This window comes from Streptomyces sp. O3 (genome assembly GCF_054788135.1).
Window position 1 is genome coordinate 114,611 of record NZ_JBTVYK010000005.1, and the last position, 57,671, is coordinate 172,281.

At 68.6% G+C, this 57,671-nt stretch carries 46 protein-coding genes, 1 tRNA gene and 1 pseudogene (2 of these 48 running past the window's edge); 27 read left to right on the forward strand and 21 right to left on the reverse strand.

Translation table 11 applies throughout. The features are described 5' to 3' along the window. The 4 genes in view from ACX6XY_RS04730 to ACX6XY_RS04745 are tightly spaced (each overlapping or abutting the next) and all read left to right on the forward strand, a layout consistent with a single transcriptional unit that may run on beyond the window. On the forward strand, nucleotides 1-2,205 hold the 3' portion of the coding sequence (locus ACX6XY_RS04730; protein WP_460326676.1) for a PglY protein. 1,788 nt of this gene lie to the left of the window's left edge; only the last 2,205 of its 3,993 coding nucleotides appear in the window; its start codon lies beyond the left edge, outside the window; the stop codon is at nucleotides 2,203-2,205. After that, complete coding sequence (gene pglZ / locus ACX6XY_RS04735; protein WP_460326678.1) at nucleotides 2,205-5,078, forward strand: BREX-2 system phosphatase PglZ; 2,874 nt, start codon at nucleotides 2,205-2,207, stop codon at nucleotides 5,076-5,078. The genes ACX6XY_RS04730 and pglZ overlap by 1 nt, the downstream gene beginning before the upstream one ends. After that, nucleotides 5,075-6,406, forward strand: a complete 1,332-nt coding sequence (gene brxD, locus ACX6XY_RS04740; protein ID WP_460326680.1) for a BREX system ATP-binding protein BrxD — start codon at nucleotides 5,075-5,077, stop codon at nucleotides 6,404-6,406. The genes pglZ and brxD overlap by 4 nt, the downstream gene beginning before the upstream one ends. Continuing rightward, nucleotides 6,403-8,526 (forward strand): DEAD/DEAH box helicase, encoded by a 2,124-nt coding sequence (locus tag ACX6XY_RS04745; RefSeq protein WP_460326682.1) that lies wholly within the window; start codon nucleotides 6,403-6,405, stop codon nucleotides 8,524-8,526. The genes brxD and ACX6XY_RS04745 overlap by 4 nt, the downstream gene beginning before the upstream one ends. Before the next feature lie 555 nt (nucleotides 8,527-9,081). On the opposite strand, the gene ACX6XY_RS04750 is transcribed toward ACX6XY_RS04745, so the two are convergent. Continuing rightward, nucleotides 9,082-9,360, reverse strand: coding sequence for a hypothetical protein (locus ACX6XY_RS04750; RefSeq protein ID WP_460326684.1), 279 nt, complete (start codon nucleotides 9,358-9,360; stop codon nucleotides 9,082-9,084). Nucleotides 9,361-9,465: 105 nt separating this feature from the next. Between ACX6XY_RS04750 and ACX6XY_RS04755 the strand changes: the two genes are divergently transcribed. Both ACX6XY_RS04755 and ACX6XY_RS04760 read left to right on the forward strand, forming a co-directional pair. Next, nucleotides 9,466-10,257: an SPDY domain-containing protein gene (locus ACX6XY_RS04755; RefSeq protein WP_460326686.1), complete on the forward strand. Its 792-nt coding sequence runs from the start codon at nucleotides 9,466-9,468 to the stop codon at nucleotides 10,255-10,257. A 112-nt stretch (nucleotides 10,258-10,369) separates the two neighbouring features. After that, nucleotides 10,370-10,831, forward strand: coding sequence for a hypothetical protein (locus ACX6XY_RS04760; RefSeq protein WP_460326688.1), 462 nt, complete (start codon nucleotides 10,370-10,372; stop codon nucleotides 10,829-10,831). A 65-nt stretch (nucleotides 10,832-10,896) separates the two neighbouring features. On the opposite strand, the gene ACX6XY_RS04765 is transcribed toward ACX6XY_RS04760, so the two are convergent. After that, the gene (locus ACX6XY_RS04765) at nucleotides 10,897-11,376 is read right to left on the reverse strand and encodes an NUDIX domain-containing protein (protein ID WP_460326690.1); all 480 of its coding nucleotides are present in this window, start codon (nucleotides 11,374-11,376) and stop codon (nucleotides 10,897-10,899) included. A gap of 248 nt (nucleotides 11,377-11,624) precedes the next feature. Here ACX6XY_RS04765 and ACX6XY_RS04770 point away from each other — a divergent pair, with 248 nt between their 5' ends. The 3 genes from ACX6XY_RS04770 (at nucleotide 11,625) to ACX6XY_RS04780 (ending at nucleotide 13,908) form a co-directional block, all read left to right on the forward strand. Further along, nucleotides 11,625-12,242: a hypothetical protein gene (locus tag ACX6XY_RS04770; protein ID WP_460326692.1), complete on the forward strand. Its 618-nt coding sequence runs from the start codon at nucleotides 11,625-11,627 to the stop codon at nucleotides 12,240-12,242. An 89-nt stretch (nucleotides 12,243-12,331) separates the two neighbouring features. Beyond that, on the forward strand, nucleotides 12,332-12,517 hold the full coding sequence (locus tag ACX6XY_RS04775) for a hypothetical protein (protein ID WP_460326694.1): 186 nt from the start codon (nucleotides 12,332-12,334) through the stop codon (nucleotides 12,515-12,517). Between the two features lie 128 nt (nucleotides 12,518-12,645). Further along, on the forward strand, nucleotides 12,646-13,908 hold the full coding sequence (locus ACX6XY_RS04780) for a competence protein CoiA family protein (RefSeq protein WP_460326696.1): 1,263 nt from the start codon (nucleotides 12,646-12,648) through the stop codon (nucleotides 13,906-13,908). 5 nt (nucleotides 13,909-13,913) lie between these two features. Here ACX6XY_RS04780 and ACX6XY_RS04785 read toward each other — a convergent pair whose 3' ends face one another. From ACX6XY_RS04785 to ACX6XY_RS04795, 3 genes are read right to left on the reverse strand one after another with little or no spacing between them, the layout of a single operon-like run. Beyond that, nucleotides 13,914-14,777, reverse strand: coding sequence for an immunity 49 family protein (locus tag ACX6XY_RS04785; RefSeq protein WP_460326698.1), 864 nt, complete (start codon nucleotides 14,775-14,777; stop codon nucleotides 13,914-13,916). Beyond that, nucleotides 14,774-17,581, reverse strand: a complete 2,808-nt coding sequence (locus ACX6XY_RS04790; protein WP_460326701.1) for a hypothetical protein — start codon at nucleotides 17,579-17,581, stop codon at nucleotides 14,774-14,776. Before ACX6XY_RS04790 ends, ACX6XY_RS04785 begins: the two co-directional genes overlap by 4 nt. Further along, a complete protein-coding gene (locus ACX6XY_RS04795; protein WP_460326704.1) occupies nucleotides 17,578-18,003 on the reverse strand; it encodes a DUF6507 family protein in 426 nt (141 codons plus the stop codon). The genes ACX6XY_RS04790 and ACX6XY_RS04795 overlap by 4 nt, the downstream gene beginning before the upstream one ends. A 518-nt stretch (nucleotides 18,004-18,521) precedes the next feature. On the opposite strand from ACX6XY_RS04795, the gene ACX6XY_RS04800 reads away from it, so the two are divergent. From ACX6XY_RS04800 to ACX6XY_RS04810, 3 genes are all read left to right on the forward strand, one after another. Then, nucleotides 18,522-19,133 (forward strand): SMI1/KNR4 family protein, encoded by a 612-nt coding sequence (locus ACX6XY_RS04800; RefSeq protein ID WP_460326707.1) that lies wholly within the window; start codon nucleotides 18,522-18,524, stop codon nucleotides 19,131-19,133. 569 nt (nucleotides 19,134-19,702) lie between these two features. Continuing rightward, nucleotides 19,703-20,521 (forward strand): IS5 family transposase, encoded by an 819-nt coding sequence (locus ACX6XY_RS04805; protein ID WP_460326709.1) that lies wholly within the window; start codon nucleotides 19,703-19,705, stop codon nucleotides 20,519-20,521. Continuing rightward, a complete protein-coding gene (locus ACX6XY_RS04810) occupies nucleotides 20,518-20,700 on the forward strand; it encodes a hypothetical protein (protein WP_460326711.1) in 183 nt (60 codons plus the stop codon). The genes ACX6XY_RS04805 and ACX6XY_RS04810 overlap by 4 nt, the downstream gene beginning before the upstream one ends. A gap of 1,229 nt (nucleotides 20,701-21,929) precedes the next feature. Here ACX6XY_RS04810 and ACX6XY_RS04815 read toward each other — a convergent pair. The 3 genes from ACX6XY_RS04815 to ACX6XY_RS04825 form a co-directional block, all read right to left on the reverse strand. Continuing rightward, entirely contained in the window at nucleotides 21,930-27,188 is a 5,259-nt protein-coding gene (locus ACX6XY_RS04815; RefSeq protein WP_460326713.1) for a scabin-related ADP-ribosyltransferase, read from the reverse strand. A gap of 634 nt (nucleotides 27,189-27,822) precedes the next feature. Further along, entirely contained in the window at nucleotides 27,823-28,545 is a 723-nt protein-coding gene (locus ACX6XY_RS04820) for a creatininase family protein (RefSeq protein ID WP_460326715.1), read from the reverse strand. Between the two features lie 18 nt (nucleotides 28,546-28,563). Then, nucleotides 28,564-29,754 carry a helix-turn-helix domain-containing protein gene (locus ACX6XY_RS04825; protein WP_460326718.1) on the reverse strand — a complete coding sequence of 397 codons (1,191 nt, stop codon included), beginning with the start codon at nucleotides 29,752-29,754 and terminating at the stop codon, nucleotides 28,564-28,566. Between the two features lie 298 nt (nucleotides 29,755-30,052). Between ACX6XY_RS04825 and ACX6XY_RS04830 the strand changes: the two genes are divergently transcribed. From ACX6XY_RS04830 to ACX6XY_RS04865, 8 genes are all read left to right on the forward strand, one after another. Continuing rightward, on the forward strand, nucleotides 30,053-31,303 hold the full coding sequence (locus ACX6XY_RS04830) for a methionine adenosyltransferase (RefSeq protein ID WP_460326721.1): 1,251 nt from the start codon (nucleotides 30,053-30,055) through the stop codon (nucleotides 31,301-31,303). After that, entirely contained in the window at nucleotides 31,303-32,220 is a 918-nt protein-coding gene (locus tag ACX6XY_RS04835) for an aminoglycoside phosphotransferase family protein (RefSeq protein ID WP_460326723.1), read from the forward strand. Before ACX6XY_RS04830 ends, ACX6XY_RS04835 begins: the two co-directional genes overlap by 1 nt. A 9-nt stretch (nucleotides 32,221-32,229) precedes the next feature. Continuing rightward, nucleotides 32,230-32,943, forward strand: a complete 714-nt coding sequence (locus ACX6XY_RS04840; RefSeq protein WP_460326725.1) for a histidine phosphatase family protein — start codon at nucleotides 32,230-32,232, stop codon at nucleotides 32,941-32,943. Further along, nucleotides 32,936-34,231 carry a serine--tRNA ligase gene (gene serS / locus ACX6XY_RS04845; RefSeq protein WP_460326727.1) on the forward strand — a complete coding sequence of 432 codons (1,296 nt, stop codon included), beginning with the start codon at nucleotides 32,936-32,938 and terminating at the stop codon, nucleotides 34,229-34,231. Before ACX6XY_RS04840 ends, serS begins: the two co-directional genes overlap by 8 nt. Further along, nucleotides 34,232-35,248, forward strand: coding sequence for a glycosyltransferase family protein (locus ACX6XY_RS04850; protein ID WP_460326729.1), 1,017 nt, complete (start codon nucleotides 34,232-34,234; stop codon nucleotides 35,246-35,248). It abuts the gene before it with no gap. A 254-nt stretch (nucleotides 35,249-35,502) separates the two neighbouring features. Then, the gene (locus ACX6XY_RS04855; protein ID WP_460326731.1) at nucleotides 35,503-36,294 is read left to right on the forward strand and encodes a hypothetical protein; all 792 of its coding nucleotides are present in this window, start codon (nucleotides 35,503-35,505) and stop codon (nucleotides 36,292-36,294) included. Beyond that, the gene (locus ACX6XY_RS04860; protein ID WP_460326733.1) at nucleotides 36,294-36,488 is read left to right on the forward strand and encodes a hypothetical protein; all 195 of its coding nucleotides are present in this window, start codon (nucleotides 36,294-36,296) and stop codon (nucleotides 36,486-36,488) included. The genes ACX6XY_RS04855 and ACX6XY_RS04860 overlap by 1 nt, the downstream gene beginning before the upstream one ends. A 205-nt stretch (nucleotides 36,489-36,693) precedes the next feature. Next, entirely contained in the window at nucleotides 36,694-37,818 is a 1,125-nt protein-coding gene (locus tag ACX6XY_RS04865) for a hypothetical protein (protein WP_460326735.1), read from the forward strand. 170 nt (nucleotides 37,819-37,988) lie between these two features. On the opposite strand, the gene ACX6XY_RS04870 is transcribed toward ACX6XY_RS04865, so the two are convergent. From ACX6XY_RS04870 to ACX6XY_RS04890, 5 genes are all read right to left on the reverse strand, one after another. Further along, complete coding sequence (locus tag ACX6XY_RS04870) at nucleotides 37,989-39,689, reverse strand: mobilization protein (protein ID WP_460326737.1); 1,701 nt, start codon at nucleotides 39,687-39,689, stop codon at nucleotides 37,989-37,991. 4 nt (nucleotides 39,690-39,693) lie between these two features. Next, the gene (locus ACX6XY_RS04875) at nucleotides 39,694-40,095 is read right to left on the reverse strand and encodes a plasmid mobilization protein (RefSeq protein WP_460326739.1); all 402 of its coding nucleotides are present in this window, start codon (nucleotides 40,093-40,095) and stop codon (nucleotides 39,694-39,696) included. A gap of 254 nt (nucleotides 40,096-40,349) precedes the next feature. Beyond that, nucleotides 40,350-41,687 carry a hypothetical protein gene (locus ACX6XY_RS04880; protein WP_460326741.1) on the reverse strand — a complete coding sequence of 446 codons (1,338 nt, stop codon included), beginning with the start codon at nucleotides 41,685-41,687 and terminating at the stop codon, nucleotides 40,350-40,352. Nucleotides 41,688-41,870: 183 nt separating this feature from the next. Beyond that, nucleotides 41,871-42,572 carry an ATP-binding protein gene (locus ACX6XY_RS04885; protein ID WP_460326780.1) on the reverse strand — a complete coding sequence of 234 codons (702 nt, stop codon included), beginning with the start codon at nucleotides 42,570-42,572 and terminating at the stop codon, nucleotides 41,871-41,873. Continuing rightward, nucleotides 42,569-43,501: a hypothetical protein gene (locus ACX6XY_RS04890; RefSeq protein ID WP_460326743.1), complete on the reverse strand. Its 933-nt coding sequence runs from the start codon at nucleotides 43,499-43,501 to the stop codon at nucleotides 42,569-42,571. Before ACX6XY_RS04890 ends, ACX6XY_RS04885 begins: the two co-directional genes overlap by 4 nt. A 507-nt stretch (nucleotides 43,502-44,008) precedes the next feature. Between ACX6XY_RS04890 and ACX6XY_RS04895 the strand changes: the two are divergent. From ACX6XY_RS04895 to ACX6XY_RS04910, 4 genes and pseudogenes are all read left to right on the forward strand, one after another. After that, nucleotides 44,009-44,266 (forward strand): annotated as a pseudogene (locus ACX6XY_RS04895) (helix-turn-helix domain-containing protein). Nucleotides 44,267-44,310: 44 nt separating this feature from the next. Then, on the forward strand, nucleotides 44,311-44,691 hold the full coding sequence (locus tag ACX6XY_RS04900; RefSeq protein WP_460326745.1) for a helix-turn-helix domain-containing protein: 381 nt from the start codon (nucleotides 44,311-44,313) through the stop codon (nucleotides 44,689-44,691). Between the two features lie 51 nt (nucleotides 44,692-44,742). Beyond that, on the forward strand, nucleotides 44,743-46,272 hold the full coding sequence (locus ACX6XY_RS04905) for a LacI family DNA-binding transcriptional regulator (protein ID WP_460326747.1): 1,530 nt from the start codon (nucleotides 44,743-44,745) through the stop codon (nucleotides 46,270-46,272). Between the two features lie 160 nt (nucleotides 46,273-46,432). After that, nucleotides 46,433-47,275, forward strand: a complete 843-nt coding sequence (locus ACX6XY_RS04910) for a PE-PGRS family protein (RefSeq protein ID WP_460326749.1) — start codon at nucleotides 46,433-46,435, stop codon at nucleotides 47,273-47,275. Here the strand turns inward: ACX6XY_RS04910 and ACX6XY_RS04915 are convergent. From ACX6XY_RS04915 to ACX6XY_RS04925, 3 genes are all read right to left on the reverse strand, one after another. Then, nucleotides 47,205-48,845, reverse strand: a complete 1,641-nt coding sequence (locus ACX6XY_RS04915) for a PE-PGRS family protein (RefSeq protein WP_460326750.1) — start codon at nucleotides 48,843-48,845, stop codon at nucleotides 47,205-47,207. The genes ACX6XY_RS04910 and ACX6XY_RS04915 overlap by 71 nt on opposite strands. 237 nt (nucleotides 48,846-49,082) lie before the next feature. After that, nucleotides 49,083-49,156, reverse strand: a tRNA-Pro gene (locus ACX6XY_RS04920). Nucleotides 49,157-49,255: 99 nt separating this feature from the next. After that, entirely contained in the window at nucleotides 49,256-50,185 is a 930-nt protein-coding gene (locus ACX6XY_RS04925) for a metallophosphoesterase (RefSeq protein ID WP_460326752.1), read from the reverse strand. 76 nt (nucleotides 50,186-50,261) lie between these two features. On the opposite strand from ACX6XY_RS04925, the gene ACX6XY_RS04930 reads away from it, so the two are divergent. Next, nucleotides 50,262-50,726 (forward strand): GatB/YqeY domain-containing protein, encoded by a 465-nt coding sequence (locus ACX6XY_RS04930; protein WP_460326754.1) that lies wholly within the window; start codon nucleotides 50,262-50,264, stop codon nucleotides 50,724-50,726. A 192-nt stretch (nucleotides 50,727-50,918) separates the two neighbouring features. Here the strand turns inward: ACX6XY_RS04930 and ACX6XY_RS04935 are convergent, their stop codons facing one another. After that, on the reverse strand, nucleotides 50,919-53,279 hold the full coding sequence (locus ACX6XY_RS04935) for a transglycosylase domain-containing protein (protein WP_460326756.1): 2,361 nt from the start codon (nucleotides 53,277-53,279) through the stop codon (nucleotides 50,919-50,921). A gap of 419 nt (nucleotides 53,280-53,698) precedes the next feature. Between ACX6XY_RS04935 and ACX6XY_RS04940 the strand changes: the two genes are divergently transcribed. Continuing rightward, nucleotides 53,699-54,076 carry a WhiB family transcriptional regulator gene (locus tag ACX6XY_RS04940; RefSeq protein WP_460326758.1) on the forward strand — a complete coding sequence of 126 codons (378 nt, stop codon included), beginning with the start codon at nucleotides 53,699-53,701 and terminating at the stop codon, nucleotides 54,074-54,076. A gap of 65 nt (nucleotides 54,077-54,141) precedes the next feature. On the opposite strand, the gene ACX6XY_RS04945 is transcribed toward ACX6XY_RS04940, so the two are convergent. The 4 genes from ACX6XY_RS04945 to ACX6XY_RS04960 all read right to left on the reverse strand — a co-directional run bounded on the left by ACX6XY_RS04945 (nucleotide 54,142) and on the right by ACX6XY_RS04960 (nucleotide 57,228). Beyond that, the gene (locus ACX6XY_RS04945) at nucleotides 54,142-55,413 is read right to left on the reverse strand and encodes an ArsA family ATPase (protein WP_460326760.1); all 1,272 of its coding nucleotides are present in this window, start codon (nucleotides 55,411-55,413) and stop codon (nucleotides 54,142-54,144) included. Nucleotides 55,414-55,480: 67 nt separating this feature from the next. Next, a complete protein-coding gene (locus ACX6XY_RS04950; protein WP_460326762.1) occupies nucleotides 55,481-56,446 on the reverse strand; it encodes an ArsA family ATPase in 966 nt (321 codons plus the stop codon). Nucleotides 56,447-56,647: 201 nt separating this feature from the next. Further along, a complete protein-coding gene (locus ACX6XY_RS04955; RefSeq protein WP_460326764.1) occupies nucleotides 56,648-56,773 on the reverse strand; it encodes a hypothetical protein in 126 nt (41 codons plus the stop codon). Between the two features lie 260 nt (nucleotides 56,774-57,033). Continuing rightward, on the reverse strand, nucleotides 57,034-57,228 hold the full coding sequence (locus ACX6XY_RS04960) for a hypothetical protein (protein WP_460326766.1): 195 nt from the start codon (nucleotides 57,226-57,228) through the stop codon (nucleotides 57,034-57,036). Nucleotides 57,229-57,325: 97 nt separating this feature from the next. Here ACX6XY_RS04960 and ACX6XY_RS04965 point away from each other — a divergent pair, with 97 nt between their 5' ends. Next, nucleotides 57,326-57,671 carry the start of a helix-turn-helix domain-containing protein gene (locus ACX6XY_RS04965; RefSeq protein ID WP_460326767.1) on the forward strand. Its footprint extends 761 nt past the window's final position, so the window shows 346 of its 1,107 coding nt (coding positions 1-346); the start codon lies at nucleotides 57,326-57,328; the stop codon falls past the right edge of the window.

The following is a 57,671-nucleotide window of genomic DNA, read 5'->3' on the forward strand; positions in this document are numbered from 1 at the left end:
CCCGTCTTCCACCTGCACCTGTCCGACCTGGACGTGGAGCCGCTCCTCGAAGAGGTGCAGGGCGTCGCCGACCAGGACGGCTACCGCCGCCAGTGGATCAAGGACCAGCTGTGGGCGGCGCTGGGCATCCCCGACACCCAGGCGTTCGTCTGCGAGCGGACCGTCGTCTGGCGCGGCACCAAGCGCACCGTCGAGTTCGTCTTCGGCAACGTCCGCGACCCCCACCTGCCCGACGCCGAGTTCGCGCCGCAGACCGAGGGAAACCTCCGCTTCGTCTTCGACTACCCCTTCGACGACCACGGCCACGCGCCCATGGACGACGTGCAGCGGGTGGAGCGGATGAAGCGCGCCGGGAAGACGGGGCCGACACTCGTCTGGCTGCCCCACTTCCTCTCCGAGCAGAAGGCACGCAACCTCGGACGCCTCCTGAAGATCAACTACCTGCTTGAGCGTGACCGGCTCGACGACCACACGGCCACCCGTCCCGCCGAGGAACGCGTCCAGATCCGCAACCAGCTCAAGGCGTCCCGCGACAGCCTGACCAGCCAGCTCACCGACGCGCTGCTGCAGCTGTACGGCATCAACCGAGCCGAGCCCGGTACCGCCGGCGCCGAGGTGCCCGAGGGCCACCACCTGATGTCGCTCCAGCCGGGCTACACCCGCACCCGGCCCGAACCCGCGGTCGGCTTCGAGGAGAACCTCCTCCTGCTCGCCGACGGGCTGCTGAGCGCCCGCCACCCCAAACACCCCGACTTCGACCCGCGGCTCACCCGCAAGGCCGTCACCACCCGCGAGCTGAAGACCACACTCGAATGGGTCACGAAGGCGATGGAGGACGGCTCCCGGCGCGTCGTGGTCGACAGCCATCAGCTGCCCGTCGTCCGCCGGATCGTGCACGCCCTCCAGCTCGGCGAGGTCCACGACGGCCCGCTGAACGTCACCACCGACTGGCGGCTGCGCATCAACAAGAAGGCCGCCGAGAGCCCCGACGCCGGTCCGGAACTGTCCGTCGACGAGATCCGCGACTGGATCGAGGACCTCGGCTACACCGGCCTCGACCGCCACGTCGTCAACCTGATCATCGCCACGTACGCCCTGCTCGACGACCGCACCTGGGTCTACCAGACTTCGCCGCTGCCCAAGGCACCCGAGCTGGAGCGGATCGGCCCCGGATACGGCCTGAGAGCCGTGGAACTGCCCACCGAGGACGAGTTCCACACCGCGCTCGGCCGCGCCGGGACGATCTTCGGCAAGACCGTGTCGCGTGTCCTGTTCGCCCGCAACATCGCCCGGCTCGCCGAAGGCGTCCGCGCGGTCGCCGAGGACCACCGTGTCGTCCTCGGCGAGGTGCGCACCCTGCTGACGGAGCGCGCCGCCCCCCTCGGACTGACCGGACCCGGCGGCGCCGACGCGCCCCGCCTGAAGTCCACCAAGGCCGCCGCCGACCTCGTCGCCCGGCTGCTGCGCACCACCGAACCAGCCGCGCTCGTACGGGAACTGGCCGCCGCCGCGTACGACGTGACCGACGAGGAGATCGCCGGCGCCCTGCGGCACGCGCCGGAAGTGGCCGCCGCGCTGCGCGGCACCGACTGGTCGCTGCTGGACACCGTCCGCCGCGACCTCGTCGGACGCGAGGACACCGTGGGCGAGCGGGCGGCCCGGTTCCTGGACGAGGTGCACCGCACCGCCCGCGACCACGAGCAGGGCGTCTCGCTGGTGCCCGTCCTGGACCGGCTCCCGGACACCGTGATGGCGCTGCTGCGCGAGGCCACCCGCCTCACCCAGGCGGCGCAGCCCGCCCCGCCGGCCACTCCGCCCGTCGGGCCGGTCACGCCCGTGACGCCGGAACCGACCGCCGAGGACGTCAGCCTCACCGACCACGGCAAGCCCCCCGTCCCCTCGACGCCCGCACCGGACCGGCCCGCCACGCCGGACGACGACTCCCGCGGCCGGAGCGGCGGCGAGGACACCGTCCCGGCACCCGCCGGCCGCCCGCGTGCCGTGCACCTCATCGAGCCCACCCGGCTGGAGAAGTCGCTGGCCGCCACGGTCGGCGAGATCGGCACGGAGATCCGCGCCTACGTCGCCGCCCACCCCGGCACCTGCATCCAGGTCTCCTGGCAGCCGGTCACCGAGACCGGTTCCGGTGGCACCGATGGCCCCGGCGGCACCGCGACGGAGCCGGACGACGGGAACGCCGGCTGATGGCCCCGGTCCTGCCCCGCGTGGGCCGCCGTACCGTCGAGGCCCTGCTCGCCGCGAACGCCGAGGACCTGCGCGCGCGCAGCCTCATGCTCGTCCACGGCCAGTACGCGCCGGGCGCCCCGCCCCGGTTCACTGTCACCCTGGACGGCGAGGCGTGGCGCATCCACGTGCGGGATGAAGCCTCCGTCCTCGGCGTTGTCGCAGCCCTGCACGAACACCGGAGCGCAGCCGCCTCCCCCGACGTGCTCGTGGTGACGACAGGGGTCGACGACGAGCAGCTCGGCTGGGACGTGCGCGGCAGGGCCGTGCGGCGCAAGACCCTCACCGTCGAGAACGCCGAGGTCGTCCTCCAGCGTTTCGGCGCCACCGCCCTGGACCCGCGGATGTACCGCGAGCGGTGGCTGCTGGAGGCCCTGGTCGAAGCGGAGCCCGCCGAAGACGGCTGGCCGCGGATCGGCGGAGTACTGACCCGGGACGCGGCACTGCGCTCCCTCGCCGCCCAGCGGTTCGGCCTGCGCACGGCGCACGGCCCGGGCCAGGACGGGCAGCTCACCCTCGACGCCGACACCCTGCTCGCCTGGTCGCGCACGCCCGCCGGTCCCCAGCGGTTCGCCGAACTGGGCGCCGCCGAGCGCGCCGAACTCAAGAAGTGGCTCGCGGAGGTCGCGGGACCGGCCGTCCCCGTCCTGCTGTCCCTCGCCGAGGCCGGCCTCGGCCACGACGCCATGGCGCTCGGCCTGCTCGGCGCGATCCTGCGGAACCCGGCCGCCAAGGCCGACACGGTGCTCGCCCTCGGCGGACTGTTCGGGCAGGTCATGCCCCGGCGGTCGGAACTCGCCGTGTTCACCGACGCCGTGGAAGGAACCCTCACCCGCTGGATCGCCGACGCCCGCACCAGCCAGGACGCCCGCGGACGCGTCGTCGCCGTACTGGACCGGGCCGACGAACTCGCCGACAAGGCAGGACTCGTCCCGGGACTCACCGCGAGCCGCTTCCTCCCCTCCAGCTTCACCGCGCACCTGCGCAGGACCGTCGCCGAAGCACGCGTCTCACCGGGCGCCGGTGAGACGGCACTGGCCGACCTGCTCGGGCACGCCCTGGCCGGCCTCCGCCCGGAACAGGTCCAGGCCGCCGAGGCGGCCGTACGGGTGGCGCGCTGGCTCAGCAGCCCCGAGCCCGCCGTCACCGGCGTGGCCGCCGCCGTACAGGCCCATGTCTCCGACTGGGCCTGGGTGGACCGGTCACTCACCGTGCTGTGGGCGGGCGACCCCGACGGCGACCTGGAGACCGGTCGGGACCTGCGCGCCCTCTACGAGCAGGCACGGGACCGCAGGCAGCACCTCGACCGGGAGTTCGCCCGGAAGCTCGCCGCCTGGGCCGCACACGCCACCGCCCAGCACACCGTCGGCTGCCTCGTCGTCGAGAACGTCCTGGACACCGTCGTACGCCCACTGACCGGCCGGGCCGCTCCACTCCTCCTCGTCCTCGACGGCATGAGCGGCGCGGTCGCCGCACAGCTCGGCGAGGAGGCGGAACGCGACGGCTGGCGCGAGATCGTGCCCCGCCCGAAGACCGGAGCGCCCCCGGCACGGCTCGCCGCCGTTTCGATGCTGCCCTCGATCACCCGCGCCAGCCGCGCCTCACTGCTGACGGGCGAAGCGGCGGACGGCGGCCAGTCGACCGAGACGAGCGGCTTCACCGCCTTCTGGAAACGCAGGCGCAAGACCGCGGCTCTCTTCCACAAGGCCGACATCGGCGGCGAGGCGGGCCACGCCCTGTCCCACGCGCTCATGACGGCCCTCGCCTCGGACGCCGTGGTGGGCGTGGTCCTCAACACCATCGACGAGGCACTCGACAACGGCCGCCACGGTCGCGGAACCACCTGGTCGTCGGCCGAGATCACGCACCTGCGGGAACTCCTCGCCGCCGCCCGCAGCTACGGCCGCCCCGTCGTCCTCGTCGCCGACCACGGACACGTCCTGGAGCGCGGCACCCGCCCCGACACCCCGGCGACCACCGTCGACGGCGCGGAGTCCGCCCGCTGGCGCACCGGTGGACCGGCGGGCGAGGGGGAGATCGCCGTGCACGGCCCGCGGGTGCGCGAGGGCGGGGGCGCGGTGATCCTGCCGTGGCGCGAGGACATCCGCTACACCGGGCGGCGCGCCGGGTACCACGGGGGAGCCGCCCTGGCCGAAGTCACCGTCCCGGTGCTCGTCCTGTTGCCCGCAGGAGAGGAAGCCCCGAAGGACTGGGCGCCGCTGCCGCGTGAGCTGTCCACGCCCGGCTGGTGGCGGACACCGGTCACCGGCGCCGACAGTGCCGTGGCTTCCGACGCCGAAACCGCCGACCGGCCGGCGGCGCCGGAGCAGCCCACGCCCACGCGGCCCACAGCCCCCTCCGAGAGCGCGCCGGCGGCCGAGGAGCGGCCGCCCGCCCGGACGGACGCCGCCCCCTCGGAGGCGGAGGCACTGGGCAGCGCGGTCGTTCGCAGCGAGGTGTACGCGGCCCAGAAGGAATACGTCCGCAAAGCCCCCGAGGCGAAGGTGGTGGCCGCGGTCATCGACGCACTCGTCACAGCGGGCGGCACGATGTCCCCTGCCGCGCTCGCCGCGGCGATCTCCGCGACCGGGCGAGTCCGCCGCAACATCGACGGATTCGTCGCTACCGTGCAGCGGCTGCTGAACGTCGAGGGGTACCCCGTCCTCGGATTCATCGACGGTGGACACGCGGTCAAACTCGACGTGCCGCTCCTGCGCGAGCAGTTCCTGCCCGAACCGCAGGACGGCGACACGAACCATGCCGTCGACCCCGCCGACGGTGTGGTGGAGGAGGAGACGGACGAGGTGGCCGGTCCGGAGGAGGAGAAGACGTGAGCGACCCCGCCGCCGTGAGTCCGGTCCGGCGCCGTGAGGTCATCGACGCCCTGCGCCGCGGCACCGTCCCGCAGTCCGGCCTCGACCTGTTCGCGGTCGGCCTTGAGCGGTTCGAAGCCGCACTCGACGACGACCTGGCCACCGCGAGGCGCGGCGGCGCAGCCTTCCACGCCGTCCGCGGCGACTACGGCTCCGGCAAGACCTTCTTCGCCCGCTGGCTGGCCGAGCGGGCCAAACGCGCCGGACTCGCCACCGCGGAAGTGCAGATCTCCGAGACCGAGACACCGCTGCACCGGCTGGAGACCGTCTACCGCAGGCTCACCGAGCGCCTGACCACCGCCACCCACCAGGCCAGCGCGCTGCGCGCGGTCGTCGACTCGTGGTTCTACACCCTGGAGGAAGAGGTCCTCGACGGCTCCGAGATCGACGAGGACGACGAGGAAGCCCTCGCCACGGCCGTGGAAGAGCTGATGGAACGCCGGCTCGCCGACGTCGCCCGCACCACCCCCGCCTTCGCCGCCGCCCTGCGCGGCTACCGCCGGGCCACTGCCGCCGGGGACGGTGCGACGGCCGAAGCACTGATCGCCTGGCTCGGCGGCCAGAAGTCCGTGGCCGCCTCCGCCCGCCGGGCCGCCGGAGTACGCGGAGACCTGGACCACTTCGCCGCGCTCGGCTTCCTCCAGGGCCTGTTGACCGTGCTGCGCGACTGCGGCCACCCGGGGCTGCTCCTCGTACTCGACGAGGCGGAGACCCTGCAGCGCGTCCGCGGCGACGTCCGGGAGAAGGGCCTCAACGCGCTGCGCCAGCTCCTCGACGAGATCGATGCCGGACGGTTCCCCGGACTCTTCCTCGTCATCACCGGGACCCCCGCCTTCTACGACGGACAGCAGGGCGTCCAACGGCTCCCGCCCCTGGCTCAGCGCCTCGCCACCGACTTCACGACCGACGCCCGCTTCGACTCGCCCCGCGCCGTCCAGCTCCGCCTGACCGGCTTCGACCTGCCACGACTCGGTGAACTCGGCCGCACGGTGCGAGACCTCTACCGGGGGGCGGCACGCCATCCCGACCGGGTCACCACACGGGTCGACGACCCCTACATCGACGAACTCGCCACCGCCGTCACCGGAGGACTGGGCGGCGACGTCGGCATCGCCCCCCGCGTCTTCCTGCGCAAACTCGTCGCCGACATCCTCGACCGCGTCGACGAGTTCGAGGATTTCGACCCGCGCCGGCACTACCGGCTCACCGTCTCCGCCGACGAACTCACCGACACCGAACGCAACGCCGCCGCCGACCGGCCGGACGACATCAAGCTGGAACTGCCGTGAGCTCCGCCGACGACCTGGAACCGGCACTGGTCCACCACATCGTGAACACCCTGGGCTGGAAGGGCCTGCGCCCGCTCCAGGAGGCCGCCGTCGCACCGCTCACCGCCGGAGACGACGCCCTGCTCCTGGCCCCGACAGCCGGAGGGAAGACCGAAGCCGCCTGCTTCCCCCTGCTCTCCCGGATGCACGCCCAGAACTGGACCGGCACCTCGGTGCTGTATGTATGCCCCCTCAAGGCGCTGCTGAACAACCTGCTTCCGCGCGTGGAGACCTACACCTCCTGGCTCGGCCGGACCGCGGCCCTGTGGCACGGGGACACGCCGGCCGGCGCGCGTCGGCGCACCCTCGCCTCCAGGCCCGACGTGCTGCTCACCACCCCCGAGTCGCTGGAAGCCATGCTGGTCAGCGTCAACGTCGACCACACGTCCTTCTTCTCCGGGCTGCGGGCCGTGGTCGTCGACGAGGTCCACGCCTTCGCCGGCGACGACCGCGGATGGCACCTGCTCGCCGTACTGGAACGCCTCCAGAAAGTCGTGGGCCGCACCGTACAGCGCGTCGGCCTTTCCGCGACCGTCGGCAACCCCGAAGCCCTCCTCACCTGGCTCCAGGGATCGGGAGCGGGCCGGCGCCCCGGCCGCGTCGTCGCACCCCACCTGGCCGAGGCGCAGCAGACGCCGGCTTCCGTACCACCGGGTGACATCCAACTCGACTACGTCGGCTCGCTCGACAACGCCGCCACCGTCATCAGCAGACTCCACCGCGGTGAGAAGCGGCTCGTCTTCTGCGAGTCGCGGCGCCTGGTCGAAGAGCTGGGCACCAAACTGCGGGCCAAGGGCGTGACCACGTTCCTCTCACACGCCTCGCTCTCCCTCGACGAACGCCGACGCGCGGAGACCGCGTTCGCCGAGGCGCGGGACTGCGTCATCATCGCCACGAGCACCCTGGAACTGGGCATCGACGTCGGTGATCTCGACCGGGTCATCCAGATCGACGCCCCCTCCTCGGTCGCCTCCTTCCTCCAGCGTCTGGGCCGCACCGGCCGTCGCCCCGGAACGACCCGCAACTGCCTCTTCCTCGCCCTGGATCAGGCCGGACTCCTGGCCGCCGCGGGATTGCTGCTCCAGTGGTCACGCGGCTGGGTGGAACCGGTGACCGCGCCGCCCGAGCCCCGGCACATCGTCGCCCAGCAGCTGCTCGCCCTGTGCCTGCAGGAACACCGCGTAGGAGACCGGCTCTGGCAGGAGTGGTGGAACGGCCTGGGCCCCTTCGGAGGTTCGGCCGAGCCGATCGTCCGCCATCTGGTCGAGGAGGGGTACCTCGACCAGGACGGCGGCATGCTGTTCATCGGCCCCGAAGCCGAACGGCGCTTCGGGCAACGCCACTTCATGAATCTCACCGCCGTCTTCACCGCACCCCCGCAGTTCACCGTCCTGCAAGGACGCACCGAGATCGGCCGCACCGACCCCGCCCTGCTCACCGAGCGCATCGACGGCCCCCGTCGGCTCCTCCTCGCGGGCCGCAGCTGGCAGGTCACCTACATCGACTGGCGGCGCAAGCGCTGCTACGTCGAGCCGGTCGACAGCGGTGGAAAGGCCAAGTGGAGCGGCACCGGCTTCGGCCAGGGCACCTCCTTCGACGTCACCCGCGCCGTGCGCGCGGCACTGCTCGGCACGGATCCCCCCGTCGCCCTGACCCAACGCGCCACCACGACACTCAAGGAGGCACGTGAGACCTTCTTGGAGAAGGTCCACCCGGGCGGCACGTTGATCATTCGCGATGAATCGGGGCAACTTCGCTGGTGGACCTGGGCAGGCCACCGTGCGAACGCGACACTGGCCGCCAGCCTGGAAGGAATCGCGGTACCGGGCCAGCGCATCAACGACCACTGGATCCGCCTGCGGGAAGACCTCACTCCACCGGCGTGGAAGGAAACCCTGAGCGAGGCTCCGGACCGCCTCATCCTTCCCGATGTCGACGAACGGGCGGTGCGAGGACTCAAGTTCGGGGACGCGCTGCCACCACGCCTCGCGGAGGCGACGCTGTCGGCCCGACTGGCGGATCTGACTGCCGCTGCAACAGTATTGGCCGAACCTGTGCGCTTTATCGCCGTTCATGCATGAGGCGGTTCACGGCTCACTGTGCGTCTCATGGCGCGTGGTCACCGAGCCGGTCACTGAAGGGGCCGGCGTGGCGCCTCGAGTATCGAGGCTGCGTGTGTGCTGTCGACCGTAGCGGCCACTGCTGGGCAGGAGTCGGCCTTCAGTCCCGACCTTGCTGCTTGCTCACGCGTTCATAAGTGCCCGCATGAACTCGTGATGGACCGCCGCCATGTGCAGGCTCGAGACAGCTTGGGCTGCGCTCTCTATCTCTTCAAAGGTTGGCGTAGACATGGCAGTTGACCTACCCGGCGCAGGGTAGAGAGCAGGCTGCAGGAGAAGTTGAGGGTCGTGGAGAGAAGAGGCGGTAGTTCGACGCGGAGCTCCGGGAGGGGGTTGTGAAGTTGCCCCCAACACGCTTGCCAAATGTTCGTCCGGCTGTCCGGTGCCGGTCGTGGGTGTCCTGACCTGCGGCTGAGTGAATGCTGGCCGGTGATCTGACGGCTCCGGACAGGGGTGAATGAGACCAAAGCTGAGACCAATATATGGAGGGGCTCGTTCGGGCCTCCACACTGCGGCTTACTCCTCGAACAGGCTGGACCGCCACTCTCGTACGTCTCCGCCGAAGTCACCGTCGCGTACATCTTGCAAGGCCGTCGCGTAACCGATCTCGATGGCATGGGTGATCAGCTGCTGCAGTTCTGTCGGCGCGTAGGAGAGTCGGTGTCCGGCGCCCGAGCAGAGGTTGGCCGCAGCCCGGCCGGCGGCACGGGCATGCTCGTCGGGGACCGCTGCGACATGCATGTCCGAGATGGCTTGTGCGGCGCTCTTGATCTCTTCCTGCGGAGACGAAGTCATGTCGGTCAGTATCCGCACTGCGCCGGGTTCCCTGCCATGGCAGACACGAGTTCGCCGGGGGCAGACATGAACGACCCGGAAAGCTCTGGCGCGCGGTCGCAACGTATGTCAACTTACAACGCCCTGCCGGAAAACCACCCCGAACTCACGGAGGCGCCCCTGCACCCCCACCACCCCATCGAACCCTCCTTCCCCGACCCGCACGACCCGGTGTACTGGGTCACCCCACGCCACCTGGCTGGTGACGACGGCGATCTCGCCGAGCGGATGGGAGACGTCCTGACCGGCCTCGGCTGGAGCATGTGGCCGACGTCCCGTAGCACCCTGCAGTATGTGAGCCCGGACGGGCTGCGCGGCGCCGAGTGGATCCTCGCGGCCAACCCGTTCGAGCTGGGCGGGTTGCCCGTCGCCTGGCAGCTCAGCGCTCGCTCCCATGCGGCCTCCGCCATGACCGGATGGAACGCCTACTTCACCGCCGGCGTCCCGCACGAGGCGCTCGCCGATCTCCTCGTCGCACTCGACGCCCGGCAGGAACCCGACGTCGGCTTCGAGGGACCCGACACGGTCCTGACCGCGCTCTCTGCCCAGCGCTGGTTCCGCGACGCGGACCGGCCTGGCACGACCGCCACCGACTCGGGCTTCTCCTGCACGGTGTCCCTGGAGCCGTCGCCGCCGCTCGTCCAGGATGCCGACCCGCGCCCAGACCTGGTGGGCTGGCAGGCGTGGGCGGAGCCCGATACCGGCGCCCCGAACTTGTGGTGCGCGACCTTCAGCGCCAGTGTCCCCCACGACCTGGTCGCTGCCTTCGCGTCCTCGCTGGCCTCGCCGGTCCCGGTGCCCCGCCGTGTGTTGCCCGAGTGCTCCGAGGGACGGCTCAGCGTCGTCCACCGCAGCTGACGCTCCCCCGCGCCCGCACGGATCCGCTATCCGTGGGTCCTCGCCGCCATCCGCCGTCATTCCCCGCGTGCTCGTTCTCTGTACCTGTGAGACGAGAGAGATGGAGTTGTGCATGTTCTTCCGACGCCGTGCTCGTGCCGAGCGCGAGTTCCGTAGGCTCCAGCAGGAGGGGCTCGCGCGTATGCAGATGCTTGCGCAGCAACCCTCGCCGCTGGATATCACGCAGGGCGAGGTGGCCACGCCCGCGGCTGGAGCGGATGCAGAGGAGGTTGCGTCCGACTTCCTGCCCTCCGATCTGCGAGCATCGTCCCGGCAGGATGTCGCCGGGTTCATGATGCCCTGGGTCCAGCCGCTCGTGGTCAACGGCGAAGTCCGCATGTGTCCGCAGTGCGGCGCGTACCGGGACTGGATCATCCTCTGTGCGCGTGACGACTCGGTGTGGCTGCGCTGCCGGGCCGGTCACGAGACAAGGGAGCTGGGCCTGGATGCGGCCTGGTACAACCGCAACTCCGGGCCGGTCGACCGATCCCACCCGACCCTGGAGGACGGGCTGCGCTACCTCGGCCACGACTGACGTCGAAGCCTCGTCTGCCCGCCCTCACGTACCGCCGTGTGCGGAGTGGATGCGCTGGTGGTGCTCTACTCGGCTCTGAGCGCCGTCCCGTGTTCGAGGTAGGCGGTCGCACCGTGGGCACGTGCATGGATGGCGGCGGTGATGCGTCGTACGAGACGCGGGATGGTCAGGTCGGGGAGCTCGGCGGCGGCGTGGAAGGCATATCCGCGGAGCTCTTCGGCTTGGAGCATGATCTGCCGGCGGTGGGCCGTGCTGAGGTGGCCGCCGTCGAAGAGGTAGAGGACCTTGTCTCCCTCGCCCGGGTTGGGGGCCCAGTCCACGACGAGGAGGCGGCCGATGGGCGGCTTGATGCCGAGCTCCTCGTGGACCTCGCGTTCGCAGGCTTGCCGGGGCGACTCGCCCATCTCTACGTATCCGCCGGGGATGTCGCAGTAGTCCTTGTATGACGGCTCGACGAGGAGGACCCGGTCGGCGTCGTCGAAAAAGAGGGCGCCGGCTGCCATGCGCGGGCGGGCCATCTTGACCTCGTGCTCGTTCTCGCTCACGGACGGACTTTAGCCACAGATGGCGCCGAGCCTGTGGGCCAGTTCCGCCACGGGCTGGGGCGGGCGACCGCGGTGCCCGGGTCGGGCTGTAGCTGGTTGCGCGTCGCTGATGAACTTGATCGCGGCGGAGAAGCGGCCGGTGGCCGACAGGCAGTGCGTGATCTTGCGCCGAAGTGCGCCGGAAAGCTGCGCCGAACTGCGCCGAATGTGTTCTACTTGGTATGCAGCAGCCGAAGGGGGTGTAGCACGTGTCGGGATCGCAGTTGCCGGACTGGACTGACAAGAAGATGTCGTCCAAGGTGCGGACGGCTCTCTGGCTCGCCTCAGAGGTTGGCGAGGGGAACGTGTACTCCAAGGCGCAGTTGCGCGAAGCCTTCCCCGACGTCGCGCAGATCGACCGCCGTGTGCGGGAGCTACGGGATTACGGCTGGGTCATCGCGACCAACCGTGATGACCCGACACTGAGCTCCCACGAAGCCCGGTTCGTCCAGGCCGGTGATCCCGTTTGGCAGCCAGGCGTCCGCTCCCGCGCGATGCGAGAGTCTCAAGCTCTGGTGCCTCTCCGTCCGGCGCCGCTCGACGAGGTGCGCGTGATGCGTGTTCTGGAGGGAGTGCGGCGGGCGCCGGATCCGGAGGCGGTCTGGGAGCGCCTGAAGAGTCTTTCCCAGCCGGATAAGTCGCTCGTTCTGGCCTGGATTGCCATGGGGCGCCGGCCCAGCTCTCCTGCGGAACTTGCATGGCGCGCGTTCCGCAGCCTGTCCGAGCAGCAACGCCGTGAAATGGCCTCCAAGCTCGGCGAATTGGTCAGCTCCGAGCTGTACGAGGAGGAGCTGCCGGTGGCTGAGGTGCGCGGCGACGACAGCTAGCCAAAAGCTTCCGCCGGATCCCGTGTCACCTTCCACAGATCTCCGGGATCCGGCGGATGGTCCAACCCATCTGAACGAGGAGAAGAACCATGTCCAGTATGCGTGTCCCCGTGGTCGGAAGCGAGCGGCCGCCCAGGTTCGAGATGCTCGTCGCGGCCGTCGCCGTCGGATTTGCAGCGGGCTACACCACCGGTATCGGCAGCGAGGCTCAGCAGGTGCTGGGGCTCGTGACGGTCACGACGATGGGGTGGCTCTGGGACATGTGGCGGCGCTGACCGCTTGAGGTGGCTGGTGATCCAGCCCCTTTCTGTTGGCCGGTCCCGAGGAACTGCGGGGCCGGCTTTCGGAGTTCAGGCCCTCGCGCGCCCTGTTGGGTGTCAGTGGTCGTTCTTATGGTGGAGGAATGGCTAATGGGGTGTGGCACACCGGATATGGCATAGAGATCAATCTGTCCCTGCCCGACCTCGGTCACCCGGACCGTCCCGATCTGCTCCAGGAGATCACCGCCAGCGTCTCCGAGCGCGACCCGCAGCTGCTCGAATGCCTGGCACACCACGAAAAGCGCGAGTGCCTGTCGGAGTCGGGCGGTAAGTCGCCCTGGATGTTCATCCGCCGAGGGCGCGCGGGAGGCCGCCGACCACTTGTCGCCTCACACCTGCCGGTTACCCACAAGGCGACGCCGGCCGAGAGCGCCCAGCACAAGGCCACCAAGGAGCGGATCGTCGAGACCGCCGGGCGGTACGGCCTGGAAGCCGAGGCCGAGGTTCCCGTCGGCAACCGGCGCAGCGTCCCGGACGCCGTCGTTGTTGGTCCCCGCGGCGTACGGATCGGCTGGGAGATCCAGTACCACCACCTCAGCCCCAGCAGTGTGCACCGGCGCTCGGTCAATGCCAGGGAGCACGGCATCATGCCGCTCTGGGTGGCGAAGGACCGGACTGCTTCCCTGATCGACCGGGCGCCGTGGGCGCGGGTCGACGACATGCCGTGGAAGGACATCGCCGACGGCAAGGAGATGGTGATCCGCGGCGGGTACCGGCACCTCGAAGTCTGGAAGTGCGTACCGAGCAGCGAGCGCCACTGCCTCATCAGCGAGGGCGCCGGCCACTGCGGCACGGTTCACGCGGACTGGTTCGTGCCCGCCCTGTGCCTCCCGCAGCGGAAGCCCGTCCATATCGAGGATCTGGTCCTGCGGAGCGCTACGGGCGACAGCGTCCCGGTCTACGTGCCCAACCGAGGGAACGGCCGCGCCGGCAGGCACATGTGGGTATCTGCCGACGACCGCGCGCGGTGGCAGGAGCTCATCGCCGAGAAGACTCCTCTCCCGACGGCCCCAGCCGAGGACGAGGACGACGTGATCACCTTCGCCGAGCAGGAGATCGACCGCACATGCCGAGCCGGAGAGGAGGGCCGGTTCGTCAGCGACGGCCGACCCATCCGTGACCTCGACCAGCCGACCGGGGGCTTCACACTTCCCCGCATGCCGGTCCAGCGCTCCCGCGCCCCGATGCGGATCACTACCGTGGAACGCACCGCCGCCTCCGCCGCCCTGGGATGCCCACCATGGGAGCTCGGGCCATGCGCCGGCTGCAGCCAGCTGATGCGGCGATACGGACGGAACGCCGCCATGTACTGCAACGTATGCCGGTCTGCCCTCAACAGGCGGTAGACGGGTCAGGTGGGGAACTCGCCGAGCCATGCCCGATTGAGCAGTTCGCTCGGAATGTACGGCGATTCGACATCGATCGGGAAGTTGGCGTCGAAGGCCAGGCAGGCGATGGCCAGCGGGCCGACTGCGAGGTATCCCTCCACGGAGTCCTCGCGTTCCTGCGATGCGGTCCAGTACTCCTTGTGCAGTTCCAGCGCTTCGACGAGTGTCTGCTGGAACCCTTCGTGGTCTTTGCGCAGGAAGCGGTGGAACAGGTTGATCGGCTGGTAGAGGATCCTGTCCAGGCTCTCGCGGTCGGTGTTCGGCGCCTGGTCGGGGTGCGACTTTTCGATCGCTGCGATCAACTTGTCGACCAGACCGGGGCGTTCGAGCCAATATGCCTGGAGGACATCGATCCAAAGGAAGATGAACTCGTCATATTCGACCGGGCTCGCGCGCAGAATATCGAGGGGCACGTTGCAGAGCATTGTCATGCGTGCCTGATCGCGGCAGACGATCGCGTAGTAGAAAGCCGTGAGCCAGTTGCCGGCGGTGTGGGCTGACAGCGGGCCGGTCTGCGGCAGGGTGCGCATCTCGTCGCTGATGCGGCATTCGGCGGGTTCGCTTCCGACTGGACCGGAGGTGGCGAAGAGCGCGGAGCCGATCTGCATCGCAGAGACCACGGCCTCCCAGGTGGGGAGGTGGGAAGCGTTGGGGTCGACGGCGAGCCGGGCGTTGACGTGGACTTGGGCGAGTGCCAGCGCGGCGTCCAGCATGTCCGGTGACTGTTCCAGGGTGTTGACCCTGGTTGCCAGTCGCCGGCCCAGGCTGTTCGCGTAGGCCGCGTCGTCAGGCCCTGCGCTGCCGTGCCGACCGACTGATGTCGTCACTGGTCGCTCCTGCCTTTCCCGATGTCGAATTGCTCGGTGACGTAGCCAGCGTACTGGCCTCCGTCAGACTTGCCTTTGACGAGGATGTAGTCAAGCCTGCCCTCGTCAAGGGCTGCGGTCAGCTTGTCGGCGAGCTCTCCTTCACTGGGGAACTGGCGCTCGCGCCCGTACATTTTACGAATGATGTCGAGGAAGTATTCCCGTGTCCCCTGCATGGCGCTGCCGCCCCCGGGGAGGTCGCGCTTGTTGAGCGCGGTTCCCACATCGGATTTCGCTTCAACGACAACGAATCCCCCGTCTTCACGTTCCCAGACCTGATCGAACTGATCGTTGCCGTTCCGGGGGCCGTGGAGGGTCTGCTTCGTGGCGTTGGGATAGTGCTCGGGGACTACCTGGTACTCGGCGACTGCTTCGCCGTAGGTCTCTGCCTGCTTGGTGCTGTGCCGCATGGCATCGCTGTAGTCGTATCCGGCTTCGAGGCGTGCCAGCTCCGCCTCATCACTGTGGCGCAGGACGAGTTCCTCATCGGCCAGACCCCTGAAACGCCTAGAACTCTGCGAGTAGTCGATCGCGCTCCGGCGTTTCCCGGCGAACTCGTCGAGCTGGTCCAGCGTGTGCTGGTCACGGACATCAAGGCGGCTTGCTTCCACGCGCGAGCCCGGAACCATCTTCTCGGGCAGCGGCGGCGGGGCATCCGAGGCAGGGATGTACCGTCCCGGAATGCTCGGATCCGGCTTCAGCTGGACAGGTGCGTAGCCGCTCTCGTCGGGCATTCTGGTGCTGAGGCGGCGGTAGTCACCTGGCCCGTGCTCGTAATAGAACCGCTTGAAGTAGCCAGGCTCGTGGTTCGCCCGGTAGACCTGGATCTCCTTGATCTGGTCCGGCGTGAGTGAACCGGGCGGACCGTAAGGGTTGTCGCCGTCCCGCATGAACGGCGGCCGTTCGTCCTGCGCACGCGGGGTCGAAGAGCTGTTGGATCCTGCAGGGCCCGTATCTCCGCCGTGGGCAGCATCGTCGCCTGTGCGGCCCAGGTCGTCGGGCAGGCCGCCGGAGCCGGGGCCGGTTCCATGTCCTCCGCTGGGCGGTTCGTGCCCGCCGGAGGAACTGCGGGTGAGGCCGTCGCCGCTGCCGACAGCCCGAGATCCGCCCCCGGTCGCGTTGTCCGCCGCTCCGCTGCCGCCCGCCGGGCCGGGACCACGGCCGCTATTGCTGCTGTCGAGGTCCATGCGGGGCCCGGTCATGGTGTTGTCGGTGCGGCCGCTGATGGCGGTGGCGGTGTCCGCGCGTGTTCCGGCGCCGACCAGGACGGGCTGTTCGGCGTCGGTGCGGGTGGCGGGCTGGTCGACGATGTCGGGTGGGGCGGCCTTGGCGTCCTGGATGGTGTTCATGCGGCCGTCGACGATGGTGCCTGCTTCCGGGCCCCGGGTGAGCATGAAGGCTTCCGTCGTGGTTCCGGTCGTCTTGTCCGTGATGGTGACGGGGATGGCGTCCTCGGGGACGACCGGTACGTCGTCGGGGACGGTGACGCGGCCGTCGGCCAGTTCGATCGCCCCGTCCGGCAGGCGGGCGCCGTCGGGGAGGTAGAGAGTTCCGTCGTCGAGGAGGCGTGCGCCGTCGGGGAGGGTGACGGCGTTGTCGGGCAGGGGCGGGATGTCGATCTGTCCGGTGCTGCGCAGTGCGGCGATCGCATCGCCGATCTTGCTGACACCCAGCCCGGCGCCCTTGCCGAGGTAGGTGATGGGGTCGATGACCCGGCCCGCCTTGCCGGCCAGGGACAGGGTCTTGGCGACGGCGCCGGCTTTGCCCGCGCCAGCGGCGGCTCCGGTGGCGCCGCCGGTCAGGACGGTGGTGACGACGTTGAAGGTGGTGGCGCCCGCGGCGCGGCCGGGCTGGGTGTCCCACTGGTCGTAGGCGATGAGCGCCTTGCCGGTTTCCACCACGGCCTTACGGGAGTCGTCGATCCAGTCCGTGACCTTGCCGTCCGGGAGGGCGGACACGGCCAAGGCACCACCGGGTACGACCTCGAAGGCCCCGACGACCAGGCCGGTCAGGAGTTTGCCCAGGCCGGTCCAGGCTTGCCCGGCGGCGTCCCAGCCGTCCACGCCGACCAGGGTGCCCAGGCCCTTGATGGTGCCCCACACCCCGTCCACGAGGACGCCTTCGAAGAAATCACCGACGTATTCGTAGGACTGGTACCAGGGGATGGATTCCTCGACGGGTTTACCCCAGGGCAGCTCCGCGGCCTGGGACAGGACGTCGCCGGTGTAGCCGTAGTGGCCCTTCTGGCCGGGCTCGCCGTTCATCTTCAAAGCCGTGCCGCCGGTCAGGGCGACGATCGCGTTGTAGCAGGCGACCTCCGCCTCCTGGAACTGTCCCCAGACCTTGCCGATCTCGCTGTACCGCTGGTTGTTGTCCTCGACCTTGTCGCCGTCCTCCCGCCAGTCCGAATCCTCGGTCGTCATGGCGCGAAAGGCGATGGCCTCCTGCCTGAGCTCCTCCAGCCGCTTTGTGAGCGGACGGACCGTCTCCGCGTACGTGCCCAGGGCGGACGCCACCTCGGAAACGTCGAGCTGCAGGTCGTCGGCCGTGGTGACTACCGGCTGGGTGGACGCGAACAGCTTCTCCGCCTCCGGCGCCTGATAGAACGCCGACAGCCCACCGAACGTGGTGTGTACATCGCCCGCCGCGCCGGACAACTTCTCGCCGTCCTCACGCAGCGCCTTCACCTTCGCGTCCAGCACCTCCAGATCACCGGTGAACACCGGTATCTCGTACGGGTCGACCGGGACGCTGTTGTCACTCACTGCCCGCCCCGAAGGTCACGCAGCACATCCAGGTTGACGGTGCGGGCCGCGTCCTGGGCCTGCTTCGCAGTCTCCAGATCCCCCTCGACGTACTCACGGGTGGCCAGCACGGCGCCGGTCATCGACGCCTCTACCCGCTCCGCCATCGACGTCAGATCCTTCTTCTTGCCCTCGACGAACTCACCGATCCCTGCGGCCACCGGGCCGAGCGCCTTCTGTGTCAACGGCGAGTTGTCCGGTCCCGGAGGGCCCGGGAGGTGCGTGACGGCCTGCGACCCGGGCACCGCGGTACCGGCCGCCTGCGCGGCTTCCTGCAGATGCGTCAACAACGCGGTCAGCGCCTTCTCCAGATCACCCGCCTTCGTGACGGTCTTCCCGAGCTGGCCCTGCACACCCTGCGGCCGTATATCCCAGCCCGTCATACCCCAACCCCCGAACGACTACCGACTTCGGCGAATCGATCCTGCATACGCGCCGCCAAGTCTGCGCGAACTCTCCGCCGATGGCGTCGGCGGCAGTCTCACCCTGGGGCGCGATCGGCTGCGCTGCACCCTCACTTACGCAACACGGAGCAGACATCCTGCCGGAATCGCTGACGCAGGTGCAATGCGGACCACGTTGGTCGCCCTGCTCAGCTGAGTTCGGATGGCGAAAACTGGTCGGCCGCAACGAGCGGACTTGGCTGAGCGTCCAACTTGCAAACCGAAATAGGGACTGATCGTTTGCAAGGACTGAGCAGCATCCGCGTGCGCGCCGAAGCGAGCAAGCCCGCCGGATGTACGCAGAACGTCGGGTCGTAGGGTCGAACCCCGCTCACTCTGCGGAAGGCCATGGCGCGTCCGGGCATCGATGACGCCCGACTGATCAGGCTGGATTGCCGGACAGTCAGGGATCCGCCCCAAGCCGAACCCCGCGGAGTCACCCGAACGGAGAAACGATCATGCCGAACGATGCGGTGCGGACCTGGGGGACGGTGGTCGCATGGTTGGCCGAGAACGCCCCGGTCAACCACCGTGCTCTCAACGGCCCGGCAAGCGAAGAGGAGATCACCGCCGCTGAGGAACAGCTCGGCGTCCGGATCCCTGATCAGCTTCGCGCCTACCTGAAGGTCAACAACGGGACAGTAACGCAGCTCGATGACTCGAACGGGCTGACGGGATCATGCGCGGAGGGCGAGTTTCTCTCTGGCGTCTGGGCGCTGCTACCCCTGACGACGATCACGCGGCTTCACCACCACATGATGCCAGGGCCGAACGAGGACGTCGCCTACTGGGAGAGGGAGTGGATCCCCTTCGCTGCTGAGCCCTACGAATGCGGCGAGATGTACGGGTACTTCGTCGATGCGACCACCGGTTCCGTCGGGCAGTGGGGAGACTACGGTGAGATCGACACCAACACCTACCCTTCTCTCCACCACTTCTTCGAAGACGAACTCTGCCAGCTGAGCAGACTCGTGCCTGAGGGTGTCCACTACGAGGTCAAGCCCCTCAACGATCGCACCCCGGACGACCCGCCGGGCCGCGTCGTGAACGGTGCCATCGAATGGGACTAGAGCGCGCATTGGAGAGGGGGTTGCCGAGCTGCCAAGGCTTCTACGAGCAGCGCCAGGGGACGGGCTATCGCCGTCGATGAGGCTTTCCGCAAGGAACGGCGAGAACGTGGCTGCGGGAACATCCGGTGCCGTTCCGCACATGCCGTCGGAGTCGCCGGGAGCTTTGATCCACAGCAGGTACTCGGCTCCACCGACGCCCACGGACGGGGGAACGCCGAGGCGGAGGCTGGGAGTCAGCGGTCGCGGGTAATGGCCAGCCGCGACCGTCGCTCATGCTGTTCTCCAGACGACAGTGTGAGAAGCCGTATTCCTATCGATCACCAGGACGGTTGTGATCGAGCGGGATCCCTGGTTGGGTGATCTTGGCCGAGTGCGCGTATGAAGGCAGGGCCTCCGGTGCAGCTCGAGGGTTGCGGAGCCAGCTCGAGTGCGGGGAGGCCCTGTTGTCTCAGTCTTGCGTGATGCACCCGGTCGCGTCCAACTTCCGCGTGTCGTCGTGTGATTGTCTCGCTCACCGGTTCGGGAACGCGGCTGACCGGCCGGAGCGGGTGCGGCGGTATCCGTCGGACATGACGGACGGGCAGTGGGCGGTGGTGCGCGACGCGCTGCCGGTCCCGGCCTGGATGGAGGGCCGGGGCGGCCAGCCGGAGGGCTATTGCCACCGCGTGATGCTGGATGCGGTCTTCTATGTCACGGACAACGGGATCAAGTGGCGGTCCATGCCTGCCGATTTTCCCGCCTGGGACCGCGTGTACGCGCTCTTCCGCAGATGGCGCGCGCGGCCTGGTCAAGGAGCTGTCCGACCGGCTGCGCGGGAAGGCCCGTATCGCCGAGGGCCGCAGCGGGAGCCGACCGTGGCGGTCATCGACTCGCAGTCCGTCAAGACAGCCGCCTCGGTGCCCGCCGCCTCACGCGGTTACGACGGAGGCAAGAAGATCAACGGAAGGCGCCGGCACGTCATCACGGACAGTCTCGGCCTGCTGCTGATGGTGCTGGTGACGGCCGGGAACATCACCGACCGGCAGGCCGCCCGCGGCATGCTGCCCCTGCTGCAAAGGCGGTTCCCGAAGATCACGCTGGTGTGGGCCGACGGCGGCTATGCCGGCCGCGTCGTCACCTGGGCGAAGACGAAACTCCAGCTCACCCTGCAGATCGTCAAACGCAGCGACGACATGGCGGGGTTCGTGGTGCTGCCGAAAAGGTGGGTCGTAGAGAGAACGCCGGGATGGTTGATGCGTTCACGGCGCCTGGTGCGGGACTTCGAGACGCTGCCCTCCTCCAGCGAGGCATTCATCTACTTCTCGCAGGCCATGCTCCTCAGCCGCCGTCTGGCCCGCCCGGCGTCCCGGCCGCAGCGGGAACGCTCCCGGTGGACTGCCGCGGCATGAACCGTCCCGACGGCATCACGGTCAGCCATCCCCGCTCGGCCAGACGCCTCGCCCGAGAGCGCACGCCCTCGACCTTCGCCGGCACCAGCGGCAGATCCAGTCCGGCCGCGATCTCCTTCGCCGAGATCGCTTCACCACCGGCCGGACCGGATTCCCGCAACTCCACCATCCGCCGATAGTCCGGCGCGAGCGCAGCCACGGCCATCCCCTCGCCATACCTCGGCACAACCGACCCCGCGACCGGAGGTTTCTCCACCGCCGTCTCCCGCGGACCGGGAACCGGTGCGGCCACCTGCTCAGCCGGCGCGGCCGGGGCCTCGGAGAGCTCCGTCCGGGCGATCACGCGGAGTTCCAACAACGCCTCCGCATCGCTGAGTTCAGCAAGAACCCGTTCCCTTCCGCCTGAAGCCCCTCCACCCGCACCCGGGCAGCCGCCTCCCGCTCCTCCAAAGGCCCCATCACCGACGTCATGGTCCGCTCCGAATCGACGAGCCCGAACTGAACGTCCGGACCCTTCCGCAGCCCAGCTGGAACCATGCCTGAACAGCAGAAACTCAGCGATCACATTCGGTACGACAACGGCTTCTGAGACCAAGCAACGACGATGGGTCCGACCGCTGAGCGGTGGGACCCTTCGTTTGTCCTGGTGGGCGACTGCGGAGGATACGAGATTCGAACTCGTGAGGGGTTGCCCCCAACACGCTTTCCAAAGTCTTCGTCTGGGGGGGGCGGCGTCGGCCGTGAGTGTCCTGAGCTGCGGTGGAGTACCCGGATGGGTTCTGTCCGAACGGGGCCGGACGGGGGTGAATGAGACCAGAACTGAGACCATCCCGGGAGCTCCGCCGTGGAGCCCCTGGGCGGCCGCTTCAGAAGCGGCGGCTACGTGCGGAGCTCATGTCAGCCCAAGTCGTGAAACCATCCGGGCCCTCTTGAGAATCCCAGAATCGAGGCCCCCGGAGGCGCTCCGATGCAACTGCCCACCACCACTGCGGGTTGGCCAGCCAAAGCACTCGGGAGCTCGCAGTGACACGATGGCGAACCGTCTGTTCTTGCAGTTCAACAGTAGCCACCGCAGAACCCGGTGCCGGCGCCAGCAGGGGGACGAGGTCCCGCGTGCTGGGAGGGCGACCACGAGGAAGCAGGTAGACGATCTCTGCCCCCTGCTCCGCGAACATGGGGGAGGGGTGAGCATTCACCCGCGCCCCATTGCAGCAGAGTTTGGTTCCTTGCTGATCCAAGGCTCGGCGTACCTGCTTGAGTGCCTCGAAGAGGTCGGTGCCCTCTGCGCTGAGCTTTGGTGCTCCGTCCGAAGGAACGACTTCGATGCGCCATGGAGGCTCAGTTGAGTATCTCACTACCCACTCCATGCTGCCGCCGCCTGAAGAGAGCGCGAGAAGAGTAGAGGATCTCATCGTGGCACGTACCCCGGATTCTCGACTACCTGCTTCGTTGGCATTCCCCAGGACCAGCGGACTGCTCGCACGATGGTCGTAGGGTCGATGCCACCTGGGAATACGACCTCCTTTTCTGCGCGGAATACGTATCCAAATCCCAATGCCTTATTCATGTTGATGCCAGTTCCAGGTGATCGGATTTCGTAAACCCAGGTTGTCCCCTTTGCCTTCTGGGGGAACATGGCTGCCAGCGATGGGCGATAGCTCGTCCCTACCCAAGCCGACGGTGTGTTGTACCAACCGTACTGGCGAAGGTCAAGATTTCCGTCGCCAGCCTTGGCTTGGAACCCTGACTTGAAGACAAGTGACGGGTCGCGAGCATCGCCGCGGTAGACCGTCTTGGGGTTGACGATGGCTTTAGGCGAGACCTGGATCGCAGGGAAGGGGTTCGTAGTGGGCTTCCCGCCCCGCAGACTCTTCAGCCAGTTGAACGCGGGGCCAACGAGCGAGGAGAGGCCCCCTCCAGCTGCTCCGAGCAGGAGGTCCTGCGGGTCGGTAGGGCGGCAGTTGATCTCGTTGAGGCCCCAAGAGAAACCAGCGCCGACAGTTGCGTTGACGGTGACCTTAGTGGCCAGGGCACGTCCGCCACTGAGGCCAAGGGCGCGGGCGGCGAGGTTGCCGCTGCCCGGCATGAGGACTCCTGCTGCCGCCCCGTATAGGGCTCCCTTGCCGGAGGCTTTGGCGAGTCCGCCCCAGGAGAAGTTGTCGTCGTTGCGGTGCTGCCAGGAGTAGATGCCGCCTTCGATGGCTCCGCCGATGACGGCACCGATGACAACGCCGACGCAGAAGGGACAGCGGCCCGAGGGGTCGGACAGGTTCGCAGGGTCGTTATTCGCGTAGGCGTATGGAGAGGAGTTGGGATTGTCCGGGCCGGCGCGGATTGGGTCGGTCGTGGTGAAGCGACGGGTTTCCGGGTCGTAATCTCGGGCCCGAAGGTCGAGCTGTCCTGTCAGGTAGGGGTCTTTGTACTGGCCGGTGTAGCCGAAGATGCTGCTCTGGCCGTCTGCAGTACTGGCCTTGCCGATGGTGGAACCCCACTCGTCGTACGTGTAGGTGTACTGCTCGGCTCCGGCCGCGTCGTAGACGCTGGTGACGGATTCCTGCCGGTCGTGCTGGAAGTAGAACGTGCCGCCAGTGCGGTCCATCGCGTCGGGGACGCCGAGCGGGTTGTACCGGTAGTCAGCGATGAGCGCGCCGGCACCGTCAGTTTCAGTCGCGATCTGCGCCAGGGGACGGTTGACGTCCCAGCGTGAAGTGCGGACCAGGGTGTTGTTCTTCTTGGCAGTCGTTCGGTTGCCATCGGCGTCGTAGCTGAAGGTGAAGGAGTCGGCGCCTATGGAGGCGGACTTGACGCGGCCGAGGGCGTCGTAGGCGTAGGTCCCCTTGGCGTCCTTGGTGCGGTTGCCGTCGGCGTCGTGGGCGAAGTCGGTGATGCTGGAACCAGTGACCGCCTTGATCAGCTGGTTTGCCGCATCGTAGGTGTTGGTCGTCGTCTTGCCGTCTGCCACGGCGGCGGTGAGGTTGCCGACCTTGTCATAGGTGTAGGTGTTGCCCGCCGTGCCATCGAGACAGGAACTGGCGGCGGCGTCGGTGCAGGCCCGGGTCAGCCGCCCTGCATCGTCGTAGCCGTAGCGCTTGGCCGGACCCGTGGTGCTGGCATCCGTGAAGGTGTCGGCGACTACCCGGCCGTTGGCATCTCGCGTGTAGTGCCTGGCACCTGATTCCTCCGAAACGGACGCCAGTTGTCCGGCCCGGTCGTAAGTGCGCGTCTCCGCGCGTGCCGTGGAGGTCGGAAAGAGGGTGGAGGTGAGGTTGCCGGACTCGTCCCAGGCATACGTGGTCTTCTTGCTGTTGGTGGTCCGGCCGATGATGCGCTTGTCGGCGTCGTAGGTGAAGTAGGTGGCCCGGCCGTCGGGATACGTGCGGCGCCTGATCGTGCCGTCGTTGTTGTAGGTGTACTTGAACGGGTTGGCGGCCCCGGGCGAGGTGATGGTCAGCGGACGGTGCTCGGCGTCGTAGGTCACCGTTCGGGTGCCGGTCGCGTCGGTGATGGTCTTCGGCCAGCCAGCCGCATCGTAGGTGTAACCGACAGTCGGTGTGCCGTCGGAGTAGGTGGTCTTCGAGAGGCGCCCCTGCGCGGTGTAAGTGCTGGTCGCGACTTGGCCGCGGGCGTTGGTGACCGTGGAGCGGTTGCCGTCCGGGTCGTAGGTGACGGTGCTGGCTCGGTCGAGCGGATCGGTGATGCGGGTGGTGCGGCCGGCGCTGTCGTAACCGAAGGTGGTGGTCTGGTTGTTGGGGTCGGTGCGCGAGGTCAGATTGCCGACCGAGTCGTAGCCCAGGCTGGTGATGCCGCCGTCCGGAGCGGTGACCTCGGTCAGCCGGTCCAGCGCGTCGTAGCCGTAGGTGGTCTTCTTGCCGCGCGGGTCGGTCAGCTCGACCAGGTTGTTGACGCTGTCGTAGGCGCGGACCGTCCTGTTGTCCAGCGGGTCGGTCTGACTGGTCGCGTTGCCTGCCGCGTCGTAGTCGGTGTGCCAGGTGTACTGGGCGGGGTCAGCTCCCGTGATATTGCCGCGAGGCTCCACCACATCGGTGACGCGGCCTAGCGCGTCGTAGCCGTAGGTGGTCTTGAATCCGAGTGGTGTGGTTTCGGAGGTGAGATTGCCGACCGCGTCGTAGGTGTAAGTGACGGTTTTGTACGCTCGGTCCTTCACCGATACGAGCTGGTAGTTGTCGTCGTAGGTGAGGGTGGTCGACTTACCCCGCGCGTCTGTGGTTCCCACGACATTGCCGACGTCGTCGTACTTGGTGATCTTGATGTTGCCCAGAGGGTCTGTGACCCGGGTGGGCCGGTTCTCAACGTCGTATGTGGTGAGCGTGGTGTTCCCGGCCGGGTCGGTGACCGTGGTCTGGTTTCCGGCCTTGTCGTAGCCATATGTCCACGTGAAGTTCGCCGGATCGGCGCCCGAGGCGTTGCCCCGCGGTGTCGTCATCGACACCATGCGCCCGGCTTTGTCATACGTGTAGGTGGTCTTGCCGCCGGTGGCGTCCGTGATGGATGCCAGGCGTCCCACCTTGTCGTATGTCTGCTTGACGATGTTGCCGGCCGGGTCCTTGACGTCGGTCAGCCGGTTCGCCGCATCGTAGGTGTACGTGGTGGTTTCGTTGTCGGCGTCGGTGAGGGAGGCCAGATTGCCTGCGTCATCGTAGGTCCGCTTGGTGGTGCGGCCCTTCGCATCGGTCGAGGTGAGCAACCGGTCGGCGTCGTCGTACGTGTAGGTGCTGGTGTAGTCCTGAGGGTTCGCGCCGTCCGCGTTGCCCCTCGGGTCGGTGATGGAGGTAAGGCGCCCTGAACCGTCGAAGCTCTGTGTGGCGCGCGCGCCGTTCGGATACGTAACCGAGGTCAGGTCACCGGCCGTGTTGTAGCCGTAGCGCGTTTGCTTGCCCAACGCGTCTGTGACCGTCTGCAGCCGACCCGTAGAGGTGTAGGCGAACTTCGTTACCTGGGCGAGAGCGTCGGTCGTGGTCTCGGGAAGGTTCTTCGCGTTGTACGCGTAGGTTGTGGCGTTCCGCTCACCATCGGTGAACTTGCTGATGTTGCCGAGAGCGTCGTAGGTGTACTTCCAGTCGGCGCCCGAAGCGGTCTCAGCGGCGGTCAGCCGCCCGCGCGAGTCGTAGTTGTAGTTGGTCTTGTTGCCCAGCGGGTTTGTGATCCGGGTGATGTTCGCCTGTCCGTCGTAGGCGAAGTAGGTCTTGTTACCGAACGGGTCGTACTGGGCAGTGAGGATGTTCCCGATGTGGATGTCCGTCCAAATACCGCCGTCCGGCATGGTGGTGTCGGTCTCGGTGCCCTTGTACGCGAAGGACGTCTCTTCGCCAGCCGCATCCAGCTGGCTGATGACCCGGCCCTGCGCGTCGTAGGTGTTGCGGACTGCGAAGTGGCCCTTGGCATCCTGGACGGAGGCAAGCCGCCCTTCAGCGTCGTAGCTGTAGGTGACCGTCTTCCGGTCGGTTCCCGTGACCGTCTTGAGACGCCCTTCGGCGTAGCCGTAGTCGACGTGACGTCCATCCGGCATCGCAATGCGGGTCAGCAGGTCGCCGGTGTAGGACACCCTGGAAGTGCGGCCGGCGGCGTCCTTGATCGACGCCAAGCGTCCCTGTTCGTAGGTGAACTCAAGGCCCCGCCCTGCGCGGTCCTTGGACGAGGTGAGTTGCCCATCGGTGTCGAATGCGAATGTCCGCTGACTGGGGGTCGTCAGTGTGTAACCGCCGCCATCCCGCTGCTTGAGGGTGGAGCGGCTTGTGGCCGGACGTTTGTAGGCGGAACCGTCCTTCGAGTACTGGTACTTCGCCCCGGCCTCCGAGACAAGGGTGACGTTGCCGTCCACATCAGTGGTCAGGTGGGCGTCCCAGGGGAATGTCCAGCCTGGACCGAGGGAACCAGCAGTGCCGTTGTCCGATGCATAGAAGCGGGTGAGATTCAGGCCACCGCCTGCAGCAGATTGGTCAGCATCGGTGAACGCGTCTGTGAACGCACCCGTTGCGCTGTTGACTGAGATGCCCCGATGCGACTGCGGCTGCGCGAACGCCGTTGTGGCGGAAGCACACGGATCGGGCGCGCAGCCACGGGTCTGGTCCCCGGGAATTGACTCGACTACGTATGCATCTGCTGGGGATGTCCCAGTTCCGCCGTCCTCGACATCCACAACCGTGGCATGCGCCATGACCACGAACGTCGGGTTGGGCATTCCGGAGCATTGCTCGGGGTCCACCGTGGTTTCGAACCGAAGGATGGGCTCGTCGTCGGGAGGGTAATAGCTCGCCCATACCCCAGAGTGCGTCATGACCTCTTGGCCGAGGTCGTAATGCTTCTGCTTGCCGGCGCATTGGACGGTCCAGGTGACCTTGACCCTATGCGGTGTATCGATCCAGTCCCATGGCTTACCGCTGGGGCCCTTGAGGCTGTCTGAGTTCCTGACGAGTGTTGCAGCAGAAACCGTCTCGCCCGGGACTACCATCCCCTCGAAGTCATCCCTGTATGTAGGCCCGGCCTGCGACCTCAGTCCGCCTTCGGAGCCGGTGACGACCACGAACTGAGGCGTCCCCCATGGGGTGTAGCTCGCCTGAACGGTTGGGGCTTGCGGCGGTGTGTTCTCCGGGATCTCCGCCTTGAACCGGTCCTCCGCTACCTGGGAGCGACGCTCCTTGAGCGTCATCGGCTTCTGCGGCTTCGCCGGCCTGGGACTCTTATGCTTCGCAGTCACCGCTGCTTGAGCTCTCGACTGCTGGACCGGCACCGCTTGCGCGATGGCTGGCAGCAGCAAACTCCATGCAGCGGCCAGGCACACTGGAACGCGGGCCCACCGAAAACGGCTCTTCACCACAGTTCCCTCCCCCGGAATGTCACCTTCGCGCAAGCTGCACGGAGGTGCCTCACTGTGATCAAAGTGCGACCAAGACAGAAACGTATCTTCTTGTCACTCAAAGCGCATGAGCCCGGTGCGTTCTGACTGGATCCCATCGCTGGCTGTCCGTTAGAAAGCTGCTGTGGGCGTCCAGCGAGGGACTCCGTCGATGATCTTGAGATTTTCCGGCGCGAAGCGTCGACCAGGTCGAACGGGCGACACGAAGAACGCCTCCACTCCGCACTCGACTACGTACCGCCCGCCGAGTACGAGGAAGCCGTCTGGCGCAGCCAGGAGCAGACCCTGAAGTCCACCTGAAACAAGATCCCCGGACTCTACGAGACTCGGGGCAGCTCAGTACGCCCAGTAGGAATCGGACAGTGTCAATCCCCTGGGCAAAGGCCAACAACACCAGGCCGGAGATGCCGGCGGCGTGCGACCGGCGTCAACGCCTCGGTTCACCTTCGCCCAAGACCTTGAGGTGCTCCGCGAAACTCATCCGAAGGCTCTCCAGCACGGCCTTGCCCTTCCCCGCCGTCGCATAGGACGGGTAGCCGATCACGCCGGAGTCGGTATACCCGCTCATCCCTTGAACGAGGAGGAACCGGCGGGTTCCTCCGTCGTGATCCGCCTCGGCGAATCCCTCACGCACCAGCTCCGGTGCCGCATGCAGCAGGATCGAGGTCTCGATCTCCCCGGCGTGCATGTCTCCGTGCTTGTCCGAGACGAGTTCGCCGCGTTCCCGTGCGCGGTCCCAGTCCAGACCGAGCGGGAAGAGCGATACGGCAGGCCCGTCCACGTTGGCCTCCTGGACCACGTTGGAGAGCACGTAGTTGCCGCCGTGCCCGTTGACGATCACCAGCTTCTCGATGCCGGACCGGGCGAGAGATGACCGGATATCGTCGATCACCGCGATCAGCGTCGTGGCCCTGATGCTCACCGTGCCGGGCCAGGTGCCGTGTTCGTGGCTGCACGACATGGTGAGGGGCGGGAGCAGGTGCACGGGGTAGGTGCCCGCGATCTCCTGGCCGATGATCGAGGCGATGGCCGTGTCGGTGATCAGCGGGAGGTAGCGCCCGTGCTGCTCGAAGGATCCGACGGGAAGTACGGCCACGCGCGGCTGCAGTTCCTGGACATCGGTGCTCGTGGCTGTCGGCAGCAGGTTCACGGGACTCCCTCAGCTCGGCTACGCGGTGGCTCGCTTCATTGTGTCCAGCGCATCGTTCAACTCCGAAACTTCCACCAGCTTGCGCCACCGCGCAAGGCGTGGTTGAAGGTCGTACAGCTCGTTGAGGATGCGCGAGGAGCCCGTACGCTGCCCGATCGCGAGCGCTTGTGCCGCTGCGTCATGGGAGCCTTCCACGTCTTCGAGGAGCGCGTTCGCCGTGGCGAGGCGGGCGAGGCAGAGACCGCGGTCGCGTTCTTGAACGGCCGGCCAGTGGCTCAGGCTGTCCCGGTAGACCGTGACCGCGTGGGCTGGCTGCTCCAGCTTCACGTCGCAATTGGCGGCCTCCATCTCGACGTAGGCCACCGAGCAGTATCCGGCCATGGGGTCTTCGTCCGTGCCCTTCTCGGCCGCGGCCAGGGACTGGTCGATGGCTCGACGGGTCTCGGTCCGTTCTCCGAGGGCGGCTTGGCTGTTCGCGAGCTGTCGCAGTACCACGGCGTGCACGCGCGGGGAGAGGTCCGCCGCGTGGCGGAGCGCCGCCGCGGCGAGTCCTGCGCCGTGGCCGGCGTGGCCCGCCTCGGTGGCTATGTTGCTGCGGCGCTGGAAGATGTACGCGATCAGCATGGGGTCGCCGAGCTCCTGCGCGTACTCCATCGCCAGGGTTGTCGACCGCATGGCTTCGGCTGTGTGGCCCGTGTCCTGGTGGAGCCACCCCAAGAACTCGGCGTATCGGGCCCCTACCCGGAGCACGTCGTCGCGCAGCGGGCCGTATGCCTCTCGGCACATCTGCTCGATCAGTGGGATCTGGCTCTGGACCGGCTGGACGAGGAACTGCGGGCCGACGAGCGGCTCGGCCTGGGCGTGCTGCTGGAGCACGGAGGTCAGGTAGGCCAGCATCTGGGGGTTCACGGGCACCGGGAACTTGGTCGTCCGTCTGCTCGGTGCGGAGGGCAGGGGCCGGATCACCCTGGCGGTGGGGAAGCCAAGTTCCTCGTCCGTGGCCGCGTACACCTCGCGGAACAGCGCCTGGTGATCCGAGCTCACGAGGCGCCGGCCGTTCTCGTACATGGAGATGAGGGTTTTCCAGCTTCCTGGCGCCGGCGACTCGACGCCGAGACGCTCAGCTGCCGTGATCAACGCGTCGATGAGGTCGGCTTGCGTCCAGCCCCGTGCCTTCCTGGCCAGCCGTAGTTTGCTCTGCGGCTTCACAGCTATGCCCCCCCAGTCGTCGCGGTCCGTCGTTCTATCGTGCCGCCAACTTGGTGGTTGCGATGGGGAGTTAACAGTTAACACGGGGCCTTGTTAACCCTGTCCACTGCTCGGTGAGCGTGGCTGCGGCTTACTTGTCTCGAACACGGGCGGTCAGCCAGGCGCTCATCCAGGCCGACGGCTCGTCAGCTCTGTCTCTTCGCGTTGTTGGCGCGGGATCCCAGCTGCTGCTGTGTCCCTCGCTCTCGTTGCGTACGCACGTGCATCCCGCCTTCCGTCCCAAGGTCAGGAGTTCGCCATGCCCCGTACGAGTATGTCCTCCGGCAACAGTCACCTGGTGATCGAGACAGGCGTCCGCGGCCCGGATGCGACCACGATCGTGGAACGGAAGGGCCTCGGGCACCCGGACACGCTCGCCGATCATTTGGCCGAGCGGCTGTCCCGCGCCTACAGCCGGTTTACTGTTCGGCACTTCGGTGCAGTCCTGCACCACAACTTCGACAAGCTCGCCCTGCTGGGCGGCGCGAGCGAGGTCCGCTACGGCGGCGGTGCCATGACCGCGCCGGTACGTGTGCTGGTCAACGGCAGGGCCGCACCTACCTGCGGGGGTGAGCGCATCCCCGTCACGGAGATCGTCGAGGCCGAGGTTCGGGCGTTCTTCGCCGAGCGGCTTCCCGAGCTGAACGATAACCTCGACATCGCCTTCAACATCACCAGCAACTCCAGCCCCGGCGCCGTGCTCACCGGAGACGGTGTCCCCGACCGCACCCGCTGGTTCAACCCGCGCTCGATCAACGACCTGCGCGAGCGGCGGACACGGTTCGCGAACGACACGTCGCTGGGCACGGGGTGGGCACCGGAGAACGCCTTCGAGTCGTTCGTGCGGGAGCTCGTGGACCACTTCTCCGGCGACAGCGACTTCACCCGAGCCCACTGCTGGTGCGGCTCCGACGTCAAGCTCATGGGCTACTGGGACGGCGAGCAGGCAGACGTCGTGCTGTGCGTCCCGCAGAAGTCCCGGCACGTCGCCGGCCGCGCCGAATACGTCCGCAACACCGAGAGCGTGCTCGCCGAGTGCCATCGCATTGCCGCGCTCCGGCTGCCCGGTGCTGCGGTCAGCTTCCGGCTCAACGCCCGCGACGTACCGGAGAAGGACGAGCTGTACCTCACCTACACCGGCAGCTCGATCGAGTCCGGGGATGAAGGAGTCGTCGGCCGAGGCAACCGGGTCAACGGCCTGATCACACCGCTGCGGCCGATGAACCTGGAGGGCGCCAACGGTAAGAACCCCGTCTACCACGTCGGCAAGCTCTACAACATCGCCGCCCAGCGGCTCGCGGCCGACCTGCACGAGGCCACCGGCGAGCACGCCGAGGTCCACCTGGTCTCCACGACCGGCCAGCGCCTCGACCAGCCCTGGCGGATCCTCGTGCGCCTGGCCGCCGATGACGTCGAGATCGAGAAGGTGCAGGCCCTGGTCATCGAGGCCATGGATGCCTTCCCGGCCCTGACTGACGAACTCGTCTCGGACGGAATGGTGCTCAGCTGATGGCCGCCTCCCCACTGGGCAATGTACTGCCGGGAGCACGCGAGCGGCTCCTGGCCCACTACGGTCCGTCGGCCGAGGACTGGCTCGACGCCGCCCCGCACCTGCTGGCAGCGGCTGCCGAGCGCTGGAAGCTGACCCTGCGGACCTATCACGACGCGGGCCACTCGTCGGTCGTCGCCGTGGCCGTCGACCAGCTGGACACCCCGGTCCTGCTGAAAGCCTGGTTCGATCCGGCTCGCTACCGGGATGAGATCACGGCGCTCGCCCTGTGGGCCGGTGGTCCGACGGCAGACGTCATCGAGACCGCGGATGATCTGTCGATGGCCGCGATGGAACTGGTCGGCGGCCGGCCGGGAGGCGCCGCCCGGCCCGCACGCGAAGTGCCGATGGCGGCCGCGGTGGTCCACGGCCTGCACACCGTCGGCCGCCATCGGGATCGCCCGGTGCTGCCCCGGCTCGATGACTTCCTCCGGGACACGGTGCTGCCGCGTGTCACGGATCGGACGGTGAGGCTCGACCTCGGGCCGCAAGGCTGGCTCACGCGCGAGGTGCTGCCGGAACTCCACGCTCTGAAGCCCTCGCCCGCCCGCACGACGGTGCTGCACGGCGACCTCTACCGAGAGAACGTGATCTTCGACGGCCGGGCGCACGCCCGGCTCATCGACCCTCACCCCTTGGTGGGCGACGCGGCGTACGACTGGGCGTTCTGGACGGTCCACTACGAACTCGGGCGAGCGATGTTCGAGCGCCTGGCGCTCGCCTCCCGGATCTCCGGCATCACGGTTCCGGAGCTCTCCGCCTGGTGCCGGGCAATCGCCCTGGACGCGCTCCTCTACTACACGGAGATCAGCGACCCGGCCCAGGACCCCGCCGCGGAAGTCCTGACCGCGCTGATGGCATCCGGCCTTGAGGAGTGAGGAGCAGCGATGAAGACGTACATCCTGCGCCACGGAGAGACCCACAACAGCCGCCAGTACCTGGTGAACGGCGACCCGACGCGTCCGATCCCGCTCAGCAAGGAGGGCCATGCCTCGTGCGGCCTCGCCTGGCACCTGCTCCCGCTCCGGCATGTGGCCACCTGGCTGTGCAGCGAGTTCCCCCGCGCTCATCAGACCGCCTCGCGCCTGATGGCCGTACCGGAACCGGAACCGGTGATCGTCCCGCAGCTGAACGAGCTGGACTACGGAGACTTCGAGGGCGGCCCCTTCCTGGAATACGCGGCCTGGCTGACGGAGCACGGCGGGCAGCGCCGGCCCCCGGGCGCACGCGAGTCCCAGCGGGAGGGAATCCGCCGCATGCTCACCGGACTGCTGGCGGCTGCCGAGCACCCCGGCCCGAGGGTGATCGTCTGCCACGGACTGCTCGTCTCGGTCCTCCTGTGGCACCGCGAGCGGACGCCGAATGAGGAGATACCGCTGTTCTTCCCTGAGGCGCCGTACGTGCAGCCGCTCACCTTCGCCGATGACGACCTGCTGAGCTGCGTGAAGAGCCTGCTCGGCGATCTCGACGCACGTCAGGAGCGGGGTGCGCGCTCGGGCACCACCGCCCCGGGAAAACCTCGTAAGGATCATGAAGCGGATGTTGCTACCTTCGATCGGGTAAATCACCCGCACGCACAGAGGGAACTCCCTGATGCATGATGCTCGCGTTCTGATCGACATGGGCGAGGACGCTGTCCGCCGCCTGGCCCGCCGTGGCTACAGCCTGGACCTCTCCTCTCTGGAGTCCCTCCAGTCCCGTCGGAACAAGAGCATCCAGTCCGGTGACGAGCTGCGCTCCGAGTCCAAGCGCATCGCGGCCGAGGTCCAGCAGACCGCGAAGGCCGGCGGCGACATCTCCGCCCTCAAGGAGACCGCGCGCAAGCTCAAGGAGCAGATCCGCGAGACCGACGCCGAGCAGGAGCAGATCCAGCAGGAGCTCACCGAGCTGCTGCTGACGATCCCGAACCTGCCCGCCGACGAGGCCCCCGACGGGGACTCGGAGGACTTCGCCGTCGAGCAGCGCAAGGTCGGCACCCCGCCGGCCTTCTCCTTCACGCCCAAGGACCACGTGGACCTCGGCGAGGGCATGGGGATCCTGGACTTCGGCAGGGCCACCAAGCTGTCCGGACCGCGCTTCAGCGTCCTGCGCGGCGTCGGCGCCGCACTGGAGCGTGCCCTCGCGTCCCTCTTCCTCGACCTGCACACCCGCCGCCACGACTATGTCGAGCACGCAGTGCCGTACCTGGTCACCCGCAAGACCATGACAGGCACCGGGCAGCTGCCGAAGTTCGAGGAAGACCTGTTCAAGACCGGCGTCGCGGACCGGGACCTGTTCCTGATCCCCACCGCCGAGGTCCCGCTCACCAACCTCTACGCGGACGAGATCATCCCGCCCGCCGAGCTGCCGCTCGCGCTCACCGCGCACACGCCGTGCTTCCGCTCGGAGGCCGGCTCGTACGGCCGGGACACCCGCGGCCTGATCCGGCAGCACCAGTTCTCCAAGGTCGAGATGGTGCGCATCGCAGCCCCGGACCAGGCCCGCGCCGAGATGGAGAAGATGGTCGGCCACGCCGAGGCGTGCCTGAAGGAGCTCGACCTCGCCTACCGCGTGGTCACGCTCGCCGCCGGCGACACAGGCTTCTCCGCCCAGCTCACCTACGACCTCGAAGTGTGGCTGCCCAGCCAGAACACGTACCGCGAGATCTCCTCGGTCTCCGACTTCGGCACTTTCCAGGGCCGCCGCGCGGGCATCCGTACCCGCGACGAGAACGGCAAGCCCACCCCGGCAGCCACGGTCAACGGCTCCGGCCTGCCCATCGGCCGAACCCTCGCGGCCGTCCTGGAACAGCACCAGCAGGCCGACGGCTCGGTCCTGCTGCCCGAACCCCTCGTCAAGTACCTCGGCTTCCGCCGGATCAAGGCGGACGGAACCCCTTCGGAGGACTAGATGCTCGTCGGCGTCTGCGACTTCCCCGGCACGTACGCATTCCCCCCGTCCGGATACGGCGGGATCGAACGATGGCTCTGGGCAGTCGCCCAAGGAGCCCGCACCGCAGGCGCCGACGTACACCTCATCGGACCGGGCTGGCTTACGGACCTCGAAGACCACTGGGTCCGCAAGCCGGTCCGGCTGGAGGACACCACCCCCGGCTCCCTCGCCGAGCGCGAGCTGCAAGCCGCCGGCTACGACCTCCTCGTCGTCGGCCACGAATACCCCTCACGCCCCGAGTGGGTCAGAACGTGGCGCGAGCTGGACTGCGACGTCGCCACCTTTCAGCACCACCCCTCGTTCCAGCACACCCCCGACGCCTTCGACGGCGAACGCTCGCGCCTCTACTGCTACTCGCCGGAGATGGCCGAGCGCTACGCCGCCCACCGCCCATCCCCTGAGCTCGCCGTCCATCTGGGGATCGACGAGGACGAACCTCCGGCGGTGAAGGGCCAGGACCTCGTGTGGCTCGGGCGCATAGATGCTGACAAGGCGCCCCACCTCGCCGCCCGCGCGGCTCAGATCCTCGGCCGTCGGATACGCCTGGTCGGCCCGGTCTTCGACGAGGACTATGTACGACGCCACGAGCGGCTCCTTACCGCCGACCACGTCGAATGGGTGGGGGAGCTCGGCGGAGCTGCCAAGACCGCGGCCTTTACAGACGGCGCGGCCTTCGTCTATACCTACGCCCGCACCTACATCGAAGCCGGCGCCGCCGTCTTCGGCGAATCCTTACGCGCCGGTACCCCCATCGCAGCTTTGACCTGGCGCGACGGCACCTGCGCCCAAGCGGCCCTCTGCGACCGTACGGGAGTCACCGCCATCACCGAACCCGCGGACGACGACGAAAGCGCTGCCCACGCCCTCGCGGAAGCCATCGAACAGGCCGTGACACTCGACCCCCATGAGGTCCAGGAAACCGGCCTCGTCCGCTTCGACCCCGTACGCCACTTCGAGGCGCTGGCGGCGCTGTGATGGAGAGCCACTCGCACGCCTACCAGGCCGTCGCCGCGCTACGCCACGTACTCGGACCACAGTGGGAGTTCATTTCGAGTGGTCGAGGCGGACGCGACTTCCGGATACACCACCGCGACCACGGCACGCCCTACAGACCGCCACGCACGCCACCGTCCTGGAACACGCTGCTGGCCCGCCTCACCACAGCCTTCGCGACCAGAGGAGTCCCGCGGAACGAGCCCCTGCCACTGCGCTGGGGGCGCGAGACCGAGATGACCATCTCCGCCGTCCAGGCCCTGGACCCACTCCTCAAGAACGGCCGCACCACCACCTACCGCAAGGGCTTCCTGCCACAGCCCGTCGTCCGCTTCACCGGAGACCGCGATCTGAACGGAGACCTGCTCGACGGCTTCCTGACCTCCTTCGTCAACGTCTCCCGCGTCCAGCCCATCACCGGCTTCGACCACTATGCCGAGACCCTCGACGACTGGCTCTACGTCCTCTCCCAACTCGGGTTCCACGCAAGGCACATAGAGGTGCACGGACGTGTCGAGACGTGGCACCGCAGGCAGGTCGCCGGAGTGACTCTCATGTTCCACCACTTCGGCCTCGCCATCGGTGACCTCGTCCTCCTCTGGAACACGAACCACCCTGATCGCATGGCCCTGGACCTGGGCACTGGGCTCGAACGGATCGCCTGGGCCAGAACCCGATGCGACTGGAGCCAGCTGATGTTCGGCCCGTACGCCGATGCGGCGCCCGCTGCGGCCCTCGACGCAATCCGCACCGCGACCCTGCTCTTGGGCAGCGGCATCACCCCCGCCGCACGAGGTGCCGGCGGCGTTGCCAGGCGGGTGCTCGCGACGGTGCCACCCCATCTCGTTCGACTCGGAACGAGCGCCATCGTTCGCTGGTTCCACTGTCACTGGGAGGCCAGTACGAACCTCCCTGTTCCATGGCCTTCGGTCTGCAGCGCTATCGAGGAGGAATCCGCTGTGCGGTACGCCCGAACATCACCAAGGCGTCGATGTGCAGTGCCAGACGGAACAGTGGTGATCTGCTGATGGAACTGAGTATCTCCGCAACCCTCCTGCTGGGCGTGGTGTTGGTCGTGCTGATTCGCGGGAAGTCCTTGAAGGCCGGTCCAGCAGTTGTCGCCGTGCTCTTCGGCTTCTTCCTGGCGAGCACCGGAGCTGCTGACGACATCAACAAGCTCATGACGAGCGTGGCCGGAATGATCGCCGGCCTCGACTTCTGACGCTCGTCAGCAGCGAGACCGCCGGACTTCCGCTCAGATTCTTGCCGCACCTCCACCACTTCGGCAGGCGCCGCGCACACCGAAGATTCGAACGGTGACGCTACGCACCGTGGTGGTGCACGGTCTCGTGCAGAGGCAAAGAAACACGTTGGCCGATCCGCTACTGAGCTGCGACGATGCCCTTTGGTCTTCTTGCGGAGGATGTTTGTTCGTTTTCGTGTGCGCTGGCTGTGGCGCCAGGCTGACCATCCCACTGTCCCAGGTCGCGCTGCCTCCTCACGCTCATCAGACATACGGGAACGGGCTTCAGCTCCCGGTGCTCATGGACCCGGGCACGTTCGCCGTGAACCCGGAGCCCTGGGGGCCACCGTGGCGGATGTGGGAGGAGATCCATCCGGACGAGGCGGCCGCCCGCGGTGTCTACGCGCCGGTCTCCGTCCTCTCCGACGGCGCACCTGGCGCGATCGTCATCGCGCCGGGCGACGCCCACGGCACGGTACTGATCCCGGAAGGACGCGGGGGCGGCTACTGCTGCGGCCTCGACGGGGCCGACGGACCCAACGTGGCCTGCGCGGAGTGCGCCCTGCCCGTGGCGAGCCGGATCGACGATTGCTCGCTCTGGCAGGCGATGTGGCTCGCCCCGAACGCCGTACGCCGCCTTCCCATCGACGGCGCCGACGCCACCACGCCGCTTTCCTGGGCGGAACTGCTGGCGGAAGGGACGGGCACGCCGCCTTTCGAGCCGATCGCCGCCTGGGGGTCGCGGATGGCGGCGGGCCACTGGTCGAACTACTGGTGGTTGTGGAGCCCGCAGTGGGAGGCTGCGGCAGGCCAGGCGCTCGCCCACCTGCTGGCGGCTTCAGAGGGCCAACCGGTGATCGTCCCGGAGGGCCTGGCCGGGCAGGTCTTCCAACGCGCGCTCGACGCCCTGCTGCCCGCGGGCCCACAGGCGCGGTCCGCTGCCTTGGCCGGACCGGGACTGCCGGCACCCAGCGCAGACGCCTCCATCCTGCTCGTGCCGTCCCACCCTCAGACGGGAAAGACCTGGGCCCCCGCCGACCCGGTACCGTACCTGGTGCCGCTGCCGTTCGGAGTGTGGCTGTGGCTAGCCTTCCCCAGGGCGAACCTGCCTGTCCCCACTTCTGGCGCCCTGCCCGTCGGCGTCCTCCGCGACGACTACGACCCGCCCGCGCCACGCCCCCGTCAACTGTTCCGGGCCGATCCGGAAGTGTTCCGGCACACCCTGGTCCGGCTGCCAGCCGTCCGCAGCCCGTGGCTGCGCGAGATCCTCGAAAACCTCACGCACCACATGCGCACCGGCCTCTTCTAGCCGACTGACAGGAAGTCTGCTGGTCACTCTACGGAACCGCGGCAATCGAACGGCGCCAGGCACCGATGCCTCCCGAAGCGGTAGATGTCTGGTGCCCATTCTTGTTCTCGTGGACAAAGCCACCAGTTTCGGCACTCGGGGATCGTTGGCGATGTTCCCGCTCCTGCAGGTCAGCGCCATCGTGTTGGAGACTGCTGCTGAGGCGGGGCTTCGGCCACGGGATGGATCGGCACGCTCGGGAGCCGTGTGGTGCTGCGCGTTCTGGAATCTTGGGCTCGGGGGCCGGGGACATGGCGTTGACCGAGGCGTTGGATGCGCCAGGTCAGGGCGCGGGCGGGGTTGCGGGCGTCGTCCAGGGTGCGCTGGCTGACGGCTTGGTGGAGGAGGGTGGCCGCGTTGTGCCCGGTCTTCTCGGCCTCGGCGAGTACTGCGGCCAGGGCGTCCCAGGCGGGGTCGTCAAGGATGCGTTCGGCGTAGGCGGGCACGGCCTTGTGGACGTAGTGGGCGAGGCGACGCTTGGTCTGCAGCGCGGGCGCGTGGCGGGCGATGCTGTCCAGCACCGGCGGTGCGATCCGCGCGTACGCGGTCTGGAGGTGGAGGAGGGCCTGTTCGGCTGCCGCCTCCTGCTGGGCGTGGTGGCGGGTGCGGTGCCAGTGCCTCGCGAAGGCGACGGCGGTGAGGGCGGCGTCGATCAGCATCGCCAGGCCGGATCCGTCGCCCGCGGATGAGGGGTTGTGCCAGATCGCCTGGATGCTGCGGCGCAGGCCGCGGGTGCTGTCGAGGTCGGCGGTGATGCGGGAGCGGGTGGCGCGCTCGAACGCGGCGGCGGCCCGTTCCAGTTCGCCCCTTATGGCGGTCGGTGCGGTGAGCGGCAGCAGATCCAGGGTGGCGCCGAGTGCGACGAGCTGGCCTTGGGCCGCGTGGTCGTCGCCGTGAGTGAGGTGGTGGGGGATGCGTTCGGTGGCGGTGGTGGCCTGGTGCCACGGATTGCCGGGCGGGATGGAAGCGGGCTCGGGGCTGGTGGTGGCGAGGCGTAGGCGGATCTTGGGTAGGGACAGGTCGCCGGCGAGGGTGGAGCCCGCGAACCAGATGGGTTCCTTCTGCTTGTTGACGTCGCCGGGCAGGGCGACGCTGTAGCCGGTCACGTCGCCGGACGGCTCGGTCTTCGGGCGTACGTTCACGCCGGTCGCCTCCAGGAACGCGAAGAACTCGGCTTCACTGGAGGCGGCGGCCACCGCGCGGCGTACGCGCAGGCGCAGGATCTCGCGGGAGGTGGCGTCCTGGCCCAGGCGTTTGGCCTTGAAGTGTTCCTTGCTGGTGGGGCGCTTGGCGGCGGTGCCGTCGCCGGGTTTCAACCGGCGCAGCCCGTAGTCGACTTCGATCTTGCGGGCCTCTTGCTGGACGGCGCGCTGGTCGTAGTCGCGCTGGGGGCGTCGGCCGTCCTGGCGGACGAGGGTGGCGGCGATGTGGATGTGGTCGTCGGCGTGGCGGACGGCGACCCAGCGGCAGGCTTCCTCGTCCCCGTCGAGGGCGATGCCGGCGGTGTTCACGATGCGGCGGGCGATGTCGGCCCACTGCACGTCGGTGAGGATCGGGTCTTCGGGTGCGGCGCGGACGGGGCAGTGCCACACGGTGTACTTGGGAGCCTTGTCGCCGAGCATCTGCACGGGTTGGTCGAGCTGACGGGCGAGCTGGTCCTCCACATCCTTCGGATCGCGGTGGGGGCTGCGGCCGGGGGCCGGAGCGAAGCCGTTCCAGGAGGCCACCAGATGCGGGTCGATGTGTTCGTTGGCCCGGCCTTTGCCGAACAGGTAGCCGATCGTTCGGCGGATGGCCTTCGGTCCCTTACCGAGGATGATCTTCGGTATCACTGGTTCACCGCCCGTCCGTGACCTGGGCGACGGCGGTGTCCACGTCGGCGATGGATGCCTCGACGCGGTCCAGGAGCCGCTGGACGGTGTCGGGGTGGGGCCAGGCGCCGTCCTTGTTGAGGTGCCAGGCAAGCTGGTTGAGGTTGTTGCCGATCTGGCCGAGTCTTCCGTTGGCGGCCATCAGCGCTTTGACCATGGCGCGGTAGTCGGCGACGGCAGCCGTGGGGTCGTCGGAGCGGGCGGCAGCGAGAGAGCACTCGGCGACGTAGCCGCCGGGCGCCATGCGGCTCAGGGCGGCTGCGTTCTTCACGAGGGCGTACTCGGCGTCGTTGTAGCGGGGGTGGAAGCGGTGCTCGCGCAGCTGCTTGTCACGCAGACGGCGACGCGGCGCAGGCTGCTGCGACACGTTCGACGACTGCTCGATGCCCCCTGTCCCGGTCGGCTCCCCAGGGCCGGCCGACTCCGGCGCCCCCTCGGCGCCGGATGCCTCCACCCCCAGCGGGGCGGAGGTCGGGTAAGGACTCCTTACCCGACAACTTGCTGCGCGTGGGGCGAGGGTGATCGGCAGGGATTCCTCGTGGGGCATGGGGCTTTCGTGGTGTGGGGTGTGCATGGGTCTTTCGGGTCGGGGTCTGGTTGGGCATGCCGGTGCTGAGGGGATCAGCCGTGTGGATCGCCGGCTCCGGCCTTGAGCTTGGCCTTGAACTCGCGGACGATTCGCCCGACGCCGTCGCTGGAGACGGTGTATCCGGCGGCGCGCAGGGCGTCCTCGACCCGGTCGCGTCCGACGCTGCCGGTCCCCTCGTAGATGCGGCGGGTGTGCTTGAGGATGACCTCGTCGGAGGCGCGGGCTTTGCCGGCATCGCGTTTCCTCCGGGCAGCCGCCTTTCGCTCGCACCTGCCCGACACGCTGCCCGCGCTGTTGCCCGTGAGCGCCGGGCTGTCCTCGGCTTCTGCCCGTGCGGGCAGCCCGGCCACCGGGCGGGCAGGGTGTGGGCGTGCAGCCGGAGGCACCTCGTCGTCACCCAGGTCTGATGGGTGTGGGCGGGCAGCGTCCTCTGCCCGAGGCAGTGGTGCCGGGCAGGCGGAGCGCGGGCGGCTGTGCCCGCCTTCATGGGCGGGGGACGAGGCCGGAATCCGCCAGCGGGGAGGCAGCGTGATGGAGGCGAGGCCGAGGGCCTGCTTGCGGGTGGCGAGCTTGCGCAGCAGCAGCTCGTCCTGGAGCGGGTCGCCGTCGACGTCGGCCCGCTCCAGTGCCTCGTGCAGGCGTTCCGTCAGGCGTTGTTGCCGCCGCTTGCCGCGCCGGCGGTCGGTCATCGACTCGGCGCGCAGGATCAGGGCGACGGCTTCGCTCAGCGCGCGCTCGCGGATGAGGCGGGCGGCATCGGCGTCCTGGTCGGCGATGCCGAGCCGCGCCAGGAGGCGTTCGCGGGCCTGGCGGACGAGGACGGCGGCCAGGCCGCGTGAGGCGGCGTCGGGGGCGCGGTGACGCAGCTCGATGCCCATGGCCAGGTGCCACAGCATCGCGGCCATGACCGGGCCGACGAAGGCCCGCACGGTGCCGCCGACCAGCCCGGACTCGGCGTAGGCGGGCAGGATCTGGACTGCGGTGATGACCCACGTGAGGGTGCCGGGCAGGCCGGGAGCCTGCTTCGGGCCGTTGAGGTTCTGCCGCGCCATCAAGGCGGTGGCGAACAGGGCCAGCTCGGCGGCGGCGAACATTGCGACGCGCTCAGCGGTACCGCCCATGTCGAGGTAGTCGGCGGCGAACCGCCAACTGGTGTCCGCGCTGTAGGCGGTGCAGCCGAGCGCGGCCACGGCCGCGACCGGCACCGCGACGGCTCCGTGTCGGCGCTTGGTGTGATGCGGTCGGCGGCGCTGCTGGCAGAGAAGCCCCCCGGCGAGCAGGCCGAGCAGCACGGGCGGTATGAGGAGCGCCGCGGTCATCACCGGGGAAGTGGCCCAGTCAGGGAGGAGCGTCGTGCCGCTGATTCGCATGGCGAGGGGAACGGGGTTGAGAGGAGGCAGGAGGGGGCTCCAAGGCGTCGGAGGTTGAGCGCGAAGCGTGAATCGACGGAGCGCTGAGCGACCGCCCACGCAAGTGGCTGGCGCGGGCAGGGCTGGTGTGAGCGCGGGTGATACGGCGAGGCCGGCCAGCAGAGCGGGCGCTGAGGCGGCCAGTCAGGCGGCGGGCGCTGTGCGGCGTCTTCGGTCGGGGCAGTCAAGGATGACGCGCTCCGTCATCTCGGCGAGGCGGGAGGCGACGCGGTCACCGAGGGTGCCGCGCAGCTGCTCCATCGGAAGGTTGGTGGTGATGAGGGTGGGGAGCAGGTGCTCGTACCGGTGATTGATGAGTCGGTAGGTCAGCTCCTCGGTCCATTCGCTGGTCTTGGCCGCGCCGAGGTCGTCCAGGAACAGCAGTGGGCAGCGCGCCAGGGTCTGCAGGTCACGTTCGGCGTCGTGGCCGGTGCGGGGGCGCAGGCGCGCGTGGAAGTCGGCGGTGGTTGTCGCTTCCCAGCGCAGACGGACCCCTCGGGCGAGCAGGGTACGGATGGCGCCGTACGCCTGGTACGTCTTGCCCGTGCCCGTGGGGCCGGCGATCAGCAGCGAGGGGCCTTCGGCGATGCCCGGCCCGCCAGGTCCGGGGCGTCCGGCGCGGGCGATCTCGTCGGCCCAGGCGGTGACCTTCGGGTGGTCGGCCAAGGCTCGGCGGTAGCGGGCGGGGATCCTGGCGTCGGCGAGTTCCAGCGCGGTGACGGGCTCGACGTGCCCGTCCTCGACGGCGGCAGTGGCGAGGTCAATGCCGCGACTGGCAAGGATGCCGTTGAGCCGGTCGGCAAGCGGGCCGACCCGGTGGGGCTCGCGGGTGAGGGTGGCGGTCAGAGGTCACCTCCGTAGGCGGCTTCGACATCGGCGGGGTTTGTCCACGCCCTGTGGACAACCGGCGCGGCGGGGGCCGCGTTCATGGCCTCGTGCACGAGGCTCGGCAGAGTGCTGGGATGCAGGCCCTTGGCGCGGTGCCGCTCCAGGCCGGCCCGGATGTGGGCGGGGGCGATGCCCTCGCCGAGCAGCTTGCGCACCTCGTGAGCGAGATGGCCCAGGACGTCCTTGGGCGGACGGTGTGTGCACGCGGCGGCGTACTCGGCGATGAGCTCGCTGGTCGAGACGGCGTGGGGTGCGGGGGCGCTCGCGCCCCCCGAAGGGGTATCTCCTAGATCCATGATCCTAGGTCCTAGATCCGGACCGTGAGGAGTCACCGGTCCCTCACTGAGCCCTCCCTGCTGCCTCACGGAGGGCTCACGGAAATCGCTCTGACCTGCTACTTCATCATCGGTGGCCGGGTTCACCGCAGGCTCGCACATTGGCCCGGAGCCCTCACGGAGGGCTCCGTGAGGCTGCGGTGCCGGCTCCGTGACACCCGCTCCGGCAGTCGGCGCGTCGACGCGGGGCGCGGTGCGACCCTGCGTGTCGTGGTGCGGGCAAGCGGGAAGGCGGCTCGCGCTGGGGCGGTTGATCTTCTGATGTTGCCGCCAGGTGACGATGTGCAGGTAGCGCTTGTCGCCCGGGCCTTTGTAGCGGCATATCAGCCCGGCGTCGGCGAGTTGGGCGAGGTCCTGCTCGACAGCGCCAGGCGTGTGTTCCGGGCGCAGGACCCACAGCTGCCCGGCGATGATCGCGGCGTGGTCGCGGTGGCGCCCCTGGTCGTCGGCCTGGGTGAGCAGGCCGAAGAAGGTGCGCTCGGCGGTAAGGGAGACGGCTGCCAGGGACTCGGAGACGAAGGCTTCCGGCTTGATGGTGCGGATTCGTGCCAAGAGGGGCGGTCCTCACTCGGTGGCCAGTGGGCTGGGTGCCCACGGTTCACCGTCGGTCGGGGGCGGAGACGGGCGTGAAGGGCGGGAATGTGCGGCCGTTGACGCGGGAGCATTGATGACTGCTCGGCTTTCCGGGCGTCGTCAACATAGCCACACCCGCGGCGCGCAAGTCCAGCCCTATCCGGCGCAATCTCTCACGGCAGAAAGGCCGCTGGAAATCGAGACGGAGGGGCGGTGCGAAAAAGGTAGGGCACGATCGGCGGTTGACCAAATAGTTGTCCCGCGTCCCGAGCCAGAAGGATCACATCGGCAAGCCGTTGACGACCGGTGAGCGACGAAGCTACAACGCAACACCCCACGTCAGAGCGGGTCTATGGTGTCGGGGCCCGTTCAGGGAACCGGCCCTGCGCAGCACCCCGACCGCCTCGCTCACCGATTGAGCGCGGCGCAACATAGCCGACGATCGCCGGTTAACCAAACCGGCGAATGCACGCTACAACTGGAGCCATGACAGCACGATCTCTAGAAATGGGGCCCGCAGGAATGCTGACGGCTCGCACCATCGAAATCCTCCGCACGGAGCGCGGCCTTGGGTAGCGCCAACTCGCCGCGCGGTGTACCGCTTTGGGTCGTCCTATGTCCAACACGATGCTGTCCCGCATCGAACTCGCCAAGCGGCGATGCAATATCGACGACCTCGTCGCCATCGCCGAAGCCCTGCGGGTATCACCCCTCGCCCTCCTCCAGGGCCCGGGCGCCACCTGAGCCGCCCACACATCCCTCCCGCCCTCACGACCAGGAGCCGCCCCTTGCGCCGATCCACGCCCGCGCCCGTCCCCCACAGGCCGTCCGACGCCCCTCCGCCCCGCCTCTACCGCCCCGAGGAGATCGCCGACACCCTCGGATGCTCGGCCTGGTGGGTCAAGGACCGTGCGCGACGGCGCCTGATACCGCACACCCGGGTCGGCCGTGCCTACCGCTTCACCGCCGAGCATCTCGCCGAGATCATCCGCCTCTACGAGGAGCGACCGGCTCAGCCTGCGCCGGTAGCCGCACGGGCGACCGAGCCGCTCCCCGAGCCCGGTACGCAGACCGGGTTCGCGCAACGGCGTCGCCCTGCCGTGGCGCCGGCTACCTCGCTACGGGCCCGTCCGCCGCGTCGACAGCAGCAGTACGGCACTGTCGCGTGACCCGATCGAATCTGCCGTAGACGAGGACAAGGAAGAGGGGGACAGCGGCACGTGGGTTTCGCGGAGAAGCGCGGAAACTACTGGCGCGGCCGGTACAAGGTCGCGCCCGGCAAGCACAACACGGTCGTCGACGACAACGGCAAGGCGATCAGGTTCGCCACCAAGGGCGAGGCACAACGGGCAGCGGCCGAGGCCGAGAACAAATACCGTCGCGGCGACTGGCGCGACCCGGCTCTCGGCCAGGAGACCTTCGGCGAGTACGCGAACCGCTGGTACGAGGCCCAGGACCTGGCGGCCTCCACCATGCAGAACTACAAGCGCCACATCGAGGAGCACCTGCTCCCCGACTTCGAGGACAAGGCGCTCGCCGGCATCCTGCGCACGGACGTCGACCTGTGGGAGAAGAAGGAAAAGGCCCTCTACGCGGCCTCCAGCGTCAAGACTTGGCGCTCGACGCTCCACCTGATCTTCGAGGACGCGATCGACGAGGGCCTGATCACGTCCAACCCGGCCGCCCGGCGGCGCGGACGGGGCAAACGCGCCGGCCGCTCCCGAGACCGTGGCCCGGAGAAGGTGGTCACCGACGCGCTCGGCATCCTGCTGACCGCCGAGCGCGCCGCCCTGCTCTCCGGCCGCGACGACGAGTTCGTCGCCGTGGTCCTCAAGGGGTACACCGGAATGCGCTGGGGCGAGATCGTCGGCCTGGAGACCGCGTTCGTCCGCCCTGGAGCCTTCCGGGTCGAGTGGCAGCTGTACGAACTCGACACGGGCGAGCTGGTGCGCTGCCCACCCAAGGACGACAGCTACCGCACCATCGACTCGATGGACTGGGTGTCCGTGCTGGTCGCCAACCACATCGCCCGCACGAAGCCCAAGCCATGCCCCTGCCACGGCAAGACCTACGTCTTCCGAGGACAGGGCGCGGCCCGTACCGGTGGCCACCAGGGCGCGAAGCTCGTCGACGTCGCCCGCCGTGCCGGCGTCTCGACCGGCACGGTGTCAAACGTCCTCAACCACCCCGAACGCGTTACCGAAGCCAAGCGGGTCAGGGTGGAACAGGCCATCGCAGACCTGGGGTTCGTGCGCGGCGGCGCGGTATCGCAGCACGCAGCCCACTGGCGCCGAAACGGCTTCGCCACCTGGCTGTTCACCCCGGCGGTCTCCGGCTGGTACCCGAAGAAGGCGCCGCAGGAAGCCCGCCCCGTACCGCTCCTCGGCGAGCCGTGGCCCGGCGTCCCAGCACGGGGGCGGGGTGCCAGCGAGCGGGCCGACGCCTGCTGGCTCCCGATCGCCAAGGGCCTCACACCCCACGGCCTCCGCCATACCCACCGGACCATGATGGAGGATCTCGGCACCGAGAAGGTCCTCATGGACGACCGCATGGGCCACATCGACGGCTCCGTTTCGGCGCGCTATGCCCATGTCACCCCCGGGATGCGCACGCGCCTCATGCTCGGATTGACCGAGCAGTGGGAGGCGGCACTCGACGCCCGCTTGGCGATGGGCACCACGTCACCGGTGCGCGTACTCGGCGATGTCCTACGTGCGCGCAGGGAATCACGTCAGCCCGTGGAGTCCTAGCGGTGAATACGGCTGTGCCTGTGGCGGTCATCGCCAGAGGGACAGCCGTCTCTGCCGACGCCTTGCTCGGGAGCAGCGTCAACCTCCTGGAAGTCACCTCGCTCCGGAGGTTATGGCAAATCCCCGGTGAAAGGGCCGGCGGACCTGGCTCAATAGGCATATGGAGATTGGCGAGCACTGGGTGCACCGAGCGAGGCCGAAGGACCTGGGCAGCGAGGTCCGTCAGGTTGAGGTCGTACGCGTGGGCGGCCCCGGCAGGTCTGGCTGGGTCCACGTGCGGTTCCTCGAAGGCGATGCCGCCGGCCTGCAGGAGTGGGTCAGTTCCGGCTCCCTCGTAGCACCGTGGGGGGATGTTGATACGTTCCGTGCGGATGACGCGGCGGAGCTGGCGCTGGCCGAGTCCTCTCGCCACGTCCGGGGCAGCACGGACTTCGAGGCCGCCCGCATGATCCTCGGTTTCGTCCGTCCGAAGAACACGCTCCGCCTGCGCCGAACGGTGGCCGACGCCGGGGTCCTGGAGCTGAGCCGCCTCGATGAGACGGCACCGCTCATCGGCCTGGACGCAGCTGAACTCCGCGGCAACGCCATGGTCTACGAGAACCGCCACGGCATGTGCCTGGCCGGGTGGCCGGTCACTGAGCGCGTCGCCCGCCAGGTCGCCGGCCGCCTCGCCGACGAGATCCTTCCAGAGGTGGACCGCAAGCAGCAGGGCATCGAGCAGGAGCGTGCCCAGTCCTCCTGGTACTCCTACAGTCGGCGGGACGACCGGAAGCTGGACGCGGAGGCAGGCGTCCTGCGAACCGTCCGGGCCTGGTGCGGCGAAGACAAGGCTGACCGCTACGACGAGTTGGTAGCCCTGCGCGCCGAGGTCATCCGGCTCGGAGAACTCGTCGAGAAGGCGGTCAAGGCCCTACGCGACCGAGGCCACGGTGTCATCGCCTCCACCATTGAGCGCGACCTTGGCGTCCATATCGCCACCCTTGATCCTGATGTGCGTCGATGACGCCGCGCCATGGGTCCAGCTCCGGCTTGGGAGGCGCTGGCTGCGCCGGAGGCTTCTCCTTCTCCGGCCGGTCCGGGTGCCAGCCGTCGAGGAACGGGCGCAGCTGATTCTTCGTCGGCTTCGCGTTGAAGTCGCGGGCGGCCAGGCCCTGGCCGTTCGTGGTGGGGTCGAGTCGATCGGCTTCCGTGTTCCCCCAAGCCGACCACTCGCGCAGCCTCTCGACTTCGAGGACGTCTTCCGACGCGGCGGCGACTTCATCCAGCGCGGCACAGAACGCCCGGATCTCACCCGCGGCCCGCCACTGCTCAAGCGCCGTGCCGAAGTGCTCGGCCCGTACCGCGTGAACCGCTTTCGCCGAAGCCGCACTTACCGCGCCCTCCCACTCCCGCCGCTCGCGCTCCTCCCGCTCCGCCGCCAGCCGCCGGCGTTCGGCCTCCTGGCGCTCCCGCTCCTCTCGCAGACGCCGCTGCTCGGCCTCTCGTTCCAGCCGGGCCCGCTCCTGCTCCTCCGCGCGTGCCTTCAACGCCCGGAAGATTGAGCCGATCTGCTCCTCCAACGGCTTCTTGGCCGTGTCGGCCCATTCCTTCTTCCAGCCGTAGCTGTAGCTGTAACCCGAGTTCTCGCTGACCAGCAGCTCCAGTTCGCCGGACGGCTCGAACTTGTGGGCCGGCGTGACCCGCTGCCAGTCGTACGTGCGCCGGCCCGGCTGCTTGGGGACGTACCGGACCTGCTTCTGCCGCTCACGGAAGCCGACCTCGTACGTCCTGCCGTGGACAGTGAGCAGCGGCCTCGGCTGCCTGCGCTTCTTGGACACTGCGATCTCGCCGTACCGTGCGAGTGCCTGATCGGCGAGGAGCCGGATCAGAGCGAGCACTCTCGGCAGAACCTCCTCGGAGATCTCGAAGGCGCTGTAGTCCTTGGTAACAGCGGCGAGCACGTCCTCGACGTCGGTGATCACACGGCTGCGCGCCAGGCGGATCCGGTTCCACTCGGTGTCGTCCTCACCGGTCACCCGGAGCAGGCCGAGGAAGAAGTCTCCCTTCGTCCGACCGCTGTACTTCAGGTGGTACCCGCCGGGCGCACACTGCCGCGCCGCGTCGAACGCCCTGCGGTAACGGGCCCGCTCCTCGTCGCTGGGGTTCGGGATTCTGAGAAACTGCCCAGCCTGCTGTACTTCAGCGATCAAAGCGGCGCCGACTTCCGCCGGCGACGGCTGTGGCGGCTTGGCCGCGCGCTGCGGCGCTGGCTTCGCTGTGGACGGGGCCGCGGCTTGCTTCTGTGGTGAAGGGGTCGCTCGTGCCCGTTGCTCGGAACCCGCCAACCGCTGCTTGCGCTGGGCTGGCTCCGGGCGGTCCGGGTGATGGCCGTGCTCCAGATAGAAGCGCCCCGCGTCGGTGATCTCCGCCCGCCATTTCCCACCCTGTTTGGGCATGGTGATCAGGCGCCGCTCCTTGAGCGCGCGGGCGGTAAGAGCAAGCTCGGGGCTGTCCGACGTGACAGGGTCGGTTCCGTCGCCGATGCGGGTGAGGAGTGCGAGCTGCCGGTCATTTAACGGAGACCATGGGTGCATGGCGATCGTCGTACCGTCCGTGGGCTCCCCGGCACAAGCCGTGGGGAAGGGCTCTCCCGGGGTGCACCCGGCGCACAACGCGCTCGAAGGCCGAGCGCCCCTCGCTGGGAGCCGCCGGGAGCCGCATCCCGAAGATCACACCCAGTTGGCTCCCAAATGGCTCCCAAAACGGGGCCGCAAAGCAAATCAGGCCCGGTGCTGATCTCTCAGCACCGGGCCTGACCTGGTACTTCTCTGTCGGGGTGGCGGGATTTGAACCCACGACCTCTTCGTCCCGAACGAAGCGCGCTGCCAAGCTGCGCTACACCCCGATGTCCCCTGCGCGGCTGACCGCGTCGTGGCGACATCGATTACTTTAGCGGACCGGCGGCCGGAGGCGAAATCCGGTTTTCGTGGGGGTGCCGGTGGGCTCAGTCGTCGCGTGGGGTCAGGGTGAGCAGGGTCGCCTCCGGGGGGCACGCGAAGCGCATCGGGGTGTAGCGGTTGGCGCCGCAGCCGGCCGAGACGTGGAGGTACGCGGCGTGGCCGCCCGCCTCGTGCGCGGAGAGGCCCTTGACCCGCTCGGTGTCCAGGTCGCAGTTGGTGACCAGCGCCCCGTAGAAGGGGATGCACAGCTGTCCGCCGTGGGTGTGCCCGGCGAGGATCAGCGGGTAGCCGTCCGCGGTGAAGGAGTCCAGGGCGCGCAGGTACGGGGCGTGCACGATGCCCAGCGAGAAGTCGGCGGCCGGGTCCGGGCCGCCTGCCACGCGCGCGTAGCGGTCCCGCTTGATGTGCGGGTCGTCCAGGCCGGTGAGGCCGATTTCGTAGCCGTCGATCTTCAGGGCGCCGCGGGTGTTGGTGAGGTTCACCCAGCCCGCCGTGTCGAAGCCGTCGCGCAGCTCCTCCCACGGGTTGTGGACGACGCCGACGGCGGGGGCGTTGCCGTTGAGGCCGTGGCGGCCCTGGACGCGCTCCAGGAGGTAGCGGGCCGGGTTGCGCGGCTTGGGGCCGTAGTAGTCGTTCGAGCCGAAGACGTACGCGCCGGGGAACTGGAGGAGCGGGCCGAGCGCGTCCAGGACCTCGGGTACCCCGTCGGGGTCGGAGAGGTTGTCGCCGGTGTTGACGACGAAGTCGGGGCGCAGCCCGGCCAACGCCTGCAGCCAGCGCTGCTTCTTGCGCTGGCCGCGGACCATGTGGATGTCGGAGACCTGAAGGACGCGCAGCGGGCGCATTCCCGGTGGCAGTACGGGCACGGTGACACGGCGGAGCCGGAAGGAACGGGCCTCGATCCCGATCGAGTAGCCGAGCCCGGCCGCCATCGCCGCCGAGATTCCCAGGGGTACTCCGTATCGCGCGCGCATGTGTCCATCGTCGCAGACCGGGTAACGCGAGGAAATCCGCGGGCGGGCTGGTCGGCGCACCTGCGACACTGAGCGCATGACCACGCTTAAGGCCCAGCTCCAGGAAGACCTCACCGCGGCGATCAGGGAGCGCGACGAACTGCGTTCCTCGACGCTCCGGCTGACGCTCGCCGCGATCACCAAGGAGGAGGTCGCGGGCACGTCGTCGCGCGAGCTCTCCGACGACGAGGTGCTCAAGGTGATCACCAAGGAGGCGAAGAAGCGCCGTGAGGCCGCGGAGGCCTTCGCCGGCGGCGGGCGCGCCGAGCAGGCCGAGCGGGAGAAGGCGGAGGGCGAGATCCTCGCCGTGTATCTGCCCAAGCAGCTGTCCGACGCCGAGCTGGACGTGATCGTGGCGCAGGCTGTCGAGGAGGCGAAGGCGGCCGGTGCGGAGGGGCCGCGCGCCATGGGCCAGGTCATGAAGATCGTGAACCCCAAGGTGGCGGGCCAGGCCGAGGGCGGCCGGGTCGCCGCGGCGGTGAAGAAGCTTCTCGCGGGCTGAGCCCCAGCGTGCGTACGGGCCCCCGCGTGCGTACGGGCCGGGGTCCGCGTGTGCGTGGGCTGTGCGGTGTGTGCGTGGGCTGTGCGTGTGTGCGTGTGCGGCTGGGTCTCGGTACGTAACTGAGGGCGCCCCCTGCTCTGTGCGGGGGGCGCCCTCAGTCACGTACCGCCTGGGGCTGCTGGTGGTCCGGCGTTACTGGAGTGTCGGCCAGCGGCTGCCGTCGTTGGGGTCGCCGATGATGTCCCGCCAGCTGCCGCCGCCGTTACCGTTGCCGCCACCCGTCGCACCGCCGTTGCCGCCGACGATTCCGCCGGTCCCACCGGTCCCGCCACCGGTCCTCCCGCCGGTCACGCCGCCGTTGCCGTCGACGATCCCGCCGTTGCCGCCGCCGGGGCGCTGCGGCTTCCCGTCGTCGACTCCGCCGATTCCGCCGTTGCCGCCGTTCGGGTCGCGGTCGCTGTTCCCGTCCCCGTCCCCGTCCTCGTTCTTGTCCTTCTTGGGGTTCGGGATGTGGACCGTCGACAGGCCCGGCGCGGGCTTGCCGGACAGCGCGCCGCTCATGGCCTGCTTCCAGATCGGGCCCGGCACACCGCCGCCGAACACCTTGCCGTGGTAGCGGCCGCCGATGGTGATGTCGATCATCTTGCGCTTGTGCGCCGGGTCGCCGACCCACACCGCGCCCGCCATGTTCGGCGTGTAGCCCACGAACCAGGCGGCGTAACGGAAGTCGGTGGTACCGGTCTTGCCCGCGCTCGGACGGTCGCCGAGCCCGGCCTGCCGACCCGTACCCGCCTCGACCACGCCCTTGAGCAGCGTGCTGATGGTGTCGGCGGTCTTCGGCGACATGGCGCGCGAGCACGTCGACTTGGGGACGTCCATCGCCTTGCCGTCCGGCCCGGTGACCGCCTCGATCGCCACGGGGGTGCAGTACGTGCCACGGGCGGCGAAGGTCGCGTACGCGGACGCCATCGTCAGCGGCGACATCTCGTTGGAACCCAGCGCCATCGACGGCACCTGCTTGAGCGGCTTGCCGTCGGCGCGCTTGGCGCCCATCTTCTCGGACAGCTTCGCCACCGGGCACATACCGACGTCCTTGAGCAGTTCGACATAGTAGGTGTTGATCGACAGCTTGGTCGCTTCCTTCATGTCGTACGGCCCGACCTCCTCCGAGGTCTCGTTCTCGACCCGCTCGTTGTTGGTGTTGACGTACCTGCCCTCGCACATCGAGATCGGGCTCGGGTACTTCATGTTCTGCGGCGAGCCGTACACCTTCGTCGGTGACATGCCCTTCTCCAGGGCGGCCGCCGCGACGATCGGCTTGTACGTCGAGCCCGGCTGGTAGCCCCCGCCGCCGCCCATGTCCTTGCCCACCGAGAGGTTGATCTCGGTCTCGTTCTTGCCGTAGCCGTACGGGCGTGACTGGCCCATGCCGAGGATCTTGCCGGTGCCGGGCTCGACGAGGGTGACCGCGGTCGCCACCTCGTCGTCCTTGTTCACGTTGTCCTTGATCGCCTGCTGGACGGAGGCCTGCGCCTGCGGGTCGAGCGTCGTCTTGATGCGCAGCCCGCCCTGGTTCCAGATCTTCTGCCGGTCCTCCCTGGTCTTGCCGAAGGCCGGGTCGTTGAGGAAGACCTCCTGGACGTAGTCGCAGAAGAACGTGGCGCCCTTCACGGCGGTGATGCAGCCGTTCTGGGGCCTGCTGACCTTGAGGCCGAGGTCCTTCTTCTTCGCCTCGGTCGCTTCCTTCTGCGTGATGTCGCCGGTCTCGACCATGCGTTGGAGCACGATGTTGCGCCGCTTGGTCGCCTCTTCGGCGTCGTTGACCGGGTCGTACCGGCTGGGCGACTGGACGAGACCGGCCAGCAGCGCGGCCTCGCCCAGTTCGAGGTCCTTGGCGGACTTGGAGAAGTAGCGCCGCGAGGCGGCCTCGACGCCGTACGCCTGCTGGCCGAAGAACGTGATGTTCAGGTAGTTCTCGAGGATGCCCTTCTTGCCCAGCATCTCCTCGATCTGGATCGCGTACTTGAGCTCACGGATCTTGCGGCCGATCGTCTGCTGGGTGGCCTCGGCGACCTTCTCCGGGTCGTCGCCCGCCTCCTCCACGAAGACGTTCTTCACGTACTGCTGGGTCAGCGTCGACGCGCCCTGCGTCACCGTGCCGGACTGCGCGTTCTCGTTGAGCGCGCGCAGGATGCCCTTGAGGTCGATCGCGCCGTGCTCGTAGAAGCGTGAGTCCTCGATCGCGACGATCGCCTTCTGCATGTACGGCGAGATGTCCTTGAGCTTGACCAGCGTGCGGTCCCGCGAGAACACGGTGGCGATCGTGTCGCCCTTGGAGTCCAGGATGGTGGTGCGCTGACTCAGCGGCGGCCGCTCAAGATTGGACGGGATCTCGTCGAACCCCTCGACCGACCCCTTGGCCGCGAGACCGAGCGCCCCCGCGGCGGGCAGTGCGATACCGGCCATCACGGCGCCCGAGAGGACGCTGACACCGAGGAACTTGGCGATCTGCTGACCGGTGGACAGCCCTCCACCCGAGCGGTTCTTTCCCATGGGAGCAGCCTACGTTCTTAAACGCCGGACAGGTGTATATGCCTTGGCCTAAGCTGCACTCAACTGTCACGGCGGGTGTCACGGCGGGGCGGTTTCACAGCCGGACTGCCTTGTCGCCTCGCCGTCGCTCCGTCGTCCCCCCCGAATCCGACGGACCCTGTCCGAATCCGCCTCATGCGTCGCCCTGTGTCCGTTGTGCCCCAGCTGAAACATCCTGATTCGTCGGGCTTGTCGGGCATGTCCGCAGCTCACTCCGTCGGGTGATCTGCCGCTTACCCATAGTCCGTTCGGGCCATTCAAGATTGGGCCCCAAGGGGGTGTTGCGCTGTCGCGACCTTCCGTAACGTCCTCAACTGGCGGCGGTGAATATGCCGCTGCCGCCGTGGGGGAGCCTCGATTCGGGAGAGGACGGCGCCGGCATGGGCTGGGTAGCTGACTGGAGTGCGCAGGCGGCCTGTCGCACTACCGATCCGGATGAACTGTTCGTACAAGGAGCAGCGCAGAACAGGGCCAAGGCGGTGTGCACCGGATGTCCGGTGCGGACCGAGTGTCTGGCCGACGCACTGGACAATCGTGTCGAGTTCGGCGTGTGGGGCGGTATGACCGAGCGGGAGCGGCGCGCACTGCTGCGCAGGCGCCCCACGGTCACCTCCTGGCGCCGATTGCTGGAGACCGCGCGCGTCGAGTACGAGCGCAGTGCGGGAGCTCTGCCCGTGGGCGTCGACGGCGCCGTGGGTGTCGACGGCATCGACGAGCAGGGGCACGAGCACTACGAGAGCTACGCCGCGGTGGGTTAGCCAAGCCATCGCGGGCTAGCCCAGGCTAGCCCAGTGGGGTTAGCCCGCCGCGGAGACTTCACACTTCAGGCAGCTCCGGCCGCGAGTCGGTCGCCGATGTCCCGCAGCCCGGCGAGGTCGTGCACATCGCCAGGCAGGGCGGCCACTTCGGTCACCGCTACCTCGGGGTGCAGCGCGGTGAAGCGGTCGCGGGTGCGCTGCTCGCGTGCCAGCAGCTGCATACGTTCGGCGTGCAACCGCAGTAGGCCGGTGGCCAGTTGCTGGATGTGGGCGTCGACGGCGTCGGCTGGTGCGTCCACGTCGGCTGGTGCGTCCGCGTCAACTGGTGCGTCCGCGTCGGCTGGGTCGTCTGTAGGGGAGTTACACACCCCTACCTTCCCGGCGTCCTGATCCACAATGCGGCGTTCGTCAAGATTTTCCGCAGCGGCGAGCGCCCGTTCGGCGGACAGCTGAGCGGCGCCGCTGCCGTGCACCCGGTTCAGTACGAGCCCGGCGAGCGGCATCTCCTCGGCGGCCAGCCGCTCCACGAAGTACGCCGCCTCGCGCAACGCGTCCCGCTCCGGAGCCGCCACCACGAGAAAGGCCGTGCCCGGCGCCTGCAACAGCCTGTACGTGGCGTCCGCGCGCGTACGGAAACCGCCGAACATGGTGTCCATGGCGGCCACGAAGGTCTGTATGTCGTGCAGGAACTGGCCGCCGAGCAGTTTGCCGAGTGTCCCCGTCATCATCGACATGCCGACATTCAGGAACTTCATCCCAGCCCGGCCGCCCACCTTCGCCGGAGCCATCAGCACCCGGATGAACTTGCCGTCCAGAAAGGACCCCAGGTTCTTCGGCGCGTCCAGGAAGTCCAGCGCGGAGCGCGACGGCGGAGTGTCGACCACGATCAGGTCCCACTCGTCGCGGGCCCGGAGCTGGCCCAGCTTCTCCATCGCCATGTACTCCTGCGTGCCAGCGAACCCGGCCGACAGGGACTGGTAGAAGGGGTTCTCCAGGATCGCGCGGGCCCGCTCGGCGTCCGCGTGCGCCTCGACGATCTCGTCGAAGGTGCGCTTCATGTCCAGCATCATGGCGTGCAGTTCGCCCTCGCCCTCGATGCCCTTCACGCGCCGCGGCGTGTTGTCCAGCGAGTCGATCCCCATCGACTGCGCCAGCCTGCGCGCCGGGTCGATGGTGAGAACGACGACCTTGCGGCCGCGTTCCGCCGCGCGCAGCCCGAGGGCCGCCGCGGTCGTGGTCTTGCCCACGCCGCCCGCGCCGCAGCACACCACGATGCGCGTCTTCGGATCGTCGAGCAGCGGGTCGACGTCCAGCGGTACGGCCGGTGTCAGACTCATCGGCGGGCCCCCTCCATCACATGGTCCTTCGTCGCGGGACTGGCCCGGCGACCTGCGGGAGCAGGGCTCACAGGCCCTGCTCCCGCAGGTCGCCCGCCAGCCGGTAGAGCCCGGCCAGGTCGATGCCGTCGGCCAGCAGCTCCAACTCGTGCACGGGGAGCCCGAGCTCGGCCAGCTCGGCCCGCTGCGCGCGCTCCAGAGCGACCCGCTCCTCGTAGTCGGCGGCCTGGGTGAGCAGCGGCTCGACCAGCTGCTCGGCCCGGCCGCCCCTGCGGGCCCCGCCGAGCCCCGCGCGGGAGAGCGCCTTGGCGATGTCCGTACGGCGTACGTCGGCGGGCACCGGCGTGCGCAGGACCGCCGGGCGCACCATGTTCACCAGCACCCGGCCCGCGGGCAGCCCGGCGGCCCGCAGCTCCGCCATGCCGTCCACCGTCTCCTGGACCGGCATCTCCTCCAGGAGCGTCACCAGGTGCACCGCGGTCTCCGGCGACTTGAGCACGCGCATCACGGCCTGCGCCTGGTTGTGTATCGGACCGATCTTCGCCAGCCCCGCCACCTCGTCGTTGACGTTCAGGAAGCGGGTGACGCGGCCGGTCGGCGGCGCGTCCAGGATGACGTGATCGTAGGCGTAGCGGCCCTTCTTGTCCTTGCGGCGTACGGCCTCGCAGACCTTGCCGGTCAACAGGACGTCGCGCACGCCGGGCGCGACGGTGGTCGCGAAGTCGACCGCGCCGAGCTTCCTCAGCGCGCGCCCGGCGCTGCCCAGCCGGTAGAACATCTGCAGGTAGTCGAGGAGCGCCAACTCGGCGTCGACGGCGAGTGCGTACACATCGCCGCCGCCGGGAGCGACCGCGATCTTCCGCTCCTCGTAGGGCAGCGCCTCGGTTTCAAAGAGCTGGGCGATGCCCTGCCTGCCCTCGACCTCGACCAGGAGGGTGCGCTTGCCCTCGGTCGCGAGGGCGAGCGCGAGTGCGGCGGCGACCGTGGTCTTACCGGTACCGCCCTTGCCGCTGACGACCTGGAGCCTGCTCACATATGCGAGCCTAACCAGTCGCCCGCCGGGCTACGCACGAGGCTGTCGGTGCCAGGCATTACAGTCGCCGCATGACCAAATGGGAATACGCAAAACTTACACCATATAGCTTGGCATGACCAGGAGGCGTCTGAACTGCGGAAACGTGGGGTACCCCGCCCGCCCACGGTGGAGACGCAGACGGACGGGGCCATTCTGGGGCTACTCGACCAGCGTCACGGCTTCGGTGGGGCTCACCACGGGTCCGGGTAAGAGGCGGACGATCACCTTGCCCGGATGGTTGTACGTGATCGCCTTGCCTGCCTTGAGGGCCCGCCCATGTGCCACGGGGGCAGCACACGAACGGGGGGCGGGGCAATACCGTCGCGAATCGCGACGGTATTGGGGGTGCGCCTTCCGGGGAGGGCCGGGGCTCTAGCGTCTGCGGCCAGCACCACACCGGTAGCACCGGCACGGGGGCCACGCGGCGGACACCAGCGGGGCCAGGTCGTCCGAGCTGTGCACGGTCCGCTCAGGGCCGAATGTCTGTCCACCGTCCCGAGACACCCGGATCGTCATCAACGGCCGCTCCTGGCCATCCTGCGCGCTCACCGCGACACCTCCGGGCACTTGCCCGCGTGCCGGTACACCACGATCGGCGCGCCCGACGCGCGTTCCATCGAGCCCCGCAGCACGGGCTCAAGAGCTTTGATCGGCCGCATGCACGCCGGGCACGTCTCCCCGGACGGGGCATAGGTCGTGTACTCCCACTGGCTTGCATCGGTCTGGGTCTTGCTCTCCATCGTGTCCCGCCGTCCCCTTGGGCGCTGCCATCGTCCGAGGATCGTCCCGCCGAACAGCGCCCCCTCGTAGGGGCATCCGTAGGGGCAAGATGGGCCCATGGCGATCGGGACACTGATCAAGGATCTCCGCACGGCTCGCGGGTGGAGTCAGGGGCGGGTAGCGTCGGCGATCAATGACGCCTTCGGGACGAACCTTGATCGGGAGTACGTCAGCCGCTGGGAGCGTTCCAAGGTGACGCCGGGGCCGTTCTACCTCCGGTGCCTGTCGGCCGTCCTGGACGTGCCCCTAGCCGTTCTAGAGGGTGAAGTGAAGCGTCGTACGTTCCTGACTGATGCTGCGGGGGCAGCGATAGCGCCCGTGGTCGCCTCAGACCTTCTCAGCGCAGGGTTCGCCGCACGGCTTCAAGGTGGCCCGTCCTTGGACGCGTGGGAAGCCAAGCTGG

Excerpts from the sequence above, each read along its gene's own strand:
- pglZ (WP_460326678.1), top strand. The coding sequence starts at position 2,205 with ATGGCCCCGGTCCTGCCCCGCGTGGGCCGCCGTACCGTCGAGGCCCTG.
- ACX6XY_RS04750 (WP_460326684.1), bottom strand. The coding sequence starts at position 9,360 with ATGACTTCGTCTCCGCAGGAAGAGATCAAGAGCGCCGCACAAGCCATC.
- ACX6XY_RS04755 (WP_460326686.1), top strand. The coding sequence starts at position 9,466 with ATGTCAACTTACAACGCCCTGCCGGAAAACCACCCCGAACTCACGGAG.
- ACX6XY_RS04760 (WP_460326688.1), top strand. The coding sequence starts at position 10,370 with ATGTTCTTCCGACGCCGTGCTCGTGCCGAGCGCGAGTTCCGTAGGCTC.
- ACX6XY_RS04775 (WP_460326694.1), top strand. The coding sequence starts at position 12,332 with ATGTCCAGTATGCGTGTCCCCGTGGTCGGAAGCGAGCGGCCGCCCAGG.
- ACX6XY_RS04780 (WP_460326696.1), top strand. The coding sequence starts at position 12,646 with ATGGCTAATGGGGTGTGGCACACCGGATATGGCATAGAGATCAATCTG.
- ACX6XY_RS04795 (WP_460326704.1), bottom strand. The coding sequence starts at position 18,003 with ATGACGGGCTGGGATATACGGCCGCAGGGTGTGCAGGGCCAGCTCGGG.
- ACX6XY_RS04800 (WP_460326707.1), top strand. The coding sequence starts at position 18,522 with ATGCCGAACGATGCGGTGCGGACCTGGGGGACGGTGGTCGCATGGTTG.
- ACX6XY_RS04805 (WP_460326709.1), top strand. The coding sequence starts at position 19,703 with ATGACGGACGGGCAGTGGGCGGTGGTGCGCGACGCGCTGCCGGTCCCG.
- ACX6XY_RS04810 (WP_460326711.1), top strand. The coding sequence starts at position 20,518 with ATGAACCGTCCCGACGGCATCACGGTCAGCCATCCCCGCTCGGCCAGA.
- ACX6XY_RS04815 (WP_460326713.1), bottom strand. The coding sequence starts at position 27,188 with ATGACGCTCAAGGAGCGTCGCTCCCAGGTAGCGGAGGACCGGTTCAAG.
- ACX6XY_RS04830 (WP_460326721.1), top strand. The coding sequence starts at position 30,053 with ATGCCCCGTACGAGTATGTCCTCCGGCAACAGTCACCTGGTGATCGAG.
- ACX6XY_RS04835 (WP_460326723.1), top strand. The coding sequence starts at position 31,303 with ATGGCCGCCTCCCCACTGGGCAATGTACTGCCGGGAGCACGCGAGCGG.
- ACX6XY_RS04840 (WP_460326725.1), top strand. The coding sequence starts at position 32,230 with ATGAAGACGTACATCCTGCGCCACGGAGAGACCCACAACAGCCGCCAG.
- serS (WP_460326727.1), top strand. The coding sequence starts at position 32,936 with ATGCATGATGCTCGCGTTCTGATCGACATGGGCGAGGACGCTGTCCGC.
- ACX6XY_RS04850 (WP_460326729.1), top strand. The coding sequence starts at position 34,232 with ATGCTCGTCGGCGTCTGCGACTTCCCCGGCACGTACGCATTCCCCCCG.
- ACX6XY_RS04855 (WP_460326731.1), top strand. The coding sequence starts at position 35,503 with ATGACCATCTCCGCCGTCCAGGCCCTGGACCCACTCCTCAAGAACGGC.
- ACX6XY_RS04860 (WP_460326733.1), top strand. The coding sequence starts at position 36,294 with ATGGAACTGAGTATCTCCGCAACCCTCCTGCTGGGCGTGGTGTTGGTC.
- ACX6XY_RS04880 (WP_460326741.1), bottom strand. The coding sequence starts at position 41,687 with ATGCGAATCAGCGGCACGACGCTCCTCCCTGACTGGGCCACTTCCCCG.
- ACX6XY_RS04910 (WP_460326749.1), top strand. The coding sequence starts at position 46,433 with ATGGAGATTGGCGAGCACTGGGTGCACCGAGCGAGGCCGAAGGACCTG.
- ACX6XY_RS04915 (WP_460326750.1), bottom strand. The coding sequence starts at position 48,845 with ATGCACCCATGGTCTCCGTTAAATGACCGGCAGCTCGCACTCCTCACC.
- ACX6XY_RS04925 (WP_460326752.1), bottom strand. The coding sequence starts at position 50,185 with ATGCGCGCGCGATACGGAGTACCCCTGGGAATCTCGGCGGCGATGGCG.
- ACX6XY_RS04930 (WP_460326754.1), top strand. The coding sequence starts at position 50,262 with ATGACCACGCTTAAGGCCCAGCTCCAGGAAGACCTCACCGCGGCGATC.
- ACX6XY_RS04935 (WP_460326756.1), bottom strand. The coding sequence starts at position 53,279 with ATGGGAAAGAACCGCTCGGGTGGAGGGCTGTCCACCGGTCAGCAGATC.
- ACX6XY_RS04940 (WP_460326758.1), top strand. The coding sequence starts at position 53,699 with ATGGGCTGGGTAGCTGACTGGAGTGCGCAGGCGGCCTGTCGCACTACC.
- ACX6XY_RS04945 (WP_460326760.1), bottom strand. The coding sequence starts at position 55,413 with ATGAGTCTGACACCGGCCGTACCGCTGGACGTCGACCCGCTGCTCGAC.
- ACX6XY_RS04960 (WP_460326766.1), bottom strand. The coding sequence starts at position 57,228 with ATGGAGAGCAAGACCCAGACCGATGCAAGCCAGTGGGAGTACACGACC.